Annotated in this window: 50 protein-coding genes (1 of these 50 only partly in view); 27 read left to right on the top strand and 23 right to left on the bottom strand. The window is 69.5% G+C overall.

What is annotated here, in order from left to right:
* The 5 genes from OU415_RS17410 to OU415_RS17390 form a co-directional block, all read right to left on the bottom strand.
* On the bottom strand, positions 1 to 208 hold the start of the coding sequence (locus tag OU415_RS17410; RefSeq protein WP_270949889.1) for a 3' terminal RNA ribose 2'-O-methyltransferase Hen1. 1196 nt of this gene lie to the left of the window's left edge; 208 of the gene's 1404 nt are visible here — the first part of the coding sequence; the start codon lies at positions 206 to 208; the stop codon falls past the left edge of the window.
* A 92-nt stretch (positions 209 to 300) separates the two neighbouring features.
* The gene (locus tag OU415_RS17405; protein ID WP_270949887.1) at positions 301 to 954 is read right to left on the bottom strand and encodes a response regulator; all 654 of its coding nucleotides are present in this window, start codon (positions 952 to 954) and stop codon (positions 301 to 303) included.
* A complete protein-coding gene (locus OU415_RS17400) occupies positions 951 to 2054 on the bottom strand; it encodes a sensor histidine kinase (RefSeq protein WP_270949885.1) in 1104 nt (367 codons plus the stop codon). The genes OU415_RS17405 and OU415_RS17400 overlap by 4 nt, the downstream gene beginning before the upstream one ends.
* Before the next feature lie 128 nt (positions 2055 to 2182).
* Positions 2183 to 2950 carry an enoyl-CoA hydratase/isomerase family protein gene (locus tag OU415_RS17395; RefSeq protein WP_270949884.1) on the bottom strand — a complete coding sequence of 256 codons (768 nt, stop codon included), beginning with the start codon at positions 2948 to 2950 and terminating at the stop codon, positions 2183 to 2185.
* 133 nt (positions 2951 to 3083) lie between these two features.
* On the bottom strand, positions 3084 to 3758 hold the full coding sequence (locus tag OU415_RS17390) for a hypothetical protein (protein ID WP_270949883.1): 675 nt from the start codon (positions 3756 to 3758) through the stop codon (positions 3084 to 3086).
* Positions 3759 to 4098: 340 nt separating this feature from the next.
* On the opposite strand from OU415_RS17390, the gene OU415_RS17385 reads away from it, so the two are divergent.
* Entirely contained in the window at positions 4099 to 4293 is a 195-nt protein-coding gene (locus OU415_RS17385; protein ID WP_270949881.1) for a hypothetical protein, read from the top strand.
* 11 nt (positions 4294 to 4304) lie between these two features.
* Here OU415_RS17385 and OU415_RS17380 read toward each other — a convergent pair whose 3' ends face one another.
* Positions 4305 to 5606, bottom strand: coding sequence for a flavin monoamine oxidase family protein (locus OU415_RS17380; protein ID WP_270949880.1), 1302 nt, complete (start codon positions 5604 to 5606; stop codon positions 4305 to 4307).
* 201 nt (positions 5607 to 5807) lie between these two features.
* Between OU415_RS17380 and OU415_RS17375 the strand changes: the two genes are divergently transcribed.
* Positions 5808 to 6209: a cold-shock protein gene (locus tag OU415_RS17375; RefSeq protein WP_270949879.1), complete on the top strand. Its 402-nt coding sequence runs from the start codon at positions 5808 to 5810 to the stop codon at positions 6207 to 6209.
* Positions 6210 to 6248: 39 nt separating this feature from the next.
* On the opposite strand, the gene OU415_RS17370 is transcribed toward OU415_RS17375, so the two are convergent.
* A complete protein-coding gene (locus OU415_RS17370; protein WP_270949878.1) occupies positions 6249 to 6404 on the bottom strand; it encodes a hypothetical protein in 156 nt (51 codons plus the stop codon).
* Between the two features lie 260 nt (positions 6405 to 6664).
* Between OU415_RS17370 and OU415_RS17365 the strand changes: the two genes are divergently transcribed.
* The 7 genes from OU415_RS17365 (at position 6665) to OU415_RS17335 (ending at position 16051) form a co-directional block, all read left to right on the top strand.
* On the top strand, positions 6665 to 6871 hold the full coding sequence (locus OU415_RS17365; protein ID WP_270949876.1) for a heavy-metal-associated domain-containing protein: 207 nt from the start codon (positions 6665 to 6667) through the stop codon (positions 6869 to 6871).
* Positions 6872 to 6909: 38 nt separating this feature from the next.
* Positions 6910 to 9174 carry a heavy metal translocating P-type ATPase gene (locus OU415_RS17360; protein WP_270949911.1) on the top strand — a complete coding sequence of 755 codons (2265 nt, stop codon included), beginning with the start codon at positions 6910 to 6912 and terminating at the stop codon, positions 9172 to 9174.
* A 94-nt stretch (positions 9175 to 9268) separates the two neighbouring features.
* Positions 9269 to 9505 carry a hypothetical protein gene (locus OU415_RS17355; RefSeq protein ID WP_270949875.1) on the top strand — a complete coding sequence of 79 codons (237 nt, stop codon included), beginning with the start codon at positions 9269 to 9271 and terminating at the stop codon, positions 9503 to 9505.
* 143 nt (positions 9506 to 9648) lie between these two features.
* The gene (gene solA / locus OU415_RS17350) at positions 9649 to 10803 is read left to right on the top strand and encodes an N-methyl-L-tryptophan oxidase (protein WP_270949874.1); all 1155 of its coding nucleotides are present in this window, start codon (positions 9649 to 9651) and stop codon (positions 10801 to 10803) included.
* An 80-nt stretch (positions 10804 to 10883) separates the two neighbouring features.
* Entirely contained in the window at positions 10884 to 11303 is a 420-nt protein-coding gene (locus OU415_RS17345; protein ID WP_270949872.1) for a CBS domain-containing protein, read from the top strand.
* Positions 11304 to 11433: 130 nt separating this feature from the next.
* The gene (locus OU415_RS17340) at positions 11434 to 12090 is read left to right on the top strand and encodes a response regulator (protein ID WP_270949870.1); all 657 of its coding nucleotides are present in this window, start codon (positions 11434 to 11436) and stop codon (positions 12088 to 12090) included.
* A 64-nt stretch (positions 12091 to 12154) separates the two neighbouring features.
* Complete coding sequence (locus OU415_RS17335; RefSeq protein ID WP_456300262.1) at positions 12155 to 16051, top strand: HAMP domain-containing protein; 3897 nt, start codon at positions 12155 to 12157, stop codon at positions 16049 to 16051.
* Between the two features lie 3 nt (positions 16052 to 16054).
* Here the strand turns inward: OU415_RS17335 and OU415_RS17330 are convergent, their stop codons facing one another.
* Both OU415_RS17330 and OU415_RS17325 read right to left on the bottom strand, forming a co-directional pair.
* Positions 16055 to 16186, bottom strand: a complete 132-nt coding sequence (locus OU415_RS17330; RefSeq protein ID WP_270949868.1) for a hypothetical protein — start codon at positions 16184 to 16186, stop codon at positions 16055 to 16057.
* 163 nt (positions 16187 to 16349) lie between these two features.
* Positions 16350 to 17924, bottom strand: a complete 1575-nt coding sequence (locus tag OU415_RS17325; RefSeq protein WP_270949867.1) for a BCCT family transporter — start codon at positions 17922 to 17924, stop codon at positions 16350 to 16352.
* Between the two features lie 393 nt (positions 17925 to 18317).
* Here OU415_RS17325 and OU415_RS17320 point away from each other — a divergent pair, with 393 nt between their 5' ends.
* Entirely contained in the window at positions 18318 to 19508 is a 1191-nt protein-coding gene (locus OU415_RS17320) for a four-carbon acid sugar kinase family protein (protein ID WP_270949866.1), read from the top strand.
* Positions 19509 to 20119: 611 nt separating this feature from the next.
* Positions 20120 to 21547: an HNH endonuclease signature motif containing protein gene (locus OU415_RS17315; RefSeq protein WP_270949865.1), complete on the top strand. Its 1428-nt coding sequence runs from the start codon at positions 20120 to 20122 to the stop codon at positions 21545 to 21547.
* A gap of 597 nt (positions 21548 to 22144) precedes the next feature.
* On the opposite strand, the gene OU415_RS17310 is transcribed toward OU415_RS17315, so the two are convergent.
* The 6 genes from OU415_RS17310 to OU415_RS17285 are packed head-to-tail and all read right to left on the bottom strand — an operon-like array spanning position 22145 to position 29125.
* Positions 22145 to 23119, bottom strand: a complete 975-nt coding sequence (locus tag OU415_RS17310; protein ID WP_270949864.1) for a CobW family GTP-binding protein — start codon at positions 23117 to 23119, stop codon at positions 22145 to 22147.
* Entirely contained in the window at positions 23116 to 24483 is a 1368-nt protein-coding gene (locus tag OU415_RS17305; RefSeq protein ID WP_270949863.1) for a UbiD family decarboxylase, read from the bottom strand. The genes OU415_RS17310 and OU415_RS17305 overlap by 4 nt, the downstream gene beginning before the upstream one ends.
* Positions 24480 to 25070 carry a UbiX family flavin prenyltransferase gene (locus tag OU415_RS17300; RefSeq protein WP_270949862.1) on the bottom strand — a complete coding sequence of 197 codons (591 nt, stop codon included), beginning with the start codon at positions 25068 to 25070 and terminating at the stop codon, positions 24480 to 24482. Before OU415_RS17300 ends, OU415_RS17305 begins: the two co-directional genes overlap by 4 nt.
* On the bottom strand, positions 25063 to 26382 hold the full coding sequence (locus OU415_RS17295) for a nucleobase:cation symporter-2 family protein (RefSeq protein WP_270949861.1): 1320 nt from the start codon (positions 26380 to 26382) through the stop codon (positions 25063 to 25065). The genes OU415_RS17300 and OU415_RS17295 overlap by 8 nt, the downstream gene beginning before the upstream one ends.
* 12 nt (positions 26383 to 26394) lie before the next feature.
* A complete protein-coding gene (locus OU415_RS17290; protein WP_270949860.1) occupies positions 26395 to 27714 on the bottom strand; it encodes a nucleobase:cation symporter-2 family protein in 1320 nt (439 codons plus the stop codon).
* 16 nt (positions 27715 to 27730) lie between these two features.
* The gene (locus tag OU415_RS17285) at positions 27731 to 29125 is read right to left on the bottom strand and encodes an amidohydrolase family protein (protein WP_270949859.1); all 1395 of its coding nucleotides are present in this window, start codon (positions 29123 to 29125) and stop codon (positions 27731 to 27733) included.
* A 333-nt stretch (positions 29126 to 29458) separates the two neighbouring features.
* On the opposite strand from OU415_RS17285, the gene OU415_RS17280 reads away from it, so the two are divergent.
* On the top strand, positions 29459 to 30448 hold the full coding sequence (locus tag OU415_RS17280) for an amidohydrolase family protein (protein WP_270949858.1): 990 nt from the start codon (positions 29459 to 29461) through the stop codon (positions 30446 to 30448).
* Here the strand turns inward: OU415_RS17280 and OU415_RS17275 are convergent, their stop codons facing one another.
* The gene (locus OU415_RS17275; RefSeq protein ID WP_270949857.1) at positions 30449 to 31159 is read right to left on the bottom strand and encodes a GntR family transcriptional regulator; all 711 of its coding nucleotides are present in this window, start codon (positions 31157 to 31159) and stop codon (positions 30449 to 30451) included.
* Between the two features lie 74 nt (positions 31160 to 31233).
* On the opposite strand from OU415_RS17275, the gene pucD reads away from it, so the two are divergent.
* Complete coding sequence (pucD, locus tag OU415_RS17270; protein ID WP_270949856.1) at positions 31234 to 33528, top strand: xanthine dehydrogenase subunit D; 2295 nt, start codon at positions 31234 to 31236, stop codon at positions 33526 to 33528.
* Here the strand turns inward: pucD and OU415_RS17265 are convergent.
* The 3 genes from OU415_RS17265 to OU415_RS17255 all read right to left on the bottom strand — a co-directional run bounded on the left by OU415_RS17265 (position 33525) and on the right by OU415_RS17255 (position 36161).
* Complete coding sequence (locus OU415_RS17265; RefSeq protein WP_270949855.1) at positions 33525 to 34622, bottom strand: LLM class flavin-dependent oxidoreductase; 1098 nt, start codon at positions 34620 to 34622, stop codon at positions 33525 to 33527. The two genes, pucD and OU415_RS17265, sit on opposite strands and share 4 nt — an antisense overlap.
* A gap of 17 nt (positions 34623 to 34639) precedes the next feature.
* Positions 34640 to 35638, bottom strand: coding sequence for an ABC transporter substrate-binding protein (locus tag OU415_RS17260; RefSeq protein WP_270949854.1), 999 nt, complete (start codon positions 35636 to 35638; stop codon positions 34640 to 34642).
* A 256-nt stretch (positions 35639 to 35894) separates the two neighbouring features.
* Positions 35895 to 36161 carry a DUF3040 domain-containing protein gene (locus OU415_RS17255; protein ID WP_270949853.1) on the bottom strand — a complete coding sequence of 89 codons (267 nt, stop codon included), beginning with the start codon at positions 36159 to 36161 and terminating at the stop codon, positions 35895 to 35897.
* Positions 36162 to 36325: 164 nt separating this feature from the next.
* Between OU415_RS17255 and OU415_RS17250 the strand changes: the two genes are divergently transcribed.
* Complete coding sequence (locus tag OU415_RS17250; RefSeq protein WP_270949852.1) at positions 36326 to 36682, top strand: arsenate reductase family protein; 357 nt, start codon at positions 36326 to 36328, stop codon at positions 36680 to 36682.
* 81 nt (positions 36683 to 36763) lie between these two features.
* Here the strand turns inward: OU415_RS17250 and OU415_RS17245 are convergent, their stop codons facing one another.
* Complete coding sequence (locus OU415_RS17245; RefSeq protein ID WP_270949851.1) at positions 36764 to 39247, bottom strand: ATP-dependent Clp protease ATP-binding subunit; 2484 nt, start codon at positions 39245 to 39247, stop codon at positions 36764 to 36766.
* A 212-nt stretch (positions 39248 to 39459) separates the two neighbouring features.
* Between OU415_RS17245 and OU415_RS17240 the strand changes: the two genes are divergently transcribed.
* The 4 genes from OU415_RS17240 (at position 39460) to OU415_RS17225 (ending at position 42751) form a co-directional block, all read left to right on the top strand.
* Positions 39460 to 40089 carry a class I SAM-dependent methyltransferase gene (locus OU415_RS17240; RefSeq protein ID WP_270949850.1) on the top strand — a complete coding sequence of 210 codons (630 nt, stop codon included), beginning with the start codon at positions 39460 to 39462 and terminating at the stop codon, positions 40087 to 40089.
* 58 nt (positions 40090 to 40147) lie between these two features.
* Entirely contained in the window at positions 40148 to 40651 is a 504-nt protein-coding gene (locus tag OU415_RS17235) for an XdhC family protein (protein WP_270949849.1), read from the top strand.
* A 106-nt stretch (positions 40652 to 40757) separates the two neighbouring features.
* Positions 40758 to 41522, top strand: a complete 765-nt coding sequence (locus tag OU415_RS17230) for an Abi-alpha family protein (protein ID WP_270949848.1) — start codon at positions 40758 to 40760, stop codon at positions 41520 to 41522.
* Entirely contained in the window at positions 41519 to 42751 is a 1233-nt protein-coding gene (locus OU415_RS17225; protein ID WP_270949847.1) for a DUF445 domain-containing protein, read from the top strand. The genes OU415_RS17230 and OU415_RS17225 overlap by 4 nt, the downstream gene beginning before the upstream one ends.
* On the opposite strand, the gene recQ is transcribed toward OU415_RS17225, so the two are convergent.
* A complete protein-coding gene (gene recQ / locus OU415_RS17220) occupies positions 42752 to 44602 on the bottom strand; it encodes a DNA helicase RecQ (protein WP_270949846.1) in 1851 nt (616 codons plus the stop codon).
* Between the two features lie 189 nt (positions 44603 to 44791).
* On the opposite strand from recQ, the gene OU415_RS17215 reads away from it, so the two are divergent.
* From OU415_RS17215 to OU415_RS17200, 4 genes are all read left to right on the top strand, one after another.
* On the top strand, positions 44792 to 45889 hold the full coding sequence (locus OU415_RS17215) for an LLM class flavin-dependent oxidoreductase (protein WP_270949845.1): 1098 nt from the start codon (positions 44792 to 44794) through the stop codon (positions 45887 to 45889).
* Positions 45886 to 46485, top strand: coding sequence for an FMN reductase (locus OU415_RS17210; protein ID WP_270949844.1), 600 nt, complete (start codon positions 45886 to 45888; stop codon positions 46483 to 46485). Before OU415_RS17215 ends, OU415_RS17210 begins: the two co-directional genes overlap by 4 nt.
* Positions 46486 to 46619: 134 nt before the next feature.
* Positions 46620 to 47258 (top strand): isochorismatase family protein, encoded by a 639-nt coding sequence (locus OU415_RS17205; RefSeq protein ID WP_270949843.1) that lies wholly within the window; start codon positions 46620 to 46622, stop codon positions 47256 to 47258.
* Positions 47259 to 47308: 50 nt separating this feature from the next.
* Positions 47309 to 48685 carry a type I glutamate--ammonia ligase gene (locus OU415_RS17200; RefSeq protein ID WP_270949842.1) on the top strand — a complete coding sequence of 459 codons (1377 nt, stop codon included), beginning with the start codon at positions 47309 to 47311 and terminating at the stop codon, positions 48683 to 48685.
* A 4-nt stretch (positions 48686 to 48689) separates the two neighbouring features.
* Here the strand turns inward: OU415_RS17200 and OU415_RS17195 are convergent, their stop codons facing one another.
* Complete coding sequence (locus tag OU415_RS17195; RefSeq protein ID WP_270949841.1) at positions 48690 to 50099, bottom strand: amidase; 1410 nt, start codon at positions 50097 to 50099, stop codon at positions 48690 to 48692.
* A 200-nt stretch (positions 50100 to 50299) separates the two neighbouring features.
* On the opposite strand from OU415_RS17195, the gene OU415_RS17190 reads away from it, so the two are divergent.
* The 4 genes from OU415_RS17190 to OU415_RS17175 all read left to right on the top strand — a co-directional run bounded on the left by OU415_RS17190 (position 50300) and on the right by OU415_RS17175 (position 55424).
* On the top strand, positions 50300 to 51478 hold the full coding sequence (locus OU415_RS17190; RefSeq protein WP_270949840.1) for a TetR/AcrR family transcriptional regulator: 1179 nt from the start codon (positions 50300 to 50302) through the stop codon (positions 51476 to 51478).
* 204 nt (positions 51479 to 51682) lie between these two features.
* Positions 51683 to 53320, top strand: coding sequence for an acyl-CoA carboxylase subunit beta (locus tag OU415_RS17185; protein WP_270949839.1), 1638 nt, complete (start codon positions 51683 to 51685; stop codon positions 53318 to 53320).
* 22 nt (positions 53321 to 53342) lie between these two features.
* The gene (locus tag OU415_RS17180) at positions 53343 to 53597 is read left to right on the top strand and encodes an acyl-CoA carboxylase epsilon subunit (RefSeq protein ID WP_270949838.1); all 255 of its coding nucleotides are present in this window, start codon (positions 53343 to 53345) and stop codon (positions 53595 to 53597) included.
* Between the two features lie 24 nt (positions 53598 to 53621).
* Positions 53622 to 55424, top strand: coding sequence for an acetyl/propionyl/methylcrotonyl-CoA carboxylase subunit alpha (locus OU415_RS17175; RefSeq protein ID WP_270949837.1), 1803 nt, complete (start codon positions 53622 to 53624; stop codon positions 55422 to 55424).
* Positions 55425 to 55633: 209 nt separating this feature from the next.
* On the opposite strand, the gene OU415_RS17170 is transcribed toward OU415_RS17175, so the two are convergent.
* Positions 55634 to 56284: a TetR/AcrR family transcriptional regulator C-terminal domain-containing protein gene (locus tag OU415_RS17170; protein ID WP_270949836.1), complete on the bottom strand. Its 651-nt coding sequence runs from the start codon at positions 56282 to 56284 to the stop codon at positions 55634 to 55636.
* A gap of 119 nt (positions 56285 to 56403) precedes the next feature.
* Here OU415_RS17170 and OU415_RS17165 point away from each other — a divergent pair, with 119 nt between their 5' ends.
* Positions 56404 to 57057, top strand: coding sequence for a DUF998 domain-containing protein (locus tag OU415_RS17165; protein ID WP_270949835.1), 654 nt, complete (start codon positions 56404 to 56406; stop codon positions 57055 to 57057).
* Positions 57058 to 57195: the final 138 nt, after the last annotated feature.

Here is a 57195-nt window from a genome sequence, read left to right as displayed (position 1 = left end):
ACGAATCGTTGTGCTTGCCGCGCACCAAGCCGACGGGGTCGACGTCCAGCAGCAGCGCCGCAGTGCACTCGTCCTGTTCCGCGACGGGGTAGAAGACGTGCGCGTTCCCGCCCGCGACCGGGAACGCCTGAGCTTTCCCGGGATGCTTGTGCAGCAGGAAGCCCAGGTCGGTCGCGGGGCTGTGCGTGGTGCTGATGGTGACGAACACACCTCGAGTCTGACGCAATCGACCGCTCCGGCGAAGCGATTTTCGGAGAATCGGCCACGCGAATCCACAGTGGACTGTCCGGAGGGGACGCCTCAGTCGGCGAGACCGGATTGGTAGGCGAACACGACGAGCTGGGCGCGGTCGCGCGCGCCGAGCTTGACCATCGCCCGGCTCACGTGGGTGCGCGCGGTGGCCGGGCTGACCACCAGGCGCTCGGCGATCTCCTCGTTGTTGAGCCCCTCGGCGACCAGGCCGAGCACCTCCCGCTCCCGCTCGGTCAGGGTGTGCAGCTGGGGGTGCGGGCGGCGGGCGCGCGGCTGCATCGAGACGAACTCGCGGACCAGCTGGCGGGTGGCGGACGGCGCGAGCAGCGCGTCACCACCGGCGACCAGCCGGATGGCGCGGAGCAGGTCGACCGGCCTGGTGTCCTTGAGCAGGAACCCGCTCGCGCCACCGCGCAGCGCGCTGAAGACGTACTCGTCGATCTCGAAGGTGGTCAGCACGATCACCCTGGTCCCGGCCAGGTCGGGATCGGCCGAGATCCGCCGGGTGGCCTCCAACCCGTCCACACCGGCCATCCGCACGTCCATCAGGACCACGTCCGGCCGGTGCTCGCGCGCGGCGGCCACCGCGGCCAGCCCGTCGGCGGCCTCCCCGACGCAGGTCAGGTCGTCCTCGCTGTCGATGAGGGTGCGCAGCCCGATGCGCACCAGGTCCTGGTCGTCGACGATCAGCACGGAGATCACGGGGCTCCTTCGAGGGGCAGGCGGGCGCTGACGGTGAACCGGTCGTCCGCGGTGGGACCGGCCTCGAACTCACCGCCCAGCGATGCGACCCGCTGCCGCATGCCGGGCAGGCCGAGCCCACCACCGCCCGCGGACGAGCCGGGCAGCGGGTTGGTGACGGTGAGCGCAACGGCGTCCTCGGAGTGCTCGATGGTCACCTCGGCGCGCTTGTCGTTGCTGTGGCGCAGCACGTTGGTCAGGGACTCCTGCAAGATCCGGTAGCAGGTCAGGTCGACCACCGGCGGCAAGCTCCGCGCCTCGCCGACGGTGCGGAGCTCCACCGACACGCCGGCCTCGCGCATGCGTTGCAGCAGGTCGTCCAGCCGCCCCAACCCCGGTGTCTGCCCGCTGGGGCGACGAACCACCGCCAGCGTCGCGCGCAGCTCGTCCAGCGCGTCGCTGCTGGTGCGGCTGATCGCATCCAGCGCGACCTCGGCCTGCTCGGGCTTCTTCGCCAGCACGTGCAGCGCGACGTCGGCCTGCATCTTGATGGCGGCCAGCCCGTGCCCGACGACGTCGTGCACCTCTTGCGCGATGCGCAACCGCTCGTCGTCGACGCGCTGGCGTAGCTGCTCGGCCCGGTCCCGCTCCGCCGACTCGCGCTGCAGCCGGACGACGCTGCCGATGGCGAACGGCACGGCCACCCACGCCGAGCCGGGGATCACCGCGAACAGGCTCGACGGCCCGGACAGGGTGGTGAAGATGTGCACCAGCTGCACCACGAGCACGCCCAGCGCGACCGGCACCGACGTCGACGGCGGCCGGTGCCGGGCCAGCGAGTAGACCGCCACGATCAGCGACAGCAGGATCGGGCCGTAGGTGTAGCCCAGCACCAGGTAGGTGGAGGTGAACAGCGCGACCGCACCGGCGGCGATGACGGGCTGCCTGCGCCGGAGCACCAGGCTCAACCCCGCGGCGGCCACCAGCCCGAGGCCTGCGGCGTCCAGCGGCCGGAGCGCGGTGCCCGACCACCGGTTCGCCATCGTGGTGCCCACCAGCCCGATCAGCGTGATCACGACGGCGAGTGCCACGTCCGCGCTCAACGATCGCAATGCCCGCATGCGGCGAATTCTCGCCGATCCGGCGGCGCGAGGAGTCGGCTCGGGAGCGAACATCCGCCTACTCCTCTCGACGTACCCGGTTCTCGACCAAGGTACCGCCGTGGAGAACCTAGTCCGATGTGGACGACTCAGCGGTTGCCGTACGGGAAGTCCGGTGCGCGGCGTTCCAGGAAGGCGGCGATGCCTTCGGCGCTCTCCCCGGTTTCGGCCGAGGTCCGCTGCCAGTGCTCAGCCCGCTCGTCGAGCGGTGAACCGCGGTGGGCCAGGTCGACCAGCTCCTTGGAAGCGCGGACGGTGAGTTGCGAGCGGGAGGAGATGGTCGTGGCCAGCTCGCTGACGCGGGCCTGCGGGTCGTCGACGACCTCGTCCACCAAGCGCATCCGCAGGGCGTGCTCGGCGTCGAAGAAGTCGGCTGAGAACAGCAGCAGCTTCGCAGCCGACGGCCCGACCAGCTCGGTGAGCCGGGCGATGCTCGACCGCGGGTAGACGATGCCGAGCTTGGCGGGCGTGATGCCGAACGTCGCCGAATCCGCCGCGATCCGGATGTCGCAGGCAGCGGCCAGCTGGCAGCCACCGCCGATGCACAACCCGTTGATCAGCGCGATGGTGGGCAGCGGGAAGTCGACCAGGGCGCGCTCGGCGGCCACCGTCGGGTTCTCCGCCGCGCCCTCGATCGCGTGCAGCTCCGAGATGTCCGCCCCTGCGCAGAACGTGCCGCCGGCACCGGTGAGCACCACGACGCGTGCCGCGGGATCGACGGCGGCCGCGCACAGCAGCTTCGGGAGCTGCCGCCACATGCTCTCGGTCATCGCGTTGCGCCGGTCCGGGTTGTCGATCGTGATCCACGCGGTGTGCCCGACGACGTCCAGGTCCAGCCTGCCCTTGGCGTTGCTCATCGACTAGTCAGCTTCCCTCGCTCGTGGGCACGTGCCGCGCCGGGTGAGATCGTGGATCTCATCCTCGCCGAACAGCCCGCCCGGGATCGAGGCTATGTGCTCGACCCAACCCGGTGCCTCCGGCGGGCGGCGACTATTTCGGGGTGAGCGCGACAGCTGCTTCGGAGATCGTTTCGAGCACCACGGGCGAGGGCTCGCCGCTGGTGGGTTCGGTCTCGGCGAGCACGACCACCTTCCCGCTGACCTTCGAGTCGTAGTGCTCCCCGGTGAACGGGACGTTCTCGACCAGCGGGCGGATGTCGCCGGTGCCGTGCTCGTCGATGAGCCGGCGGAGCTCGCGGGCGTCCGAAGTGCTGCGCATCCGGACTTTGGAGACCAGCACCGACACGGTGTTGCCGTTGTCGTCGGTGAGCGGGAACTGGACGCGGTGCAGATCGGCGCACGGGGTGCGGGCGAAGAACTCCTGCACCTGGCCGAAGGAGAACGCCCAGCACTCGACGGCGCTTTTGGCCTGCTCACGGCCTTGGCGCAGCTTCAACTGCCGCCACGCTTGCCGGGGTTTCCCCTGCCGGGCGGTCTTCTGCGCTTTGGTGAGGTTCGACTGGATGTTGCGCACGACGGCGGATTCGGCGGCGGAGAGCGCGGAGCTCCCGGTGGAACCGCCGAGCACGCCGGTCCCGATGCCCCCTGACGCGGAGAGCGCGACTGCCGTTCCGGCGGCAGCCACGGCGAGTCCGCCGCGTCCCTTGGCTTTGTGGATCGGATACGTCTTGCCGTTCTTATTCGTCCGGAACCCGATGGGCGGCATTCCGCTCCTCTCGCCTTCGGTCGTCTGCGGTCGGCAGTGTCCGAAATGCGCCTCCGGGCAGTCGCGCGTTCGTTCGCTCGTGACCGGTTCGGAGCAGCGGATTCACCTGGTCGAACCAGTGGTCGATAGCCGTTGCGACGTTCGGGGGTTACCGGGAGGGGGCGGCGTTGGTCGTGCCGGGTGGCTTCGAACGGCGCTCGGTGGTTACGGAGCGAGTTCTCGTGGTGGCGCTCAGTGGATCGTTCGGCCTGGACCGGGGGTATTCGGCCACCCGATCGTGCAAACCTGGCGCAGAGTGGCGAGGATCAGGGGTGAGCCGATCGGAAAGACAGGAGCGGACATGGACGAGGTGACCAACCGTCGCCTGACGGAGGTGCGTTCGTTGGCCGAGGAACTCAACCCCGAGGACATCGAAGCGGAGATCGGTCGCGCGCGGATCGAGGCGTACCAGGCGGGCATGCGGTTCGCCGCCGACTACGTCGAGCACGGCCCCACGCGCGAGGAACGTCCGAACATCCCGCTCCCGCGCGTGTGAGCCGTCCTCGCTCAGCCTCTCGGTCCGCGCAGGGCTTCGTGCGCGGACCGGGAGGCGCGCAGACCGCTCTCGACCGCGCCGTCGATGAAACCGGCCCATCCGGTGGCGAGGTCCGAGCCCGCGAAGCGGACCGCGCCGTGCGGCTCCTGCAGGGCGGCCAGGTACTTGGTCAGCTGGCCCGGTCGCTGCATCGGCCAGGTCTCCCGGGAGAACTCGTCGGCCATCCAGTTGTGGCCGGCGACGTCGACCACTTCCAGGTCGTCGCGCCACGCCCGCAACGCGCGGGTGACCCCCTCGACGTCGTCGGGGGCGAGATCGGCGGCGCGGGTGCCGAAGGCGACCAGCAGGGTGTCGCCCTCCACCGCGTATTCGGGGTGGACGAAGGTCAGGTCGTGGTCGTCCGGCGCGTAGCCGGTGAACGGCGCGACCTCGCCGCGCACCCGGATCCACGTCTTCAGCCCCTGCGACGCGGTGCGCTCGGCGCTGGCGGCCAGTTTGGCGGCAGGTAGTGCGGGCTCGAAGTCGATGCTGCTGAGCACGTTGAGCGGCAGCGTGCAGATCACCTGCCGTGCCGTGATGCGGCTGCCGTCAGCGGTGGTGACGGTGGCACGGCCGGAGTCCTGCGAGACGCTCGTGACCGCTGTGCCGAGGCGGAGTTCGGCGTTGCTGTCGGCGGCGATCGCTCCGATCAGCGCCCCGGTGCCCTCGACGAGCCGGTAGCCGGAGGTCGCCTGGTGGAGCAGGGGCCAGTTGCCGGACGCCGCCGAGCACCAGCGCATCGCCTGGGTGAGCCCGGAGACCGCGGCCGGGCCGTTGAAGTGCTCGGCCCACACACCGGTGGTCACCTCGCGCTCGGCGGGATCGAGGTCGATCTTGGCGAAGTAGTCGGCGACCGAGAGGTGGTCGATCTGGTCGAGGTCGGCGCGGTGCAGCGGCTCGTAGGGGAGCGGGAACCACTCGCGGCTCTCGCGCGCCAGCCGGTCCATGCCGCGCGAGATCAGCGCGTCGAACTCCTCCGGACTGCTCTCGTGCCTGGTGCCGCCGGCGATCCAGTGGACCGCCTGCGAGGCCGGACTCGGCTCGACGCGCTGGCCGTACCGGGTGACTTCGGTCCAGACGTGCGGCTGCAGCCAGTGCACCCAGGTGCCGCCCATCTCCAGGCGCCGGCCCAGGCGCTCATCGGTCCAGGTCCGCCCGCCGATGCGGTCCCGCGCTTCGAGCACGGCGACCGAGTGCCCCCGCAGGGACAGCTCGCGGGCTGCGACGAGACCGGCGAATCCGGCACCGATGACCACGACGTCGTAGGAATCCATGCGCACTCCCCGCATTCCGGGATTGGTCCGAAGCGCATTCTGTTCGGTCGTCGGCGGTGCCCCTATCCGCCGATCGAGCGGTGGGGTCCGCGGGGTGTTCGCGTCCTATGTGGACTGGTGGCACCGGTCCAGTGCGGAGCGGTACACTGCCGGTCCCGCGGATGGGGTGCGGGGTTCGTGGTGAAAGTTGGGAACTGGTTGATGGTTACCGGCAAGGTCGTTCGGTTCGACGAGGTTCGCGGGTACGGGTTCGTGGCCCCCGAGGTGGGCGGCGAGGACGTGTTCATCCACGTCAACGATCTGACCTTCGACAAGCGGCTGGTCGCTCCGGGGGTGGTCGTGGAGTTCGACCTGGAGGAGAGCGACCGCGGCCCGAAGGCGTCGAACGTGCGCATCGTGCGGCAGGTGCCGGCGCAGGCGGGGGAGGGCGGAGCTCCGGCGCCCGATGAGGAGCTCTTCGACGTGCTCTCGGCCAAGGAGTTCCACGAGCTGATCACCGAGTCGTTGCTCGGCGCCTCGCCGAGCATGACCGCTGAGCAGATCCTGCAGGTGCGGCAGAAGCTCACCCAGGTCGCCGTGCGGCACGGCTGGGTCGAGGCCTAGCCGGCACCCGCGCGCCCGGCACGCGGATGCCGGCCGCCGTCAGTCCTCGTCCGGCTTGGCGTGGTTGGGCACGCCCGGGTGCGGGTCGCGGGACAGGTCGATCAGCGGGTGCACGTCGGCGCCTTCCGGCGCGGCGTGGCGGTGCCTGCCCGACTCGGCGTCGCCGGACGTCGGGCGCTCGGATTCGGTGCTCAAGGTGCTTCCTCCGTGGACCGGTGTTGCGCGATGCCGGTCGGCGATCGCAGGTCGACATCAGCATGCCAACCGCGTTCCGCGCGCGCCGGGAGGGCGGGCTGGTCGAGACCCGTGTCACACCCGGTCTCGGCGGTACCCCTGGCCGGTACTACCGTCCAGCGTGGCGCCGACCGCGAGTGTTGACCACTATACCCCCCTAGGGTATAAATTCGGGTGTGGAGGCGCGCAGGTGGCGCGCGGAGCGTGGAGAGGTGGCGCAGATGAGCGAGACGACCTACACCGTGACCGGCATGACCTGCCAGCACTGCGTGCTCTCGGTGACCGAGGAGGTCGGCGAGATCGACGGCGTGACCGGTGTTCAGGTCGACCTGCCGACCGGGGTCGTCACCGTCACCAGCGACCAGGAGATCGGTGCGGACCAGGTGCGCGCCGCGGTGGAAGAGGCCGGATACCAGCTGGCCTCGTGACCCGCGGCCGCTGCTCGTGAGGATGTGACTTGGCGGAGATGACCGACGTGCACGACACCAGCCCTGTCGCCGGGCAGCAGGTCGAACTCGAGATCGGCGGGATGACCTGCGCTTCTTGCGCGGCGCGGATCGAGCGCAAGCTGAACAAGCTCGACGGTGTCGCGGCGACCGTCAACTACGCGACCGAGAAGGCCAAGGTCAACGCTCCGGAGGGTCTCGACCCGCAGCGGCTGGTCGAGGTCGTCGAGGCCGCCGGCTACAGCGCCACCCTGCCCGTGCCGGAGGAGCCGGAGGCCGAGGAGGAGGACGATCCGACGCGGTCGTTGCGGCAGCGGCTGGTGGTGTCGGCGGTGCTGTCGGTGCCGGTGATCGCGTTGGCGATGGTGCCGGCGTTGCAGTTCACCTACTGGCAGTGGATCTCGCTCGTGCTGGCGGCGCCGGTGGTGCTGTGGGGGGCTTTGCCGTTCCACCAGGCCGCGTGGGCGAACGTGCGGCATGGTGCGGCCACGATGGACACCTTGGTCTCGATGGGGACCTTGGCGGCGTTCTCGTGGTCGGTGTACGCGTTGTTGTTCGGTTCTGCTGGTGTGCCGGGGATGACGCATCCGTTCGAGTTGACGATCGAGCGGATGAGTGGTGATGGGTCGATCTATCTCGAGGTTGCTGCTGGGGTGACGACGTTCATCTTGGCGGGGCGGTATTTCGAGGCTCGGTCGAAGCGTCGTGCTGGTGCGGCGTTGCGGGCGTTGTTGGAGTTGGGTGCCAAGGACGTCGCGGTTCTGCGCGATGGCCGTGAGGAACGGATCCCGGTTGAGCGGCTGGCGGTCGGGGATCTCTTCGTGGCTCGGCCCGGGGAGAAGATCGCTACTGACGGTGTGGTCGAGGAGGGTAGTTCGGCGGTCGATGTGAGCATGTTGACCGGTGAGTCGGTGCCGGTCGAGGTCGGTCCTGGCGACAATGTCGTGGGTGCGACGGTCAATGCTGGTGGCCGGTTGGTCGTGCGGGCGACTCGGGTGGGTGCGGACACGCAGTTGGCGCAGATGGCCAAGCTGGTGGAGGACGCGCAGACCGGCAAGGCGGCGGTGCAGCGGTTGGCCGACCGGATTTCGGCGGTGTTCGTGCCGATCGTGATCGCGCTTGCGTTGGGCACGCTGGCGTTCTGGCTCGGCACCGGCGCGACGGCATCGGCGGCGTTCACCGCGGCGGTCGCGGTGCTGATCATCGCGTGCCCGTGCGCCCTTGGTCTGGCCACGCCGACTGCGCTGCTGGTGGGGACCGGTCGTGGTGCTCAGCTGGGCATTCTGATCAAGGGTCCGGAGGTGCTGGAGTCCACTCGTCGTATCGACACCGTGGTGTTGGACAAGACCGGCACCGTCACCACCGGGCAGATGTCGTTGGCCGGTGTGCACGTGGCGGACGGTGTCGACGGTGAGGAAGTGCTGCGCGTCGCTGGTGCGTTGGAGAACGCTTCCGAGCACCCGATCGCCCAGGCCATCGCCCGCGGGGCGCGGGAGCGCGTGGGCGAACTACCTGCCGTGGAGAGCTTCGCGAATGTCGAGGGGCTCGGTGTGCAGGGCGTGGTCGACGGGCGTGCGGTGCTTGTCGGGCGTTCGGCGCTGCTGGCCGAGTGGAGCGCGCAGCTGACCCCGGAGCTGATTGAGGCTAAGTCTGCTGCTGAGGAGCAGGGAAAGACCGCGGTTGTGGTCGCCTGGGACGGGCAGGCTCGTGCGGTGCTGGTCGTGTCTGACACGGTCAAGGCGACTTCGGCCGAGGCAGTGGCGCAGCTGCGGGGGCTTGGTTTGACTCCGGTGTTGTTGACCGGGGACAACGAGGCCGTGGCCCGGTCGGTGGCCGCCGAGGTCGGCATCGACGAGGTCATCGCCGAAGTCCTGCCCAAGGACAAGGTCGAGGTCGTCACGCGGTTGCAGGCCGAGGGCAAGGTGGTGGCGATGGTCGGTGACGGTGTCAACGACGCCGCCGCTCTGGCCCAGGCCGACCTCGGGTTGGCGATGGGCACCGGCACCGATGTGGCGATCGAGGCCAGCGATCTGACCCTGGTCCGCGGGGATCTGCGGGCCGCGGCGGATGCGATCCGGTTGTCCCGCCGGACGCTGCGCACGATCAAGGGCAACCTGTTCTGGGCCTTCGCCTACAACATCGCCGCCCTGCCGCTGGCCGCGGCCGGACTGCTCAACCCGATGATCGCCGGAGCCGCCATGGCCTTCAGCTCGGTGTTCGTGGTCTCCAACAGCCTCCGCCTGCGCACCTTCCGCAGCGCGGTCGCCAGTGCGCCGCTGAAGTAGCGCGTCACCCTCGGTGCCCGTCGACTCCTGTGTTCGGCGGGCACCGTTGTGCTCGGCAGGTGCTGTGGCGGGCGTATTGGGTTAGAACAGGGGTATGGCCGAGTTCAACGCGTCCGACTTGCAGCCGGGCCAGATCGAGTCCAAGGACAACGGCGAGCGGCTGGGCCGCTCCACCGGAGGGTGCTTGGTGCAGCTGCGCCGCCGGGTTTCCGCACCGGGGTTCGCGGTCACCGTCGACGCCGAAGCGCGCCCGGGCGTGCCGACCGAGCTGCTGACCCAGGAGTGGGCCGCGGCCAACGCCGCGTTCTCCCGGTTCATGCGCGAGTTCTGACCGCACGCTCCACAGAGGACTTCGCCAGGCGCAAGTCCTGCTTTGGCATGCGGGCGAAATGAATGGTGCTGGGGACCTTGTGCCGGGACGTTCGTCGATCGAGGATACGTTCCACGTTCGCCCCTAGGTCTCCCGGAGCGCGCATGTCGCACACGTTCACCAGCCGGTCAGGACGAGAACTGGACGCCCAGGTCGGCATCGTCGGCACCGGCACCATGGGAAGCATGCTCGCCTGGCAGCTCGCCCGCCGCGGCGTGCAGGTGCTGGCTTTCGAGCAGTTCTCGCCCGGGCACGACCGGGGTGCGGTCGGCGGTGAAACCCGGCTGTTCCGCCTCGCCTACGCCGAAGGCCACCAGTACGTGCCGCTGCTGCGGGACTCCCTGCGGTTGTGGCGGGAACTGGAGGAGGAAGCAGGCGCGAACATCCTGGCGCAGTGCGGAGGATTGACGATCGGCGACTCCGGAAGCGACTACATCGCCGGACTGCTCGCCAACGCACGCGACACCGATGTGCCGGTCGCGGTCCTGTCCACCGCCGAAGTCGCCGAGCGCTACCCGCAGCACGGCCTGCTCGACGGTGAGATCGCGGTGCTCGACGAGCAGGCCGGTTACCTGCGCTGCGAGCAAGCGGTGCTCAGCGCCACCCGCGTCGCCGAGCGATCCGGGGTGGAGGTGCTGCGCTACACCGAGGTCACCGAACTCGTCGAGGACGGCGACAGCGTCCTGGTGCGCACCGCGGACGGATCGTCGTACCGGGTCGGGCAGGTGGTGGTGGCCGCCGGTTCGTGGTCCGCCCGCTTCCTGCCGGACGAACTGGCCGGTGTGGTCCAGTCCCGGCGAGTGCTGCTGAGCTGGTTCGGCACCGACGACATCGACGCGTACCGGCCCGACCGGTTCCCGATCTTCATCCACCACGGCGGTGGCCGGCACGTCTACGGCATGCCGACCGTGGACGGCGTGATGGTCAAGATCGCCGGGGCCGTCGCGGCCCACCCCGTGCCCGCACCGGAAGCCGTGCAACCGCGGCACAGCGCGGCCGAGATTCGCGAAGTCGCCGACGCCGTGGGGAAATTCCTGCCAGGACTGGATCCGGAGCCTATTCGCACCGACGCCTTCACCGACCTCTACACGACCGATGAACGGCCACTCGTCGGACGAGTCGGCGAGCGGACCGTGGTGACCACCGGGCACTCCGGGCGGGGCTTCAAATATGCCCCCGGGGTGGCCGCGGTGGTGGCCGATGTGCTGTCCGGCAACGACGATCCGCGCTACGACTTCATGTCGCCGAAGCGGTTCTGACGCCCCGGCGTCGCGGTTTCGGCCCCGTGCGGTGCGGGGTATTGCGAGGGCAACCAGCACCGCCGTTGAAAGGACCAGCCATGACCACCGCGCGCGACATCATGCATGCAGGGGCCAAATGCGTGAACGAGGACGACAGCCTGTACACGGCCGCGCAGATGATGCGCGACCTCAAGGTCGGATCGCTGCCGATCTGCGGTCGCGACAACCGGTTGCACGGCATCATCACCGACCGCGACATCGTGCTGCGCTGCTGCGCGGAAGGCCGCGACCCGGCCGAGGTGAAGGCCGGTGAACTGGCCCAGGGCAAGCCGCACTGGGTCGATGCCGGATCCGACGTGGCCAAGGTGCTGACCATGATGGAGCAGTACCAGATCCGCCGGGTACCGGTGATCGCCGAGCACCAGCTCGTCGGCATGATCAGCGAAGCGGACCTGGCCCGCCACCTCACCGACGAGCAGTTGGCGCACTTCGTGGAGAGCGTTTACGCGGCCAGGTGATCCAGCCGTGCTCAGCACCCGGCTGCGGCGGCCGGGTGCTGAGCACTGCGCTCCGGGAAGCGGCCGCCCAGCGCGATATTTATGCTGGTCATTGCCCTACCCGGATTTAGGGTGAAGGGGGCGGAGCCAGATGGCGATACGGGTGTTCGTGGTCGACGACCACGATGTGATTCGCCGCGGCATCGCAGCGCTGGTCGGTGCCGAGAACGACCTGGAACTGGTCGGGGAAGCAGCCAGCGTCGCTGAAGCGCTGGCCTGGGTGCCCAAGGCCGAGCCGCACGTGGCGGTGCTGGACGTGCGGCTGCCCGACGGCAACGGCGTCGAGCTGTGCCGCGAGCTGCAGTCGCAGCTGCCGGCACTGCGCTGCCTGATGCTCACCTCCTTCGACGACCACGACGCGCTCATGGACGCGATCATGGCCGGTGCGGCCGGTTTCGTGCTCAAGGGTGTGGTCAGCCAGGAACTCGTCAGCGCCATCCGCACCGCGGGGTCCGGCCAATCGCTGCTGAGCCAGCAGAAGACCGAGGCGATGCTGACCTGGCTGCGCAAGGAGCAGGAGCAGGCGGATCCGCTGCGCGTGCTGACCGCGCGCGAGCGGGAAGTCCTGGAGCTGATCGGTGAGGGGCTCACCAACCGCGAGATCGCCAAGCGGATGTTCCTCGCCGAGAAGACCATCAAGAACTACGTGTCCCAGATGCTGGCCAAGCTGTCGATGCGGCACCGCAGCGAAGCCGCAGTGCTGGCCACCGAACTGCGACTCGACCGGGATTCGCGCAACAAGCGCTGAGCTGGGGTGCGGCGGGGAGGCCGTCATGTCGTCACGACCGCCCGATGTCGCGGCCGCGGAACTGGTGGCTGCGCCGCGGATGAGCGAAGACGCGTTGCTGACCAGACTGGTGATGGCGCTGCGGGAGCTGCGGGACGGCAACTTCCGACGCCGCCTGGTCCCCTCCGGCGGCGGCCTGGTCGCCGAGATCGCCGTCGTGTTCAACGAACTCGCCGAGCGGAACCAACTGCTGGTCGGGGAGCTGCAGCGGGTCAGCGACGCCGCGGACAGGGGCGAGTGGCCGATAGAACCCGTCGCGCTCGACGGGGCGAACCAGGGCGGATGGGCGGTCGCGGCGAACGCGGTCAACGACGTGGTCGGCAGCCTGCTGGCACCGGTGGCCGAGCTCAACCGCGTGCTGGACGCGCTCACCCGCGGCGACCTCACGCAGCGGATGTCGCGCCGCGGGACCGACGGGAAGCTGCCCGGCGAGGTGGCCGGGTTGAACACCGCGGTCAACGACCTGCTCGACCAGCTCTCCGCTTTCGCCCAGGAGATCACCAGGGTGGCGCGGGAGATCGGCACCGAGGGCAAGCTCGGCGGCCAGGTCCAGGTCCCCGGCCTGACCGGTACCTGGCTGGATCTGGCCGACGCGGTCAACGGCATGGCCGCCGACGTCACCGGACAGCTGCGCGACGTCTCCCACGTCGCCAAGGCCGTCGCCGCAGGTGACCTCAGCCGCAAGATCACCGTCGAGGTCTCCGGCGAGACCCTGGAGCTGAAGGAAACCATCAACACGATGGTCGACCAGCTCTCCGCCCTGGCCGACGAGGTCACCCGGGTGGCCCGCGAAGCGGCCAACGAGGGACGGCTGGGCGGTCAGGCCGAGGTGCCCGGCGCGGCCGGCACCTGGCGCGCTCTGACCGAATCGGTCAACTTCATGGCCCGCAACCTGACCAACCAGGTGCGCAGCATCGCCCAGGTGGCCACCGCGGTGGCGCGGGGTGACCTGTCGAAGAAGATCGACGTGGACGCCCGCGGGGAGATCCTGGAGCTGAAGAACACGATCAACACGATGGTCGACCAGCTCTCCGCGTTCGCCGACGAGGTCACCAGGGTGGCGCGCGAGGTCGGCACCGAGGGCAAGCTCGGCGGTCAGGCGCGCGTGCACGGCGTGGCCGGCACCTGGAAGGACTTGACCGACAACGTCAACATCATGGCCGACAACCTGACCAACCAGGTGCGCAACATCGCCCAGGTGGCCACCGCGGTGGCCGGGGGAGACCTGTCGAAGAAGATCACCGTGGAGGCCAAGGGAGAGGTCGCCGCACTGGCCGAGACGATCAACGGGATGGTCGAGACGCTGCGCGCCTTCGCCGAGCAGGTCACCCTGGTCGCCCGCGAGGTCGGCACCGAGGGCAGCCTCGGCGGTCAGGCGCGGGTGCCCAACGTCGCGGGCACCTGGAAGGACTTGACCGACAACGTCAACATCATGGCCCGCAACCTGACCAACCAGGTGCGCAACATCGCCCAGGTGACGACCGCAGTGGCCCGCGGCGACCTGTCGAAGAAGATCGACGTGGACGCCCGCGGGGAGATCCTCGAGCTGAAGACGACCATCAACACGATGGTCGACCAGCTGTCCGCCTTCGCCGCCGAAGTGACCCGGGTGGCGCGCGAGGTCGGCACCGAAGGCAAGCTCGGGGGTCAGGCCGAGGTCGCCGACGTCTCCGGCACCTGGCAGCGGCTCACCGAGAGCGTCAACCGGCTCGCCAGCAACCTCACCACCCAGGTGCGGGCGATCGCGCAGGTGGCCACCGCGGTCACCGAAGGAGACCTCACCAGGCAGATCACCGTGGACGCCTCCGGCGAGGTCGCCGAGCTCAAGGACAACATCAACGCGATGATCAGCAACCTCAAGGAGACCACCCGGGACAACCAGGAGCAGGACTGGCTCAAGACCAACCTGGCCCGGATGTCGGCGCTGATGCAGGGCCAGCACGACATGGACGCCCTCGCACAGCTGATCATGAGCGAGCTGGCGCCGCTGGTGTCGGCCCAGTACGGCGCGTTCTTCCTCAACCGGACCGACCAGGACGGGCACGCGTACCTGGAACGCACCGCCGGGTACGGCCGCCCGCCCGGCAACGGCCGTGCGCTGCGCTTCGAACCGGGGGAGTCGCTGGTCGGCCAGGTCGCGGTCGACCGCAAGTCGATCGTGGTGAACAGCGCGCCGCCCGGCCACATCCGGATCGGCACCGGGCTCGGCGAGATGACCCCGGCGAACGTGGCGATCGTGCCGGTGCTGTTCGAAGGCGAGGTCCTCGCGGTCATCGAGCTCGCCTCGGTCACCGAGTTCACCCCGGTGCACCTGGACCTGCTGGAACGCCTGAAGGAAACCATCGGCGTCGACGTCAACACCATCGTCGTCAACTCGCGCACCGAGTCGCTGCTGGCCGAATCCCAGCACCTGGCCAGGGAGCTGCAGGCCCGCTCCGAGCAGCTGCAGGAGCAGCAGACCGAACTCCAGCGCTCCAACACCGAGCTGGAGGAGAAGGCCGCGCTGCTGGCCGCCCGCAACCGCGACATCGAGCTCAAGAACATCGAGATCGAGCAGGCCCGGCAGGAACTCGAAGAACGCGCCCGGCAGCTGTCCCAGGCCTCGGCCTACAAGTCGGAGTTCCTGGCCAACATGTCGCACGAGCTGCGCACCCCGCTCAACAGCGTGCTGATCCTGGCGCGGCTGCTGTCGGACAACATGGACGGGAACCTGACCCCGCAGCAGGTGGACCTGGCCAAGACCGTGCACCAGGCCGGCACCGACCTGCTGCAGCTGATCAACGACGTGCTCGACCTGTCCAAGGTGGAAGCCGGCCAGATGCACCTGCTGCCGGAAGACGTGGAACTCGCCGACCTGGCCGCGCACGTCGAATCGCTGTACCGGCCGCTGGCGGCGGACAAGGGACTGGACTTCGACGTGATCGTGGCACCATCGGTGCCGCCCACGGTGCGCACCGACCGCAGCAGGCTGGAGCAGATCGTGCGCAACCTGCTGTCCAACGCGGTCAAGTTCACCGACAAGGGGCGGGTCGAACTGCGGATCCGCCTGGCCCAGCCCACCGAGGTCACCAGGCAGGGCCTGCGGCAGGCGAACCAGCGGCTGGCGTTCGCGGTCCGCGACACCGGCATCGGCATCCCCGCCGACAAGCTGAACCTGATCTTCGAAGCCTTCCAGCAGGTCGACGGCACCACGGTCCGCAAGTACGGCGGCACCGGACTGGGGCTGTCCATCAGCCGCGAGCTGACCGCGCTGCTCGGCGGCGAGCTGCAGGTGCGCAGCGACCCCGGGCACGGCAGCACCTTCACCCTCTACCTGCCGGTGGAGACCAGGTCCGCCGCGGTGCCGGAACAAGTGGAGGGGCCGGTCACCCGGACGCATCCGCCGAGCGAGGCGGAGAGCAGCATGGACGTCTCCGCGGAGGGCATCGACCCGCCGATGCGCTCGACCGAGCTGATCCGGCAGGAGGGCCACCAGCACATGCGGCGCTCCAGCGAGCCCGAGCAGCACACGTCACCGCGGTTCAACGGTGAGAAGGTGCTGGTGGTCGACGACGACTACCGCAGCGTGCAGGCGATCACGACGCTGCTGGCGCAGCACGGGCTGCAAGTGGTGCACGCGGACAACGCCCTGGCCGGGCTCAGCGCGCTGCAGCAGCACGCGGACATCGTGATCGTGCTGATGGACGTGATGATGCCGGAGATGGACGGCAACGCCACCATCCGGCTCATCCGGGAGATGCCGCGCTACCGGGACCTGACGATCATCGCGGTCACGGCGAAGGCGATGAAGGGCGACCGCGAGCAGAGCATCGCCGCCGGGGCCACCGAATGCATGAGCAAGCCGGTCGACGTGAACCGGCTGCTGGAACTGCTCTCCGAACACCTGCCCGCCGGACTGGCCGCCGACGAGGAACCGGGGTGAGCCTCAGTCGACCTGTTCGGAGTCCTCGCAGAGCGTGGTCGGCAGTTCCGCGAGCTGCTCGCGGAACTTCTGCGCCCACGCGAGGTCGCTCGCGAAGGTGGCGTCGAAGTGGTCGATGCCGTGCGGATCAGCCATGGCGCACTCCTGACGTCGATTGCTCGCAGGCTGTATCCGGACACCATAACCGCTGGTGGAAGGGGATAGACCGGCGGCTTCGCGAACTGCTGGGGCGGTTGTGGCCCGACGCGCCGGGTGGGGCGGTTGCGCACCCCGCCCGGCGCTCGGAAACCGGCGCAAATCACATTTCCGGGCCCTTCGCCCCTATTGCGACCGGCTCCGGATCGGGTTCGACCTCCGCGGCGAACAGCGGGTCGTGCTGGAGCTCCCGCCACAACGAGACCGCGAGCGCGAGCATCACCAGGACGAACGGCGCGGCTGTGACGATCACCGTGTTCTGCAGGGCGTCCAGCCCGCCGGAGACCAGCAGGACGATCGCGGTCACGCCGGTGAGCGCGCCCCACAAGGCCAGCACCGACGTGCGCGGCCGGGGCGCGCCGTCGGAGGACAGCATGCTCAGCACGAAGGTGTTGGCGTCAGCGCCGGAGACGAAGAACAGCAGGACGAGTGCCATCGCGATCACCGAGGTCACGGTCGGCCACGGCAGCGTTTCCAGCATGGCGAAGATCGCGTTGTTCGTGTCCGCCGCGGCGTCCTGCGCGATGTGTCCGCCGTTGAAGGAGTCGTGGAAGATCGCCGACCCGCCGAAGGCGGTGAACCAGAGGAAGAACACCGCGCTGGGAACACCGAGCACCGCCAGCACGAACTCGCGGATGGTGCGGCCCTTGGAGATGCGGGCCAGGAAGACGCCGACGAAGGCGCCCCACGAGATCCACCAGGCGAGCATGAAGTAGGTCCAGCTCTGCATCCACTCGAGCTCGCCGAAGGTCCCGGTGCGCAGGCTCATCGGGATGAAGTCACCGACGTAGAGGCCCAGCGATTCCACCAGCAGGTTGAACACGAACCCGGTCGGCCCGAGCACCAGCACGAAACCGAACAGCACCACCGTCAGACCCATGCTGGTCTCGCTGAGGAAGCGGATCCCCTTGTGCAGACCGGTGATCGCGGAGATCGTGAACAGCAGCGTGACGACCGCGATGATCGCGATCTGGGTGCCGGTGCCGCCGGAGGCGCCGAACACCCGGGCCAGGCCGCCGTTGATCTGCATCGCGCCCAGTCCGAGCGAGGTGGTCGTGCCGAACAGCGTCGCGAAGATCGCGAGCACGTCGATCGCCTTGCCGATCGGGCCTTCGACGCGGTCGCCGAGCAGCGGCCGCAGCATCGGGCTGATCAGGCCCTTGCGCCCCTTGCGGTGGGTCGAGTAGCCGAGCGCGATGCCGAACACCGCGAAGATCGCCCAGGCGTGCAGGCCCCAGTCGAAGAACGAGTACTGCATCGCGACCGCGGCGGCGTGCTTGGTGCCGGGCTCGGCCAGGCCGTGGGGTGGGGCGACGAAGTGGGTGATGGGTTCGGACACGCCGTAGGAGACGAGACCGATGCCCATCACCGCGGCCAGGATCATCGCCAGCCAGCTGACCGTGCTGAACTCCGGGCGGTCGCTGTCCGCGCCGAGCCGGATGCGTCCGAAGCGGCTGAACGCGAGGACGGCCAGGAAACCCAGCATGGCCAGGCTGGCCACCAGGTAGACCCAGCCGAAGGAACCGGTGATCCAGTTCAGCGCCGCTTTGGTGGCGGTGTCGAGGCTGTCGGTGAACACGGTGGCCCACACGACGAACAGCGCGCACAGCGCCACCGACGTGTAGAAGACCGTGCCCAGCCGATCAGGTGGGGACGAAGTTGGGTTGGCTCGCGCCATGAGTTGAACTCCAGTGGAAGCGTGATCGCCTGCTCTCGGCATCCGCGCAGGAAGAGCAGGGCGGGCGTGCGCCGCGGCCGGACAGGCGTTGCGCGTCGACGGCGGGCGCGGTGTGGGACTGGTGGAATCTCTTCCTGTCGATGATCGCGGCGCAGCGAGTGCTGGATCCAGGCGGAGCGAGCAGGTGCCGCGCGGAAAGGCCCGCCGCCGAACAGGAGACCCTACCGGACCGTCTCCGGGCGCTGGTCAGCCCCGATCACATTGCGTGTTCCGAACGCTGATATGCGCAGTATTGCGCGAATCGCGCAGACCTGTCTATGGTGATCCCGTCGTCGCGGTGGGGGAGTGGCGGGTGGCCGAATTGGGCTGTGGCGAAAAGAAAAGCAGGTGATCATGGGATCGCGAGTGCTGGTTGTGGCGGACGACCTCAGCGGTGCCGGTGACTCCGGTGTTCCCTTTGCATTGCGCGAAATGCGCACACTGCTCGCTCTGGACGACACCGGAGACGCAGAGGTCTTCGTCGCCGACACGGACAGCAGGCACGCGACCCCGGAGGTAGCGGCGAAACGAGTAGCGGAAGCACTGCGCGGCCACTCCGACGGCCGGGTCGTGTTCAAGAAGATCGACTCGACGCTGCGCGGCAACCTGGCCGCCGAGATCGGCGCGATCGTGGCGCACGCCGGCGGCGGCGGAGTCCTGCTGTGCCCAGCATCCCCGGCCACCGGACGAACCGTCCTCGGCGGAGTCGTCCACATCGACGGAATTCCCCTGCAGCACACGCAAGCCTGGGCGACTGAGGCAGCCGAACCGCCAGCGGACATCGTCTCGGCGCTTGAACCGCTCACGGTGAAGCGCATCGCGCTGGCCTCGATCCGAGGTGACGCCGCAGCGCTCCGAACCCACCTGGCCGAACTGCTCGCGGAGGTCGACGTCGTCGTGTGCGACGCCGTGGCGGAGAGCGACCTGCGCGCCGTCGTGACGGCAGGGATGGCTGCTCCGAAGCGGCCCCGCTGGGTGGGGTCGGCGGGACTGGCCGACGCCCTCGCCGAGCAGCTGCGGCCAGGACGCGAGGTGGAACCCCCGCCCCCGGTCAACGGTCACGCGCTCGCGGTGGTGGGCAGCGCTAACGGAATCTCCCGCCAGCAGGCCGATTTCCTCGCGGAGCACTTTCCGCACACCCGGCGCTTATCGGTGCGGAACTTGCTCGACGCCAACGCCGCTGCGCTCGCCCGCATGTCGGAACAGGTTCGGGATGCGTTGAAGACGGGTGACGTCGTGGTCACCCTGGACGGACCTGTGGACGTCAGTGTTGCGCGGCGGCTGAACACAGCGCTTGCCGAAGTTTGCGCTCCTGCGACTAGTGGGGCTGCGTTGTTGGTGCTCACTGGGGGTGAGACCGCTCGGGCTGTCTTGAGCCGGCGGGGTGTTACTGGGCTGCGGTTGCTGAACGAGCTTGAGCCAGGGGTTGTTCTGGCTCGGACCGAGCCTCAGCCTGGGTATGTGATCACCAAGGCAGGTGGGTTCGGTACGCCGGAGACCTTGCACCGGGCCGTTACCGCGGCTCGGTGTGGGCGGGATTTCTGACTCCTGCTGCGGGGTTTTGGTGGCGGTTGCAGGGTGCTTTCTACCTGTGTTTGTTGGGTTGTTGGTGGGGGTCATCCCCGTGGTTGGTGGATTGTGGGGGCTGTGCTCCGGATGTCAAGCCCGGCCTTTGGCCGCCCCTGCGGGGTTTCAGGCTTGACATCCGGACCCCAGCCCCGTTTCGGCTTTGTGTCACGGGGATGACCCGGTGTGGGATGGACTCCGGTTCGGTTGTATCGGGCCGGTCGCGGGGTGGTGGGGGCTGATGGGGGTCCGGTTGGGGGGTGTTGAGTGCTGCCGACCGGTTGGGTGCGGGGGTTCTCCGGGGGGCGGGGTTGCTGTTTGGCGGGGTGTGGTGCTGTGGGATTGGTGGTGGGTGAGTGTCGCCTGACGGCGTGTCGGCCCGGTGCTGTTCCGAAGTGTGTGGTGGTGGACCACCGGGTGACTGTCCACATAGGCTGGATGGGCTGCCGTGAAACGCGAAGAGAATGTCGCTAAGGGTTCGTGTTTCCTTGGTGTGGAAGGGTTTTCGCGTTGTTCTGCTGGCGTTGATCACCTTATTGGGCGACGGTTATGTGCTCGAAATTCTGTTCGATGGTTGAGAGAATAGAGGCATGACACCGCTGATGACCGCTGTTGATGCGCCGCCCGCTGCTGCGGGTGTGGTCGCGTCCTCGACCACGCCCGAGCTGGGCGGGGTCGGGTCTGGGCTGGTGTCGGTGGTGTCGTCGTTGACTGATGAGGAGTTGACTGCGCGGATTGGTGAGATGGAGGCCTGGATCCGTCGGGCGCGGATGGAGCAGTTGCGGCTGATCGCCGAGGCTGACCGTCGTCGCGTGTATGCGGCGCGGGGTGCGCGTTCGACGCAGGTGTGGTTGAAGAGCCTGCTCAACATCGATGGCCCTGACGCCACCGTCCGGGTCCGTCTGGCTACCGCCACCACCGCCGATGCCACCAACACTGTCGACTCCGACGAGTCTGGTTCTGCTGGCAGGGTGGAGCTGCCTGTCGTGTCGGAAGCGCTCGCCGAGGGTGTGATCGGTGTGGATCACGCCAATGTCATTTGCCGTTGCCTGTCCCGGTTGCCTGAGCGTGCTCGTGGCCGTGCGGGTGAGGTGGAGCGGCTGTTGGTGGAGCATGCGTGTCGGTTGTGTCCGCGTGATCTGGCCAAGCTCGCCGACCGCATCCGTTACGCCCTCGACCGCGAGGGTGTGGTGCGTGATGAGGAGGCCCAGTTCGAGGCGCGGGAGTTGCACTATGCGACCGCCCGGGACGGGATGCTGGTGATCAAGGCTCGTCTGGACCGCGAGGCGGGCGCGAAGTTCGTCGCGGCGTTGCAGCCGTTGGCCGCCCCGCGTCCGGAGGAGGACGGGGTGAAGGATCCGCGCACGGTGGGGCAGCGCAACGCCGACGGTTTCACGGCCCTGCTCGACCTTGCTCTGGAGTCCGATGGCATGCCCCGCACCGGCGGCCAGCGCCCCCACCTGACGGTCACCATCAACTATGAGGACCTCGCCGCCACCCTCCAGAACAACGAGATCACGGCGTTGGGCGGGGCGGGAACGCTGGAGGCCACCGGCCAGGTGCTGAGCCCGCAGACGATCCGCCGGATCGCCTGCGACAGCGACGTCCTGCCGATGGTGCTCGGCGGCGACAGTCTCCCCCTGGACGTGGGGATGTCTCAGCGCACGGCCCCGCCTCACCTGCGTGCGGCACTGCTGGCCCGCGACGGGACGTGCGCGTTCCCGGGGTGTGATCACCCGCCGGGCACGCCGCAGGCGCATCACGTCCGGCACTGGATCGATGGTGGCCCGACACGGGTGGACAACATGGTGATGCTGTGTGCCCACCATCACCGAACCATCCACACCCAACACTGGAACATCACCCTGGACCGGGGGCGCCCGGTGTTCACGCCACCGTCCAGTGTGGATCCGGATCAAACACCCCAACCAGGCGGGAAAGCCGCCCCCGTCCTACACAAGCATGCCCTCGAACAACTCATCCCCACACCACGAACACCACTCGAGGACACCCGATGACCACCGGCGCACGGCCGGTGGGGCACCCTGCCCTGCCCTCAGCCTGAAACCCAGCATCTCGGGCATTCGTCCCAGCCGAAACCGACACCCGCTAGACACGAACGACGAAAAATCCGCGACACGCCAAACGGAATCCGGCCGACACAAAGTCGGCAAGAACGTAACCGATGACCCGCTCGAACACGCCGCAGGCGACCTCGACCCGCCCCTGATCCCACGGCCAGAACCCACTACATCCCGCAAGCCCGCTGCATGGCCCGCTGTGAAAGGAGACCCGCCGGTGATACCCACCAACCCTCAACCCACCGTCCATCAGTTCCAGCCGCCTCGAGTCCGGCCCGATGGTGTCGAGATCCGGGGTCCGTTCCATACCGGGTCATCCCCGTGACATAAAGCCAAAACGGGGCTGGGGTCCGGATGTCAAGCCTGAAACCCCGCAGGGGCGGCCAAAGGCCGGGCTTGACATCCGGAGCACAGCCCCCACAATCCACCAACCACGGGGATGACCCCCACCAACAACTGAACAGACACAGGTAGAAAGCACCTTGAAAACTCAACAGCGAAAACAAGAACCAGCCGCAGAAGAGGGCAACAGACTCAAGAAGAACGAGCAGCACAGGTCCGCAACCCATCAACGAGCAAAGCCCGATCAAGACCCCGCCCGATGAAAACGACCTTGCTACGACGAGAGTCCCGCCCCCAAGGCTCAGCAGGACGAAGCTCGAACAACCGGTGAATCCCCTGCAGGACGAACCGCCGAGCATCCGCCCGAACAGCGAGAACGCCCTTGAGTCGGTAGAGGTCGTCACCGTGCGCAGCGGTGAGCCGACCAAGCCACTCCCGAAGAGCGTCCTCGTCGAGATCCCCGTCGACAGCGCTGTCCAGCTCGATCCCGACGGAACTCACAGCAGGATCGTGGAAGTGCTCCTGCTCGTCCAGCCAAGCAGGATGCACGATCCGGTTGAAGGCGCCGACGCCGAGGATGTCGGTGAGATCGACCTTCGAGTAGTTGGAGGTGAAGATCTCGGCAGTGGCGTTGATCCCGCGTAGGCGTACTCGTAGGGCGTCGAGTTCGGATTCGGTCACCAGGTCGATCTTGTTGAGCACCAGGCGGTCAGCGAAGGCGATCTGGTCCACGGCTTGGTGGCCCACTCCGGCCCCGTCCAGGTGCTGGCCGATGTGCTTGGAGTCGACCAGGGTCACGATCGCGTCCAGGGCGAAGTGCTCGCTGATCTCCTCGTCCGCGTAGAAGGTCTGCGCGACGGGGTTGGGGTCGGCGAGGCCGGTCGTTTCGATCAGCACCCGGTCGATCTTCTCCTTGCGCTCGATCAGCTTGCGCAGGATGTCGATCAGGTCCGTGCGGGCCGTGCAGCAGATGCAGCAGCCGTTGGACATCTCGAAGAACTCCTCGTCGGAGCGCAGGACCAGCGCGTCGTCGATCGGAATCTCGCCGAACTCGTTCTCGATGACCGCGATGCGGTGCCCGTGTTCGGCGGTGAGGATGTGGTTGACCAGCGTTGTCTTTCCAGCGCCGAGGAAACCGGTCAGCACGGTCACGGGAATCTTGCTCATCGTCGTCCTCCATCGCTGCCCAGCAGTCGGCGGGCGTCGGTGCGTGCGGTTGCCGAGACCACGATCCGGTCACCGGCGAAGTCGGGGCTGCGCGTCGCGTCGAGCCCCATCCGGGATGTGGTTCCGCCCGGATCCGACGAAGGGTCCAGCGGCGATCCCGGAAGTCCATCCACCACGAACAGATCGCGGTGCGGTTGGAAGTGCGTGGCCAGCGCCCACAGCACTTCGGCGTCGGACGTGATGTCCACGTCGGTGTCCACGGCCACGGCCGTCTTCACGTACGGGTCCCAGCCGAGCAGGCCGAGCAGCACCTGGCGGGCCTGGCCCGGTCGAGATTCGCGCATGGCTACGTAGCAGTGGAAATGGGTGCCCGACGTCGGGTAGTGCACTGCGGTCACATCGGGGAAGCGGTCCTTGAGCTTCTCCGCCAACTCCGATTCCCGCGGTACCCGTGCGAGGTTCAGGTGGTCCGCGGTGTTCCCGCCCGCAACATCCACCAGCAGCGCGTCATCGCGGCGCAGGACCGTTTCGACCCGCAGCACGTTGTTCGTGGAGCGGTGCGACGAGTACCCGGAGAACTCGCCGAACGGTCCCTCCTCGGCGTTCTGCTGCGGGTCGATGGTGCCCTCCAGCACGAACTCCGCCCACGCCGGCACGCCGATGCCGTGTCGGGGAGTGCGCACCAGGTCCAGCGGTTCACCGAACAGGCCGCCGGCCACGGCGCGCTCGTCCACATCCGCGGGGACGCGGGCGGAGGCCGCGAGCATGAACAGCGGGTGTCCGCCGATGACCATCGCGACCGGCATCGGCTCCCCGCGCTCGGCGTACTTCGCCAACAGCCGCCACAGGTCACCGCGCGAATGCAGGCTCGTCGCCAGCTCGGTGGGGGAGTGCACCATGGCGCGGTGGTAACTCAGGTTCCCCACCCCGGTGTCCGGATCCTCGGCGACCACGATGCCGCTCGTGATGTAGGGCGCCCGGTCGGACGCGAAGTGCTGGAACATCGGGACGGTCGCCAGGTCCACCACCTCGTCCGCCACCAACGGCGCGGAGTCGACGATGCGCGGTGCGAGCATCCGCGAAGCCCGGGACTGGTACGCCTCGTGCAGCCGTCCGGGCTCGGCGTCGAGGAACCGGGCTATTCGATGCCGGGCGGCGAAGACATTGGTCACCACCGGTGAGGAAACGCCCTCGACCGCGTTGCACACCAGCATCTCGTCCCGGCCGCGTGCGATCAGCTCGTAGATCAGCCCGGTCACGCCCTCGGCGGACACCGGCTCGTCCACCACCAGGACGTCGTCAGGATGCGCGCGCCGGTACTCGGTGAAGAAAGTGTGCGCGTCCTGGCGCGGGGAAAGGTTCACCGGGCTGCTCCTAGTTCTCGACGGGCGCCTTGCCAGCGCAGGAAGAGGTCGTGTTCGATGCCGAACTGGTCCAAGACCTTGCCGGTGAGGTGCGCCAGCAGGTCGTCGACCGACTCGGGCCGGTGGTAGAAGGCAGGCACCGGGGGCAGCACCACCGCCCCGGCCTCGGTGACCGCTGTCATGTTGCGCAGGTGCACCAGGCTCAGCGGTGTTTCGCGGGTGACCAGCACCAGCCGTCGACGTTCTTTCAGGCAGACGTCGGCGGCGCGGGTCAGCAGGTCGTCGCTGTAGCCGTGCGCGATCCCGGCGAGCGTCTTCATCGAGCACGGCACCACGACCATCCCCGCGGTGCGGAACGAGCCCGAGGCGATGCTTCCGGCGATGTCGCCGCGCCGGTGGCAGACATCGGCGAGCGCGGCCACGTCGGCCGGCCGGAGCCCGGTCTCCAGCTCGATGGTGCGGTGCGCGGCGCGGGACATCACGAGGTGCGTCTCGACCCCGTCGATCTGCTGCAGGCTGGTCAGGAGGTGGATGGCGAGGTGCGGTGCGCTGGCTCCGGTCACGCCCACCACGAGTCGATCAACCATCTCGTTCCCTCCGCAGGTGGAACAGGGCGTTGAGGACCACCGCCAGCACGGTGCCGGTGGCGACCCCGCTGTCCAGGAAGACCTGCGCGACGAACGGCAACTGGTGGTAGAGGTCCGGTGCACCGGTGGGCGCCAGGCCGACGCCGAGCGCGATCATCACGACCACGAGGTTCCCGGACCGGCTGAAGTCCACTTCGGACAGGAGCTCGATGCCGGAGACGGTCAGCGCGGCGAAGGTGACCACCGCGACCGCGCCGATCACCGGTTGCGGGATCGCTGCCACCAGTCGGCCGATCGGCTGCACCACGCCCAGCAGCACGAGGATCACACCGCCGACCGCGACCGGGTAGCGGCTGCGGACCTTGGTCAGCGCGATCAGCCCGATGTTCTGCCCGAACGTGGTGTAGGCGAAGCCGTTGAAGATCCCGCTGAGCGCGGTCAGCAACCCGTCCACCCGCAGCAGCCGGCTGATCTCGGCGGGCCCGACCTTCCGGCCCACCACCTGCCCGACGGCCAGCCCCTGGCCGGAGGCCTCCACGGTCAGCACCAGTACGACGATGAGGAACAGCAAGATCGACGGGAGGTCGAACTGCACCATCCCGTAGTGGAACGGTTCGGGCACGCCCAGCACCGGCCCCGAGCCGACGCGGGTCAGCGCGCCCATCCCGGCGATCCAGCCGACGATCGCGCCCACGACCAGCGCGAGCAGCAGCGAGAGCTGCCCCAGCAGTCCGCGCAGGAACCGGGAGAACACCACGACCAGCAGCACGGTGAACCCGGCGATCAGCAGGTTGCCCGGTGCGGCGTAGTCGGGGGCGCCCGGGTCCTTCCCGGTGATCAGCCGGAGGCCCACCGGGATCAGGGTGAGGCCGATCAGCGTGATCACGGTCCCGGTCACCACGGCGGGGAACAAGCGCATCAAGCTGCCGAAGAACGGTGCCAGCAGGACCCACAGCACGCCGCCGACCAGCAGCGAGCCGTACACGGTGGGCAGACCCTTGGACTGCCCGATGAGGATCATCGGCACGATCCCGTTCGACGCCGCGCCGACCACCAGCGGCATCCGGATGCCGAACTTCCACAGGCCCAGCGACTGGAGGATCGTGCCGATGCCGGCCAGCACGAGGTCGATGCAGACCAGGGTGGCGATCTCGTCCTGGCCGAGTCCGAGGGCGGAACCGACCACCATCGGCACCACCACGGCGCCCGCGTACATCACCAGCACGTGCTGCAGGCCCAGCAGGACCAGGTGGCCCCACGGCGGCCGGTCGTCCACTCCTGAGTCCGATGTGGACGGGATCTCGCGCACCATCTCGTCCACCTCTCAGGAAGTTCGCCGGTTGAGCACCAGGTTCAGCAGGAAGGCGGCGATGCCGCCGGCCGCGATACCGGAGGAGAGCACCGGTTGCAGGACACCGGGCAGGTTCGCGTAGAACTCGGGCGCGCCCACCGGAAGCAGGCCGAAACCGAAGGAGATGGCCACGATCAGGATGTTGCGCGGATTCCCGAGGTCCGCCTGGGCCATGATCTTCACGCCGACCGCGCCGACGGTGCCGAACATGACCACCCCGACTCCGCCCAGCACCGGTCCGGGCAGTGAGGCGACGACCGCGGCGAGCTTGGGCAGCAGGCCGATCACGACCAGCAGCGCCCCCGCGGTGGCGACCACGAACCGGCTGAGGACCCGGGTCATGCTCACCAGACCGACGTTCTCGCCGAAGGTGACGATGGTGAACGAGTTGAACACCCCGGCGACCGCGGTGCCGACCCCGTCGGCCCGCAGCGCGCGGGCGAGTTCCTCGCGGCCGACGTCGCGGCCCGCGATCTGCCCGATCGCCAGGGTGTCGCCGGTGGATTCCACCATGTTCACCAGCTGGATGATGATCATCGGCAGGATCGCGGCGATGGTGAACTCGGGGAGCCCGAACGCGAACGGGTGCACCGCGCCGAACCAGGATGCCTCGCCCACCGCGGAGAAGTCGGCCAGTCCGAGGGGCAGCGCCACGAGCGTGCCCAGGACGAGCGCGGTCAGGATCGCGAAGCGCGCGATGGCGGCCGGGGCGAAGGCTTCCAGCAGCACCACCAGCAGGATTGTGCCCAGCGCCATGAGCAGTCGGGTGGGGGAGGCGAAGTCGGCTGCGGCGGGGTCGGTTCCGGCGATGAGCTTCGAAGTCGAGGGCAGCAGCGAGAAGCCGATGATGGCGATGATGGTGCCGGTGACGATGGGCGGGAAGAACCGCATCAGCCGGCTGAACCACGGGGCGACGAGCCAGGTGAGCAGCCCGGCGACGATGGTGGCGCCGAACACCGCGGGCAGCCCGCCGTCCTTGCCGACCAGGATGGCGGGGGTGATGCCGGTGAACGTCGAGCCCATCACGATCGGCAGCCGGGCCCCGATGTTGAGCACGCCGAGCGCTTGGAGCAGCGTGGCGATGCCGCTGACGAGGACGTTCGCGGACACCAGCACGGCGATCTGCTCGGTGGGCAGTCCGATGCCGAGGCCGATCAGCAGCGGCACGGTGGCCATGCCGGAGTAGGCGACCAGCACGTGCTGCAGCCCGAGCGGCAGGAGTTGGCGCAGCGGTGGGGCGGTGTCGACTGCATCTGGTGGGGCGGTGCTGCGAGGTCTGGGGCGTAATCGCATGGCTCCTCCTCGGGCCTTAGCGCAGCAGGTGGGTCATACCGGCGCGGTGCACCAGGAGTTCGGCCCGTTCCCGGGCTTCCGCGGCGGCGGACGCTTCGTCGAGGCGCAGGCAGCGGCCATCGCGTTGGACGATCTCGCCGTCGACGACGGTGACGACGACGTCCGAGCCGCGTGCGGCGTAGACCAGCGTGCTCACGACGTCGTGCAGCGGTTGCAGGTGCGGGCGGTCGAGGTCGACGACGATCAGGTCTGCGAGTCGTCCGGGTTCCAGCACCCCGGCGTCGACTCCGGCGCAGCGCGCGCCGTCGCGGGTGGCCAGGTCGAGCGCGTCTTGTGCGCGCATCGCGGTGGGATCGAGGGTGGTCGACCGCTGGGCGAGGACGGACTGCTTCATGCACTCGAACAGGTCCTGCCGGTGCCCGCAGCTCGGTCCGTCGGTGCCCAGCCCGACTACGGCACCGCGGGTGCGCAGTTCAGCCAGCGGGAGCGTGCCCGATGCCAGGTAGGCGTTGGACGTCGGGTTGTGCACGACGCGCGCACCGGAGGCGGCGATCTGCTCCACCTCCGCGTCGTCGAGCCAGATCGCGTGCGCGAGGGTGGCCCGTTCGTCGAGCAGCCCGGCTTTCGAGAGCCATTGCACGGGCCGCGCCCGGTACGCGTCGAGGTAGCTCTTCGGGTCCGTGCGGCCCTCGCAGCAGTGCGCGTGCCAGCTGGTGCCGAGTTCCCGCGCGAGTTCGATGCTGCGGCGCACGAGTTCCTGGTCCACGTAGGTCAGGTTCAGCGGTGCGGGCCAGACCTCGACTCGCGAGCCCGGTGGGCGGTGCTGCACCGCTTCGCGGGTGATGGCGAGTTCATCCGCGGCGGAATACCGGAACAGCGCGTCGGGTTGACCGCGTTTCGCGGCGATTTCGGTGCGCGGGCCGACGATTCCGCGCGCGATGGCTCCGCGCAGACCCGTTCGTTCGATGACGTCGGCGACCGCGAGGGTGGTGTCCAGATCTGTTGGTGCGTAGTGGTTGTCCACCACGGTCGTCGTCCCGTGCCGCAGTGCTTCGGCCGCGGCGAACCGCGCCGCGGCCACCGCGTCGGAGCTTTCCACCGCGATGGAGTACGGCCACATGAAGTCGCACAGCCACGGGACGATGGACAGTCCTTCGCCCAAACCCCGCGCCAGCGCTTGGTAGAGGTGGTTGTGACCGTCGACGAGACCGGGCAGCACTGCTTTCCCGGTGCAGTCCAGGACTTCTTTCCCCTGCCAGTCGGCCATTTCTTCCTGCGGGCCGACAGCGGTGATCCGGTTGCCGGTGACGGCGACGGATCCTGGGCGGTGGATGGTGCGGTGTTCGTCGACGGTCAGCACCGTTGCGTCGGTGAGCAGCAGGTCGCAGAACTTCTCGTGCACGGCGGGCATGCACGCCTCACTTCCCAGGCCGATGGCAGCCCAATCGGTGCGGAGGGATTCGGATCGCCGAACGGAGGCCCACGGCGGGGAGGTCACCGGCGAGTGCGATGCGGATAACATGTAAAACTCGCCGAGCCTGTCGTGTCAACCGGCGAGCAGCCCTGAACCGGTTTCGCTGAACCCGTGCTCGGAGGCCGGCGGTGCAGCGGGGTCGAAAATTACATGCAACTTGTTGACAGCGGCCTCCGGCCGGTGTTGCACTCGATCGCGCCGCGGTTCGAGCGCGGCGACCCGTAGGTGCGGTGATTCGTGGCCGGGGTGCTACCGATAGGAGAGATCCCGTTGATCATCGACACGCATGTGCACCCGACGAACCTGGTAGACGAGGCGTGGCGGCACACCGGTGAGCCCTTCACCGGCGAGCGCACCCTCAAGATGATGGACGGTCCGATGTGGATCAACGGCAAGCCGCGCCGGGTCGACATCAGCTGCATCATGCCGCCGCCGGGCAACACCTCCTGGCGGGACGGCAACCGCGGCGGACGCGAGGGAATCCGGGACTACCAGGCCTACGTGACCTCCCTGGTGCAGCGCTACCCGGACCGGTTCGTCGGCAACTTCATCTACAACCCGCGGTTCGGCCCGGAGAACGGCGCCAAGGAGCTGGAGTTCCACGTCAAGGAACACGGCTACAAGATGCTCAAGCTGCACGCCAACATGCACGCCTACCGCCCGGACCGGGCGCTGGACTGGCTGCGGCCGGTGATGCGGGTGTGCGACGAGCTGGGCGTGATCGTGCTGATCCACACCGGTGACGGCCCGTACTCGATCCCCACCCAGTTCTACCCGATCATCCGCGAGTTCCCCGGCGTCACGTTCATCCTGGGGCACTTCGGGATCCAGACCGGTGGCGTGTACTGCTTCGAGGCGTTCTGGATGATCCAGGACTCGCACAACGTGATCGGCGAGTCCGGCTGGCTGCTGCAGTCGCGGATCGTGGAGTTCGCCAAGGAGATGAAGAAGACCAAGATGGTCTACGGCACCGACTCGCCGCCCAACGAACCGGGAATGTGGGCGCGCGAGCTGGAGGTGCTCTGCCACGAACCGCCGCAGGGCTTGAGCCTGTCCGAGGACGACCTGGAGGGCTACCTGGGCAACAACATGGCCCACCTGCTGGGCCTGCAGCCGACCCCGCCGCCGAAGGACCGGGCGGAGGCGGAGGCGTACCTGCGGGGTGAGCTCACGCAGGCCTCGGCGACGAACTCGCACGCCGACGCCTACGCCGGCTACACGCCGGACTCCTGGGCGGAGGAGCTGGATCCGGCGAGCTGATCATCGGTCGCGGCCGAGCCGGTGACGTTCCGGGGCGCGGGCGGTGGCCTGGCTCAGGCGGATGCGCAGCCGCGAGATGTGGCGGCGAGCGGCGACTTCGGCCAACTCGGGGTCGCCGCTGGCCATCGCGTCCACCACCGCCCGGTGCTCGTCGAGGGCCAGTCGCGGCGCCTCGTCGCTGCGCCACAGCGAGTGGAGTGCGAAGTGGGAACGTCCGGCGATCGGTTCCAGGGTGGCGAGCAGGTGCGGGTTGTCGGCGAGTTCCCGCACCGCTCGGTGGAACCGCATGTCCAGCTCGATGTGCGCGGCGTTGTCGGCGTCGTCGGCCAGGGCCCGCTCGTGCTCGGCGAGGATCTCGCGGAGCAGGGACAGCCCTTCGGCGCCGAGGTTCTCGGTGGCCAGCCGGGCGGCCAGGCCTTCGAGCTGTTCGCGCACCACGTAGAGCTGGCGCAGGTCGTCGATGTCCACCCGGCTGACCTCGGCGCCGCGGTGCGGCACGTGGGTGGCCAGTCCGTCGTGGATCAGCCGCTGGACGGCCTCGCGCACCGGGCTCCGGCTCACGTCCAGCTGGCGGGCGAGTTCGGGCACGCTCAGCCCGGTGCCGGGCGGCAGGGTGCCGTCCAGGACGGCGGCTTTGAGCGCGGCGTAGGTGCGGTCGGCCAGCAGGCCTTCGCCGGTCAGCGGGGTCAGGCGGCGGGGTGCCGAGGACATCGCGGGACCTCACTCGTCGGTGGGGGATTCGACAGCGATATTACATGTAATCCGGCCGCTAGTAGGGAGCAGGCATGCGTGAGCAGTCCGTCCACCGCACGATCAGCACCGAGCGAGCCGGGGCGGTGGGGCGCAGCACGCCCCGCCCGGACGGAACGCTGAAGGTCACGGGCCAGTTCGCCTACTCGTCGGACCTGTGGGTGTCCGGCATGGTGTGGGGGACCACGCTGCGCAGCCCGCACGCCGCCGCGCGCATCCGGTCCGTCGACGTGCGGAAGGCGTTGGCGCTGGACGGGGTGCACGCGGTCCTGACGCACGAGGACGTGCCCGGTGCGAAGACCTACGGGATGAAGGTGGCGGACCAGCCGGTGCTGGCCATCGACGAGGTCCGCTACCAGGGAGAACCCGTGGCGCTGATCGCGGCGGACGACCCGCGGACCGCGAAGCGCGCCGCCGCGCTCGTCCAGGTCGACTACGAGCTCCTGGAACCGGTGACGGACGCGCAGCGGGCTCTGGACGGGGCCACCAGGCGGGTGCACCCGGAGGGGAACCTGGTCCGCCACGTCAAGATCCGCCACGGCGACGTCGCCGCCGCGCGTGCCCGGGCCGATGTGGTGGTCAGCGGTGAGTACGAGGTCGGCATGCAGGACCAGGCGTTCCTGGGGCCGGAATCGGGGTTGGCGCTGCCCACCGAGGACGGTGGTGTCGAGCTGCACGTCTCCTCGCAGTGGCTGCACAAGGACTTGGAGCAGATCGCCCCCTGCCTCGCGCTGCCCGTCGACAAGGTGCGCCTGACGCTGGCCGGGGTAGGCGGCGCGTTCGGCGGACGCGAGGACCTCTCGGTGCACGTCCACGCGTGCATGCTGGCGCTGCGGCTGGGCAAACCGGTGAAGATGGTCTACGACCGGGAGGAGTCGTTCTTCGGGCACGTGCACCGCCACCCGGCCAAGATGCGCTTCGAGCACGGCGCGACGCGGGACGGGAAGTTGGTGCACGTCAAGGCGGAGCTGGTGATGGACGGTGGTGCGTACACCTCGACCTCGCCGGTGGTCATCGCCAACGCCTGCTACTTCGTCGCCGGTGCTTACGAGGTGCCCAACGCGGAGATCGATGGTTTCGCCGCGTTCAGCAACAACCCGCCGTGCGGGGCCATGCGCGGGTTCGGCGCGGTGCAGTCCACCTACGGCTGCGAGTCCAACATGGACAAACTCGCCCGCGAGCTCGGCCTGGATCCGCTGGAACTGCGGCTGCGCAACGCGATGACGACCGGAACGGTGCTGCCCACCGGCCAGGCGGTGGACGGCCCGGCGCCGGTCGCCGAGCTGCTGGCGGACCTGCGCGACCGCCCGATGCCACCGCCGGATCCGGAACTGCTGCCTGGCGGGCTGTCCAACACCTCGCACGGCGAGGGCATCCGCCGCGGCGTCGGCTACGCGATCGGGGTGAAGGCGATCGGGTACTCCGGCGGAGTCGACGACATCTCCACTGCACGAGTGGTGGTGTCGGCTGCCGGAGGTGAGCCGGTGGCGTCGGTGCACACGGCGGCGGCCGAATGCGGCCAGGGCGTCACCACGGTGCAGTGCCAGATCGCCAACACCGAGCTGGGCGTGTCCCGAGTGGTGGTGCTGCCGGCGGACACCGCGATCGGGGACGCGGGTTCGGCGTCCGCCTCCCGCCTGACCTGGATGTCCGGTGGCGCGGTGCAGGGGGCCTGCCGACTGGTAGCGCAGGAGCTGTTGCGGCGCGCGGCAGCGCGCACCGGCCAACCGGCCGAGGTGCTGGCGCTGCGTGACGACCACGTCGTCGACTCCAGCGGCACCGCGCTGATGTCGATCGCCGACCTCGTCAGTTCCGGTGAGGTGGAGCGCGTTTTCGAGTTCCACCACCGGCCGACGTCGACCATCGACCCGGAGACCGGCCAGGGGGACGCGCACATCGCCTACGCCTTCGCGGCGCACCGCGCGGTCGTCGACGTCGATGTGGATCTAGGTCTGGTGAAGGTGGTCGAGCTGGCCACCGCGCAGGACGTCGGCAAGGCGATGAACCCGCTGTCGGTGGCCGGGCAGATCGAGGGCGGTAGCGCGCAGGGCCTCGGCCTTGCCGTGATGGAAGAGGTCCTGCTCGACGAGAACGGCCGCATCCGCAACCCGTCGTTCACCGACTACCTGATCCCGACGATCCTGGACGTGCCGAGCATGCCGATCTCGTTGTACGAGTTCCCGCACCCCGATTCGCCGTACGGTCTGAACGGCGTGGGCGAACCGCCGACGCTGTCGTCGACCCCGGCGATCGTCAACGCCCTGCGCGCCGCCACCGGTCTGGAGCTGGCCAGGGTCCCGGTGCGGCCGCAGGACATCGCCCTGGCCTAGCGCAGGCCGCGGCGGGCGAGCTCGGGGTGGACGCCCTCGCCGAACCAGTACGCCTCCTCGAGGTGCGGGTAGCCGGAGAGCACGAACTCCTCGATGCCCACCGAGTGGTACTCCTCGATGAGGTCGGCGACCTCGCGGTGGCTGCCGACGAACGCCGTGCCCGCCCCACCTCGCAGGAGTCCCACGCCGGCCCACAGACCGGGGTGGATCTCGAGCTCGCGAGCGTTGCTGCGCAGCACCCCGCCGTGCAGGGCGACCATGTTGCGCTGGCCGGTGGACTCGGTGGCGCTGAGCTTCGCCTGCGAGGCGGCGACGTCGGCGGGATCCATCTGGTCGACGAACCGCTGCGCGGTGGCCCAGGCGTCCGCGCTGGTGTCCCGCGTGATGACGTGCGCGCGGATGCCGAACCGCAGGGTGCGCCCCGCCTCGGCGGCCAGCTCGCGCAGCAGCTTCACCTTCCGCGCCACGGCATCCGGCGGTTCGCCCCAGGTCAGGTGCACGTCCGCGCGTCGGGCGGCCACCGGTAGCGCGGCGTCGGAGGAGCCGCCGAAGTACAGCGGCGGCTGCGGGTCGGGCGCTTCGAAGGCGGTCGCGCCCCGGACCTGGTAGTGCTCGCCGTCGAAGTCGACCGGCTCGCCGTCGAAGATCCCGCGCAGCACGGCCAGGAACTCGTCCGTGCGCTCGTAGCGCTGGTCGTGGTCCAGCCAGTCGCCGTAGCGCTGCTGTTCGGTGGATTCGCCACCGGTGACGATGTTGAGCAGCAGGCGGCCGCCGGACACCCGCTGGTAGGTGGCGGCGAGCTGGGCGGCCAGCGTCGGGGTCAGCGAACCGGGGCGGAAGGCCACCAGGAACTTGATCCGCCGGGTGCGGGCCAGCAGCGCAGCGGTGGTGATCCAGGCGTCCTGGCACCAGCTGCCGGTGGGTGTGAGCATGCCGGTGAACCCGAGGTGCTCGGCGGCCTGCGCGACTTGCGCCAGGTAGTCGATGTCCGGCTGGCGGGGCGTGTCCGCGCCGGAGGCTGTCACGTGTGGGCGGTCCACGATGGACCGGCCGTCGCCGTGGGTGGGCAGGAACCAGTGGGTGGTGACGGTCATCTTCGGCTCCGGTCTGCTCAGACTGCGGCGAGTTGTTCGGCGAACCTGGTGTCGACGAACTCGGCGAACTCGAATCGTCGCGGGATTTCCTTGGCGGCCACGAACGCGTCGGCGAGCTCCTGCTCGGAGCGGATCACCTCGGCGTCCAGCGGTGTCGGCAGGTCCGGTCCGGTTTCGGTGGCCCGCCGGGTGACCTCGATGGGCAGACCGGTGTCCTCGGCCCACGCTTGCGCGCGCTGCTCGCGGTTGGCGTCGGCGAATCGCTGTGCCTTGGCCAGTCGCACCAGGTAGTCGGCGATCGCCGTGTTCCGGCCGGCGTCGGCGAGCGCGGCGGGTCCTGCGACCTGGAAGCTCAGGCCGTTGGCGGTGCCGCGACCGTCGGCGAGCACCCGGACGTTGGACTCGAGCTGGATCTGGGAGAAGTAGGGGTCCCAGATGGCCCACGCGTCCACCGAGCCGTTCTTGAACGCGCCCATGGCGTCGGAGGGCTGCAGGTACACCAGTTCGACGTCGTCCGGGGTGAGTCCGGCTTTGCGCAGCGTCAGGAGGATCTGGCCGTGCGCGGAACTTCCCTTGGCCACTGCGATCTTGCGGCCGCGCAGCTGTTCGACCTGCTGCAGCGGGGAGCCCGGCAGCACCACGAGGGCGTCGCTCTCGACGTTGCCCTTGGACGCCGCGACGACCCGGATCTTGGCCTTGGCGGCAGCGGCGAACAGAGGTGGCGTGTTGCCGACGCCGCCGATGTCCACGGCGTCCGCCGAAACCGCCTCCAGCAACGGCGGCCCGGATGGGAAGGTGGCCCATTGCACCGCGTAGGGGAAGTCGTCGAGGCCTGCGGAACGCAGCAGCGACCGGGAGTTGCCCTTCTGGTCACCGACGCGCAGCGTCACCGCGGCGAGTTGCTGAGGGCTGACGGGTGCGGGAACCGGTGCTTGCTGAGGATCGGATCGTCCGCAGGCGGCGAGGAGTCCGGTCGAGGAGAGGGCGAGCACGGTCAGGAAATCACGACGGCGCACGATCGATTGCTCCGATTTCACGGGAAGCGGGCAGGAGGAAGTGGCCCCGAGCAGTGCGGCGACGGGCGCGCCGGGCAGCGGGGCGGATCAGTGCGGGGAGATCAGCGGGGACGACACGCGGAGCTGGCCTGCCGTCGAAGATCGACGTGCAAGCGCCAGGTCAACGCAATGCGTCCGGTCACACCGCAGATGCTCGCAATGCCCGCGCGCCAGCGTCAACGCTGCGCGGGATCCTCCCAAAGATCGGGAACGCGCTTCATTCCAGCCGGATCTGCCAGTTCCGGGAGACGAATGCGATCAAGGCCAGCGCTGCGGACAAGAACATGCCGCCGCCCTCGCCGAGGAAGAGGCACACGACAACCAGCGCCGCCGCCACCAGGACCAGCAGCATTCGCGGCGACAGCTGCAGCCACAACCGGCGCAGCGTGCTGGTTTCGGTCAGCCTCCGAGCCAGCTTCGGGTCGTCGCCCATGAGCTGGTTCTCGATCTCCTTCAGGCGGCGACGCTCGTCCCTGGGTAGCATGGCGCCTCCACGGATATCCGCCTCCTTGAACAAGTATTGCAACGATCGTGGCGCCTGTGAAGGGTCCATCGGCCCGCCCAGTTTTGTGCCTCGTGCGGTAGTCGAGGTTGGTCGTGGGCCTGGCAAGATCGGCGCATCGGGTTCCGCGTGTGGGGAGAGTGGGAATGGAGATCTGGGTCAACCCGGCGTGTTCGAAATGCCGGTCGGCCGTGTCCTTGCTGGACGAGGCGGGAGCGGAGTACACCGTGCGCCGCTACCTGGACGAACCGCCCACCGCGGCGGAGCTGGGCGAAGTGCTCGACCGGCTCGGGCTGGAGCCCTGGGACATCGTCCGGACGAACGAGGCGGTGGCCAAGGAGCTCGAGATGAAGACCTGGCCGAAGGACCCGGAGAACCGGGACCGGTGGATCGAAGCGATGGTCGAGCACCCGAAGCTCATCCAGCGTCCGATCATCACCGCCGACGACGGGACCACCGTGGTGGCCCGCACGCCCGAGGCCGTGCGGTCGGTCCTGCCCTGACGGGCCTGGCCGGGTGAGCGCGCCCGGACGAGCGAGAACGGGGCGGGCACGTCGCACGTGCCCGCCCCGTTCGGCTGGGCGTCAGGCCACGACCGGCTGGTCGACCTGCAGCGTCAGCTCGCCGTCGGCGGCCGAGACCCGCAGCCTGGCTCCCTCGGCGAGCTCGCCGTCCAGGATCAGGTCGCTGATCCGGTCGTCGACCTCGCGCTCGATCGCCCGCCGCAGCGGTCGGGCACCGAACTCCGGCTGGTAGCCGCGCTCGGAGATCCAGGCCACCGCCGCCTGGTCGAACTCGACGTCGATGCCCAGCTCGCCCAGCCGCCGCACGGTGTGCCCCAGCAGCATCCGGGTGATCGTGTGCAGCTGCTCGCCGTCGAGCCGCTTGAACACCACGATCTCGTTGATGCGGTTGAGGAATTCCGGCCGGAACGCCTCGCGCAGCCGCGGCATGATCCGCTCGTCCAGCGCCGGTGCGGCGTCGGTGGCGGTGAAGCCGATCTTGCCGCCGGGGCTGGAGATGACCTCCGAACCCAGGTTGCTGGTCATGATCAGCACCGTGTTGCTGAAGTCCACGGTGCGTCCCTGACCATCGGTCAGCCGACCGTCGTCGAGCACCTGCAACAGCGTGTTGAACACGTCCGGGTGCGCCTTCTCCACCTCGTCGAGCAGCACCACCGAGTACGGGTGCCGCCGCACAGCCTCGGTCAGCTCACCGGCCTCGCCGTGGCCGACGTACCCGGGCGGGGCGCCGACCAGCCGGCTGGCGGTGTGCCGTTCCTGAAACTCGCTCATGTCCAGCCGGATCATCCGCTGCTCGTCGCCGAACAGCGATTCGGCCAGCGCCTTGGCCAGCTCGGTCTTGCCGACCCCGGTCGGCCCGAGGAACAGGAAGCTGCCCACCGGGCGGTTCGGGTCGCCGAGCCCGCTGCGCGAGCGCCGCACCGCGCGGGCCAGCGCCCGCACCGCGTCGTCCTGCCCGACCACGCGTTCGTGCAGCTCCTGCTCGAGGCCCTGCAGCCGCTCCTTCTCCGCGGCGGTCAACCGGCTGACCGGAACCCCGGTCGCCCGCGCCACGATCTCGGCGATGTCCTCGGCGGTGACCTCCAGCTCCCCGGTGGTCCCGGCGTCGCCGAGCCCGGACCGGGCCTGGTTGATCTCGTCGCGCAGCGCCGACGCCCGCTCGTAGTCCTCCGCGGCGACCGCGTCGTCCTTCTGCTGCTCGAGCCGCTCGATGCGGCTGCGCAGCTCGGCGTCGTCCGGTGCCAGCGCGGCCAACCGCTTGCGGGCCCCGGCCTGGTCGATCAGGTCGATCGCCTTGTCCGGCAGGAACCGGTCGTTGATGTACTGGTCGGACAGCCGGGCCGCGGCCTGCACCGCTTCCTCGGTGTAGCGGACCTGGTGGTGCGCCTCGTAGTTCTCGCGCAGGCCCTGCAGGATCAGCACGGTGTCGGACACGCTCGGCTCGGGCACCTGCACCGGCTGGAACCGGCGCTCCAGGGCCGGGTCCTTCTCGATGTGCTTGCGGTACTCGTCCAGCGTGGTCGCCCCGATGACGTGCAGCTCGCCGCGGGCCAGGCGGGGCTTGAGCATGTTGCCCGCGTCCATCGCGCCCTCGGCGCCACCGGCACCGACCACGGTGTGCAGCTCGTCGACGAAGACGATCACCTCGTCGCGGTGCTCGGCGATCTCGTCGATGACCTTGGTCATCCGCTCCTCGAAGTCACCGCGGTAGCGGGTGCCGGCCAGCATGCCGGACAGGTCCAGCTGGACCACCCGCTTGCCGCTGAGCACCTGCGGGACCTGGTCGGCGACGATGCGCTGGGCCAGGCCTTCGGCGATCGCGGTCTTGCCGACGCCGGCCTCGCCGACCAGCACCGGGTTGTTCTTGGTGCGCCGGGACAGGATCTCCACGGTCTGCTCGATCTCGTCGGTGCGGCCGATCACCGGGTCCAGCTCGCCGTCGCGGGCCCGCGCGGTCAGGTCGCGGCCGTACTGGTCGAGGGTGGGGGTGTTGCTGTCCGCGTTCGGCTGTTCCTGCTCGACCTGCGGGCGCTGGGCCGCGGCGCGCAGCGCCTCGGGGCCGGCACCTGCCGAGCCGAGCAGCCGTCCGGTCTCGGAGTCGGGGCTCGCCGACATCGCCAGCAGCACGTGCAGCGGGCCGATGTAGGTGGAGCCGAGCGCGCGGGCGACCCGGTGGGCGTCGGCGAGCACCGTGCGCGCCGCCAGGGTCAGCGTCACCGGGCGATCGCCGGCGGCGTCACCGGCTGCGGGCAGGTGCGCCTCGACCTCCGCCGCGAACGCGTCGGGGTCGACGCCGACCTGCTTCAGCTGGGCGCGGGTGGGTTCCTCCTGCGTGGCGGACCACAGCAGGTGCAGCGCGTCCAGGTCGGTCTGGCCGCGGTCCCGCGCGAAGCGGGCACCGCCGCTGACCAGCTGCTGGGCCTGCTCGGTCATCAGCTGGGTGATGTCGATCCGCCGGGAGCCGGACGAGGCGTCGTCGGCTCCGAAGAATCGCGCGAAGTACTCGTCGAACGGGCCACCAGCCGGTCCGAAGAACGTCGCCATGCCTAACCTCCTCGCGACGGTGTTGCTGGCTTCCGCCGCCATCTACTTGAGTCGTCTCGTATCAACCAACGTAAGCCCCCTCCAGGTAATTCCCATCAGCCACAGGAGTGGCCTGAGTCACTCGGATCGCCGGTGGGCGAGGGGCGTTGACTTCGAGTGGAGTGGAAGTTGCACGTTGTGAGCGGCAGATGGTTCGTGGAGAGGTTGTGGGCATGGGGACTTCGCTGGACCGGACGGTGTTCGACACCGCTTACGAGGAGAACGCGGCGCCCTGGGTGATCGGCGAGCCGCAACCGGCGATCGTCGAGCTGGAGCGCCGTGGCGGCATCGGCGGGAAGGTGCTGGATCCGGGCTGCGGCGCCGGTGAGCACACGATCCTGCTGGCCGAACTGGGCTACGACGTGCTGGGCGTGGACTTCTCCCGCCCGGCGATCGAGCGTGCGCGCGCCAACGCGGCCGAGCACCAGGTCGAGGCCAGGTTCGAGATCGCTGACGCGCTGGCGCTGGACGGTGGCCCGTACGACACCGTCGTGGACAGCGCGCTGTTCCACGTGTTCGGGCCGGAGGACCGGGAGAAGTACGTGCGCAGCCTGCACGCGGTGTGCCGACCGGGTGCGGCCGTCCACGTCTTGGCCCTGGCCGATACCGGGCCCGGCTTCGGCCCGGAGATCTCGGAGGCGGTGGTGCGCGAGGCGTTCGGTGTGCCGGGCTGGCGGCTGGAGGGGATCGAGGAGCGCCGCTACCGGGGTGTCGCGGTGGGGGAGCACGCCGCTGCGTTGGGCGTCGAGGAGAACGCGGTGGTGGATCTGCCCGCCTGGTTGGCCCGCGCCACCCGGCTCTGATGTCCACAGTGGAGTCCGGGGGTGGTTCCGGCCGGTCGCTGCTGGCACACTCGGCGCCATGACCGAGGATGCTGCGTGCGCGGTGGCGCACGGTGAAGTGCAGGTGGATGCGGGTGATCGCGCGCTGGTGGCGGTGTTCGCGTCGCCGGTGGCGGAGCACCTGCTGCGATACGGCCGGGATCTCGGCTTCCGGGTCTCGCTGGTCGAACCGGACCCCGAGCGGGCAGCGGCGGCCGGTGGTGACGCGGTGACCGAGGTGCCGGAGCTGGGGCCGGGCGTCGACGTCGTGGTGACCGACCACCACCGCGAGGAACTCGGGCCGGTGCTGCAGGACGTGCTCAAGCGCGACGTCCGGTGGATCGGCGTCATGGGCAACCCGCGCCACGAGGGCCCGCACGTCGCGGCGCTGCGGGAGCTCGGTGTGCCGGATGCCGAGATCGCGCGCGTGCACCGCCCGATCGGCCTGAACATCGGCTCCCGGACTCCGCCGGAGATCGCCATCGCGACGCTCGCCGGGCTGCTGGCCGACCGCAACGGGAAGCCGGGCGGCTTCGAGTTCTGACCCCGCCCGCCGGTGCTCGCTTTTGCCGGGGTGCGCTGGTTATGCTCCGATCACTCAGCGCTGGGTCGACCCGGTGTTCGGTGTTTCCGGAGCGGAGGAATGCGGGTTGGACGGTCATCGGGCGGACGGGTCGCAGTCCGATGCGCTCGGCGAGTTGATCGGGTGGACGGCCAGGACGAGCTGGGGGCTCGCGCGCATCGGGTTCGGGTTGGTGCGGCAGCTGCCCGGTGGGGCCGAGGTGGAGCGCGGATTCCGGACCGTGGAGCGGGCGATCGCCACCGGTGCGCGGCAGTGGCTCGAGGAAGTCGAGTCGCACTCCGAGGAAGAGACCGACCCGGCGCCCGATGATCCGGACGATCAGACCGAGGACGCCCCGAAGGGGCAGGACCTGCGCGAGCGGATGGGCGAGCTGCTGTACCGCTCGGCCATGACCGGCCGCGAAGAGGCCACCGAAGACCTCTACTCGGGCATCCTGCGCCTCATCACACCGGACGAGGCCCGCATCCTCGCAGGTCTGGGCGATGGTTCGTCGTACCCGGTGCTGCACGTCGCCGAACGCGGCGTGGTGGGCGGAAACGCCCGAATAGTGCTGCGCAACGGTTCGACCGTGGGCCGTTCCGTGGGTGTGTCGTTGGCGGAGGAAACCCCGCACTACCTGACCCGCTTGCAGTCTCTCGGCCTGGTCGAGATCGGCCCGGCCCTGCCGGACGTGGACGACCAGTACGAGCTGCTGCAGACCGATACCCGGGTGCGCGAGGCGCTGAGCTCGCCCAAACCGACCAAGGTGGTGCGGCGCAGCGTGCGGATGTCGGCGCTCGGCACCCGGTTCTGGCAGCGGTGCGACCCCAGCTCCGAGTTAGGGGCCGGATGAACGCGATCATCCAGGACTTCGCCGCGCACTGGCCCGTCTACCTCTCCATCCCGGTGGTGGCGGCGCTCATCGGCTACGTCACCAAGGTGCTCGCCATCCGGATGATGTTCGGCCCGGTGGAGTTCAAGGGGATCAAACCGTTCCTCGGCTGGCAGGGCATCGTGCCCAAGCACGCGGCGAAGATGGCCGGCGTCGCCTGCGACACGCTCACCCAGCAGCTGATCCAGCCGCAGGAGGTCCTGGACCGGCTGGATCCCGAGCGGATCGTCGCCGAGGTCGAAGAGCCGCTGCGCCAGACCATCGAGGAGATCGTCCGCGAGGTCGCCTCGGCCTACCAGCCGGGGCTGTGGGAGTCGATGCCGCGCGGTGTGCAGCGCGCGGTGATCAGCAGGGTGCAGGCCGACGCGCCCCGGCTGCTGTCCGAGGTGCTCGGCGAGATCAAGTCCGATGTGGACAACGTCTTCGACCTCAAGGACATGGTGGTCACCAGCCTGGTCCGGGACAAGGAGCTGCTGAACCGGATCTTCCTGCAGGCCGGGGGCAAGGAGTTCCAGTTCATCCGCCGGTCCGGCGCGGTGTTCGGCGCGCTGATCGGCGTGGTGCAGATGTCGGCCTGGGTGGTGTTCAAGGTGCCGCTCATCATGCCGCTGTTCGGCCTGTTCACCGGTTGGTTCACCGACTGGCTCGCGCTCAAGATGATCTTCCGGCCGCAGCGGCCGAAGCGCTATTTCGGGTTCGAGTGGCAGGGGCTGTTCCACAAGCGCCGCGACGAGGTGGCCGAGGCCTACTGCGAGCTGATCGCCGCCGAGATCATCACCCCGCGCAACGTCATCGAGGCGGTGCTGCGGGGCCCGATGTCGGACAAGGTGATGGCCCTGGTGCAGCGCCAGGTCGACGACGAGCTCAGCCGCCGCGCGAGCATCGCCAAGCCGCTGCTCGTGCTCGCCATCGGCGGGCGCCGCTACCAGGACCTCAAGCACCGGGTCTCGGAGCTGCTGATGGCCAAGCTGCCGGAGACGATGGGCTACGTCGAGGACTACGCGGCCGACGCGATGGACATCCGCAACACGCTGGTCGGCAAGATGAAGGAGCTCGACGCCTCGGAGTTCGAGGAGCTGCTGCGCCCCGCGTTCCGCGAGGAGGAGCGAACCCTCATCGCCACCGGCGCCGCACTCGGCTTCGTCGTCGGCGAGGCGCAGGTGCTGGTCCTGGAGCACCTCGCCCCGTGATCACTCCTCCGCGGCGAGGGCGTCGAGCACGGCTTGGCCGTACTTGTTGAGCTTCTGCTCGCCGATCCCGCTGATGCCGCCGAGCTCGTCGAGGGTGGACGGCTGAGCTGCGGCGATCTGGCGCAGCGTCGAGTCGTGGAAGATGATGAACGGCGCTTTGCCCTCTTCGCGCGCGGTGGCCAGGCGCCAGGCGCGCAGCTTCTGGAAGACCGGTTCGGCCTCGGCGGGCATCTCCTGCGGGGGTTGCTTCGCGGCCTTCGCCTTGGGCGTCGACGCGACGCGCTTGGGTTCGGTGCGCAGCAGGACCTGGCGCGGGTCTTCCCGGCGCAGCACTTCACCGCTGGTCCCGGTGAGCACGATCGTGCCGTAGTCGCCCTCGACGGAGATCAGGCGCTGCGCCAGCAGCTGGCGGATCACCCCGCGCCACTCGTTGTCGCTCAGGTCGGAGCCGACGCCGAACACGCTGAGCGAGTCGTGCCGGAACTGCTCGACCTTCGGCGTCTTCTTGCCGCGCAGGATGTCGATGATCTGCCCGGCGCCGAACCGCTGGTTGCGCTCGCGGTCGAGCCGCACCACGGTCGACAGCAGCTTCTGCGCGGCGACCGTGCCGTCCCAGGACTCCGGCGGGTTCAGGCAGGTGTCGCAGTTCTGGCAGGCGTCCGGGTGGTCCTGCCCGAAGTAGGCGAGCAGTTGCGTGCGGCGGCAGCTCACGGTCTCGCACAGCGCCAGCATCGAGTCGAGGTGCCGGGACTGCATGCGGCGGTGCGCCTCGTCGCCGTCGGAGAGGTCGATCAGCTTGCGCTGCTGGACCACGTCCTGCAGGCCGTAGGCCATCCAGGCGGTGGAGGGCAGTCCGTCGCGGCCGGCGCGGCCGGTCTCCTGGTAGTAGCCCTCGACGGATTTGGGCAGGTCGAGGTGCGCGACGAAGCGCACGTCGGGTTTGTCGATGCCCATGCCGAAGGCGATGGTGGCGACCATGACCAGGCCTTCTTCGCGCAGGAACCGCGCCTGGTGCTTGGCGCGGACCTGCTTGTCCAGCCCGGCGTGGTAGGGCAGCGCGTCGATGCCGTTGGCGACCAGGAACTCCGCGGTCCGCTCCACCTCGGCGCGGGAGAGCCGGTAGATGATCCCGGCGTCCCCGGCGTGCTCGGTGCGCAGGAATTGCAGCAGCTGCTTGCGCGGATCGTTCTTGGGCACGATCCGGTACTGGATGTTGGGCCGGTCGAAGTCGGCGACGAAGTGCCGGGCCTCGGTCAGCTCGAGCCGGGTGGCGATCTCGCTGCGGGTCGCCGGGGTGGCGGTGGCGGTCAGGGCGATGCGCGGCACCGAGGGCCAGCGCTGGTGCAGCACCGACAGGTTGAGGTAGTCGGGGCGGAAGTCGTGGCCCCACTGCGCCACGCAGTGCGCCTCGTCGATGGCGAACAGCGAGACCTCGCCGCGGTCGAGCAGTTCCAGCGTCGAGTCCAGGCTCAGCCGTTCCGGCGCCAGGTAGAGGAGGTCGAGCTCGCCGGCGACGAACGCCTGCTCGGTGTCGCGGCGCTGCTCGTAGCTCTGGGTGGAGTTGAGGAAGCCGGCTCGGACGCCGAGCTCGTTGAGCGCGTCCACCTGGTCCTGCATCAGCGCGATCAGCGGTGAGACGACGATCCCGACACCGGGTCGCACCAGCGCGGGGATCTGGTAGCACAGCGACTTGCCCCCGCCGGTGGGCATCAGGACGAGCGCGTCGCCGCCTCCGACCACGTGCTCGACGATCTCCTGCTGCTCGCCGCGGAAGGAGTCGTAGCCGAACACCCGCTGCAGGACTTGCTGCGCATCGCTGATCGCCAGGTCCGGGGAAGCCACGGCGCGCATCTTACGCAGCCCCCACGACGGCGAGCTGTTGTGCCGGTGCCGACATGCCCGGGCGCGTCGGGGTGCCCGCTGTGACGTGCGTCCCGCCGGTACCGACTGGCGCCGGGAATAGCTCGTAGGGAAGAATCGTTCACGGAAGTAGTTGCATCTCGTACTAAATGGGCGGGATCTGGTAGCGAGGGAGCTGACATGCAGTTCGGGATCTTCACGGTCGGCGACGTCACCGCGGACCCGACCACCGGCCGCACCCCCACCGAGGCGGAGCGGATCAAGGCGATGGTGCGGATCGCGCTGAAGGCCGAGGAGGTCGGCCTGGACGTCTTCGCCACCGGTGAGCACCACAACCCGCCGTTCGTGCCGTCCTCGCCGACCACCATGCTCGGCTACGTGGCGGCCAGCACCGAGCGGCTGATCCTGTCCACCTCGACCACCCTGATCACCACGAACGACCCGGTGAAGATCGCCGAGGACTTCGCGATGCTGCAGCACCTGGCCGGGGGCCGGGTGGACCTGATGATGGGCCGCGGCAACACCGGCCCGGTGTACCCGTGGTTCGGCCAGGACATCCGCCAGGGCATCCCGCTGGCCATCGAGAACTACCACCTGCTGCACCGGTTGTGGCGCGAGGACGTGGTCGACTGGGAGGGCAAGTTCCGCACCCCGCTGCAGGGCTTCACCTCCACGCCGCGCCCGCTGGACGACGTCCCGCCGTTCGTCTGGCACGGCTCCATCCGCAGCCCGGAGATCGCCGAGCAGGCCGCCTACTACGGCGACGGCTTCTTCCACAACCACATCTTCTGGCCCAAGGAGCACACCGCGCGGATGGTGGACCTGTACCGCCGCCGGTTCGAGCACTACGGCCACGGTTCGGCGGACCAGGCGATCGTCGGTCTGGGCGGCCAGGTGTTCATGCGCAAGAACTCCCAGGACGCGGTGCGCGAGTTCCGGCCGTACTTCGACCACGCGCCGGTCTACGGCGGCGGGCCGACGTTGGAGGAGTTCACCGAGCAGACGCCGCTGACCGTGGGCAGCCCGCAGGAAGTCATCGACCGGACCCTGGGCTTCCGCGACTACGTCGGCGACTATCAGCGCCAGCTGTTCCTGATGGACCACGCCGGGTTGCCGCTCAAGACCGTGCTGGAGCAGCTCGACCTGCTCGGCGAGGAGGTCGTCCCGGTGCTGCGCAAGGAATTCGAGTCGCGGCGGCCCAGCCACGTCCCGGAGGCGCCGACGCACGCCTCCCTGCTGGCGGCGAAGGACGCGAAGAAGATGGAGGCTGCGAAGTGACTGAGCGGAAGCTGGTCGTCGTCTCGGCGGGCTTGAGCCAGCCGTCCTCGACCCGGCTGCTGGCCGATCGGCTGACCACCGCCACCGAGCGGGAGCTGCCGGTGCGCACCCGGGTGGTGGAGCTGCGCGACCACGCCAAGGACATCGCCAACAACCTGGTCACCGGGTTCCCCGGCACCGAGCTGCGGGAGGTGCTCGACGACGTGGCCGCGGCCGACGGGCTGATCGCGGTGACGCCGATCTTCCAGGCCTCCTACAGCGGGTTGTTCAAGTCGTTCTTCGACGTGGTGGACAACGAATCGCTGGTGGGCAAGCCGGTGCTGATGGGTGCCACCGGCGGCTCGCCACGCCATTCGCTGGCGCTCGAGCACGCGATGCGCCCGATGTTCAGCTACCTGCGCGCGACCGTGGTGCCGACGGCGGTCTACGCGGCGTCGGAGGACTGGGGCAACGGTGGCGACGGCACGGCCCTGGCCGACCGCATCGACCGCGCGGCGGGGGAGTTCGCGGCCCTGATCGCGGCTCGCCCGGTCGCGGCCGGCGCGGACCCGTTCGAGGACGTCGTCTCCTTCGAGCAGCTGCTGGCCCAGAACTGATCCCGGGTGGAGGGCGCTGCCCGCAGCGGGTGGCGCCCTCCCGGCGTCGGCGAGATCGTAGACGCACGTTCCCAAGCGTGGGCTGTCCACAACCGCGGTGCCGGACACAGCCCGTGCTCGGAGAGGAGACCGCCATGGCCAAGACCCAGCCCGAACCCCGACGTGATCCCCGGACCGACCACCTGCTCACGCCCGAGAACTGCGTCGTGGCGCTGATCGACTTCCAACCCGAGCAGTACTCCACGGTCACCTCCAGCACCCGCGAGGAGATCGACCTGAACGTGCTCGCCCTGTGCAAGCTGGCCACGGCCTACGACGTCCCGGTCGTCGTCTCCACGGTCGGCGTCGACATGGGGGTCAACAAGGGCACGTCGCAGCGGATCCTGGACGAGCTGCCGGGGGTCGAGGAGATCGACCGCACCGGCGTCAACGCCTGGGAGGACGCGGACTTCCGCGGTGCGATCGAGGGCTCGGGCCGCCGCAAGGTGGTCATCGCAGGCCTCTGGACCGAGGTGTGCCTGACCTTCCCGGTGCTGGACATGCTCGCCGAGGGCTACGACGTCCACCCGGTCGCCGACGCGGTCGGCGGGATCAGTCCGGTGGCGCACGACCGCGCGTTCGACCGGATGATCTCGGCCGGGGCGCAGCCGGTCACCGCGATCTCCTTCGGCGCCGAGCTGATGCGCAACTGGGCGCGCCCCGACTCCGACAACCTGCGCAAGGTCATGCGCTGGTACTTCCCGGAGCGGCAGCGCTTGGGGCTGGGATCCTGACCGGTCGGTTCCGGGTGTCCTGAGCCGCCCGAGGTGGCTACGGTGGCGGTGTGGCTGATCGGATTCCGGCGTCCGAGCCGGTGGGGTTGACCGCCGTCATCGCGCGATTGCGCGACGACGGCGTGAGCCTCATCGAGTTGTCTTTTGTGGACAATGCGGGGAACGTGCGGGTCAAGGCCGTGCCGCTGGAGCGGTTGGCCGCTGCGACGCGGTTCGGGGTCGGCGCCTCGCCGTGCTTCGAGACCTTCACCTTCGACGACGTGATGGTGCCCGGCCGCTACTTGGGTGGCCCGGACGGCGACCTGCGGTTGGTGCCGGACGTGCACCGGCTGGTCCGGTTGGCCGCGCTGCCGGGCTGGGCCTGGGCGCCCGCAGACAAGTTCACCCAGGACGGAGAGCGGTTCGTCGGGTGCCAGCGCGCGTTCGCCGCCCGGCAGGTCCGGGCCGCCGCTGACCTCGGGCTGACGGCCTCCGCGGCTTTCGAGCACGAGTGGGTGTTGGGCCGGGACGACACCGAGGACTTCGTCCCGGCCTTCGACGGACCTGCCTACGGTCAGATCCGGGTGGAAGCCACCGCCGGCTACGCCCGCGAGCTCGCCGCCGCCCTGCACGAGCAGGGGCTGGACGTCCAGCAGTTCCACCCGGAGTACGCGCTCGGCCAGGTCGAGCTCTCGGTGGCGGCGTCCGACCCGGTCGCTGCCGCCGACGACGCGGTGCTGGTCCGGCACACCGTGCGCTCGGTGGCGAGGCGGCACGGTTGGCGGGCGAGCTTCGCGCCTTGCCTGGTGCCCGGTGGCGGCGGTTCTGGTGGACACCTGCACCTGTCGGTGCACGACGAGGACGGCAACCTGTTCGCCGGCGGTTCGGGCCCGCACGGGCTGCGCCCGGCGGGGGAGGCGTTCCTGGCCGGTGTGCTGCGGGAACTGCCCGCATTGCTGGCCATCGGTGCCGGCAACCCGGCGAGCTTCCTGCGGCTGAAGCCGTCCAGCTGGGCCGGGGTGTGGCAGGTGTGGGGTCGTGAGGCGCGCGAGGCGGCGCTGCGGCTGATCACCGGTACGACCGGCACCGAGCAGTGGGCCGCGAACGCCGAGGTGAAGTGCTTCGACGCCACCGCGAACCCCTACCTCGCGGTCGGTGCGGTGCTCGCTGCCGGTCTCGCCGGTGTGCGCGAGGAACTGCGGCTTCCCGGCGAAGTCACCGGCGACCCGGCGGCGCTCGACGAGCGCGCCCGGGAGTCGGCCGGAATCCGGCGCCTGCCCACGAACCCGGCCGAGGCCGCTGACGCGCTGGCGGCCTCAGCAGTGCTGGCCGATGCGATGGGCCCCGAAATGCACGACGCGATGCTCACCGTCCGCCGAGCCGAGGCCGAGCGCTTCGCCGACGCGGACCCCGAGGAACTCGTTGCCGCCACCCGCTGGCGCTGGTGACCGGTCAGTCCGAGGTGTGCTCGAAGGCCCGGGCCAGGCGCAGCAGCGTTGATTCGGCGTGGTGGGCGCCGACGAGCTGCACGCCCACCGGGAGGCCGTCGCTCGTGGTCCCCGCCGGGACGGAGATGGCCGGCAGGCCGATCACGCTGAGCCCGAAGGTGTAGCGGACGAACGTCGGGAACGGATCGACCGACCGCCCGTTGTGCTGCATCAGACCGGTCTCCGCCAACGGGATCGCCGGAGCAGGCGCGGTGGGCGTGAGCAGAACGTCCACATCGGACAGCGCGGTCAGGTATCCGCGGCGGATGGCGGGCACGGTCTCGTTGATCGCGTCCAGGTACTCGTGCGCGGGAACGGGCGAGGCGTCCGCGCCGACCTGGCTGCGGAGCAGGGCTGCGACGTCGGCGCCGAAATCGTCCAGGCGCTGCTCGATCGAGCCGAGCCCGCGCTCGCGGAACAACTCCGCCACCAGCACGACCGCTTCCGGAGTGGCGATCAGGAAACCGGTCTCGCTGCCGATCTCGGCGTGCTCGACGGTCACCTCGCGCAGTTCGGCGCCCGCGTCGACGAACCGCTGCGCGGCCTCGCGGTACACCCGCTCGACCTCCGGGTGGTTGTCCGCCCAGTAGTCGCCCACCGGAATGCCGATGCGAACACCGCGCAGCGCCGCGGGATCGGTCGGCAACGCCGATGGCGCCACCGTCTCGCCACCGGTGAGCACGTGCATCAGCAGCGCGGAGTCCGTGACGTCCCGGGTGATCGGCCCGGGCACGTCGAAGCCGTAGGACACCTGCAGCACGCCGTCCAGCGGCAACCGGTCGCGTGTCGGCTTCAGCCCGACCGCGCCGCACACCGCGGCCGGGATGCGCACGGATCCGCCGGTGTCGGTGCCCATGGCGGCAGGCACGATCCGCGCAGCGACCGCCGCGCCGGATCCGCCGCTGGAACCGCCCGCGCTTCGCGTCGGGTCGACCGGGTTGCGCACCGGGCCGAAGTGCGGGTTGTCCGAGGTGATGCCGAAGCTGTACTCGTGCATGTTGGTCTTGCCGACGATGACCGCACCAGCGTCGGTCAGGCGCTGCACCACCGCGGCATCGGTGTCCGGCGTCCAGTCCCGCAGCACGCCCATGCCGCCGGTCGTCCTGATGCCCGCGGTCCGGTAGTTGTCCTTGACGCTGAAGGGAATCCCGTGCAGCGGGCCGACCGGTCCGCGTTCGGCGAGCTGCTGGTCTAGCGCGTCGGCGCGTTTGACGGCGTCCTCGGCGAGGGTGATGTGGGCGTTGAGCTCGTCCAGCGCCGCGGCCCGCTCCAGGCTGGCCGACACCAGATCGCGGCTGGACAGCGCTCCGCCGCGCAGCCGTGCGGCGAGACCGGTGACCCCGGTTGCGATCAGGTCGGCGTTCTCTGGCGGCATGCGGCGGCTCCTGGTCGTGCGGTGGTGATGCCGAAGTATCACGTGCCACGGGCGCGATCGAAAGGCCTGCCGGATAAGGGTTCTGCGTATTGAGCGCCAGCTCAGCGGCTGCTAACGGGTGCGGTCTGCCATGCTTCTCTGGCACCGGGCGCGAGCAGTGCGCAAGTATGCTCGGGACCGCCCGGGAGAGGAAGGACGCGATGCCCGAGGTGACCAATCCGCCCGCCCGCAACACGCGTCCGCGCAACCGGCGCGCGCTGATCACCGCTGCCGCCGCGGACCTGTTCTACCGGCAGGGCTACGCGCGGGTGGGCATGAGCGACATCGCCGAAGCCGTCGGGGTCGGGTCCTCGGCGCTGTACCGGCACTTCGCGGGCAAGCAGCAGCTGCTGACCCGGGTCGTGCTCGACGAGCTGCGGCCGTTCAGCGAGATCACCGCCGAGGTCACCGACCTGGACCAGGTGGTGGACCGGCTCGCCGCGGCCGCGCTGGAGCACCGCCAGCTGGGCGTGCTCTGGCAGCGCGAGGCCCGGCAGCTCCCCGATGAGCAGCGCGACGCGCTGCGCGACGAGCTGCGCGAGGTCGCCAGCGGTCTGTCCGAGGTGGCCCGCGCCTTCCGGCCCGAGCTGACCGGCCAGGACGCCCGGTTCCGCGCCTGGTGCACGTTCAGCGTGCTGACCAGCCCCTCCTACCACCAGGTCGACCTGCCGAGGCGGGAGTTCGAGCAGCTGCTGCGGGCGATGGTGGTGGTCATCGGCAACCAGGCCCCGCACCGGTTCGCCGAGCGCCGCGCCGGCTCCGACCAGCGGTCGGCGCTGTTCGCCAGCCGCGCCTCCCGGCGCCGCCTGCTGCTGGCGGCGGCGACGCGGCTGTTCTCCGACGCCGGCTACACCAAGGTGACCACCGAGGACGTCGGCGCGGCGGCCGGGATCGCCGGGCCCAGCCTCTACAACTACTTCGCCAGCAAGCAGGAGCTGCTCGGCACGGTGATCACCCGCGGCAACGCGTGGCTGGAGGTGGAGCTGGAACGCACCCTGGCCAGCACCCCGGCCGCCGACGACGCGCTGCGCGAGCTGCTGCGCTCCTACATCACCTTCGCCTTCGACCACGGCCGCTTCATCGACATCCTGGTCAGCGAGGTCAACCACCTGCCCGACGACGAGCGGCACCGGGCGCGGCAGACCCAGCACGCCTACGTCGCCGAGTGGGTCGGGCTGCTGTGCGAGGCGCGGCCGGAGCTGGACCAGGTGCGTTCCCGGATCCTGGTGCAGGCGGCGCTGACGGTGGCCAACGACATGGCGCGCACCGGCGCGGTCCGCGACGTCGAGGCGTTGTTGCGGGTCGGCGCGGCGCTGATGCTGGACACGCCCGTCGACTGATCTAGGGCGCGGCTATCCGCCGTTCACTTAACCGTCGAATTGGCAGCTAGATGGCGGTGGGCGCGGACTAGGCGCTGGTCACTTCCGGATTGACTTCGGCGTACCCGTCCCACTAATCTCCGCGATGGCCAGTGCTGCGTGCGCCGAGATCGCCGTCGTGCGCGGATACTGGGGTCGAGCAGGTAACGAGGACGGGTTGGTTGCATGAGCAGCGCGACGGAGCCGGTCGGTCAGCCACCGGTGGACGTGCCGGACATCCACACGACCGCGGGCAAGCTGGCGGATCTGTACCGGCGGAACGACGAGGCGGTGCACGCCGGCTCGGAACGCGCGGTGGCCAAGCAGCACGAGAAGGGCAAGTACACCGCCCGCGAGCGCATCGACCTGCTGCTGGACCCGGGCTCGTTCGTGGAGCTCGACGAGCACGCGCGGCACCGCTCCACCAACTTCGGGCTGGACGCCAACCGCCCCTACGGCGACGGCGTGGTGACCGGTTACGGCACCGTCGACGGCCGCAAGGTGTGCGTGTTCTCCCAGGACTTCACCGTCTTCGGCGGTTCGCTGGGCGAGGTCTTCGGCGAGAAGATCGTCAAGGTCATGGACCTGGCGCTCAAGACCGGCTGCCCGCTGATCGGCATCAACGACTCCGGCGGTGCGCGGATCCAGGAAGGCGTCGCGGCGCTGGGCCTCTACGCCGAGATCTTCAAGCGCAACACCCACGCCTCCGGCGTGATCCCGCAGATCTCGCTGATCATGGGCCCGTGCGCGGGCGGTGCGGTGTACTCGCCGGCGATCACCGACTTCACCGTGATGGTCGACCAGACCTCGCACATGTTCATCACCGGTCCGGACGTGATCAAGACGGTCACCGGTGAGGACGTCACCTTCGAGGAGCTCGGCGGCGCCCGCACGCACAACTCCCGCTCGGGCAACGCGCACTACCTGGCCGCCGACGAGGACGACGCGATCGGCTACGTCAAGGAGCTGCTGTCGTTCCTGCCCAGCAACAACCTCGCCGAGGCGCCGGTGTTCGACGCCGAGGTCGCCGGTGGCGCGATCGCGGATTCGATCAACGACACCGATCGCGAGCTGGACGCCCTGGTCCCGGACTCGCCGAACCAGCCCTACGACATGCTCGAGGTCATCTCGCGCGTCGTGGACGACGAGGACTTCCTGGAGGTCGGGGCGCTGTTCGCGCCGAACATCGTCACCGGCTTCGGCCGCGTCGAGGGCCACCCGGTGGGCGTGGTGGCCAACCAGCCCACCCAGTTCGCCGGCACCCTGGACATCGACGCCAGCGAGAAGGCCGCGCGGTTCGTGCGGACCTGCGACGCGTTCAACATCCCGGTGCTGACCTTCGTGGACGTGCCGGGCTTCCTGCCGGGCACCGACCAGGAGTGGAACGGCATCATCCGCCGCGGCGCGAAGCTGCTCTACGCCTACGCCGAGGCCACCGTCCCGCTGGTCACCGTGATCACCCGCAAGGCCTACGGCGGCGCCTACGACGTGATGGGCTCCAAGCACCTGGGCGCGGACGTCAACCTGGCCTGGCCGACGGCGCAGATCGCGGTGATGGGCGCGCAGGGCGCGGTCAACATCCTCTACCGGCGCCGGCTGGCCGAGGCCGTGGACAACGGCGAGGACGTCGAAGCGGTGCGCGCGCAGTTGCAGCAGGAGTACGAGGACACCCTGTGCAACCCCTACGTCGCGGCGGAGCGCGGTTACGTCGACTCGGTGATCCCGCCGTCGTTCACCCGCGGGTACGTGGCGCGGTCGCTGCGGATGCTGCGGGACAAGCGCGAGAGCCTGCCCGCCAAGAAGCACGGCAACATCCCGCTGTGACGCCTGCCCGAGGAGGTGCGCAATGAGCCACGACGCGGACGCGGCACCGGAGCGGCCGGTGCTGCGCATCGTGCGCGGTGATCCCGACGAGGTCGAGCTCGCCGCGCTGACCGCAGCGCTGACCGGGCTGGCCGCGGCCAAGGCCGCACCGGCGGAACCGGAGAGCGAGCCGATGTCGCTGTGGGGCGACCCGGCCGCGGCGGTCCGCCACCCGGCGGGGCGGCGACCGCTGCGCCCCGGCCCGCACGCTTGGCGCGCTTCGGCGCTGCCGGGCTGAGGTGTTCAGACAAGTTTTCGCCAGATGTCCGGCGTCGCGCCGGGAAATGAGGGGTTGACCACTGTGGACGTGACGCCGATCAGCAAGGTTCTGATCGCCAACCGCGGTGAGATCGCGGTGCGGGTGATCCGCGCCTGCAAGGACGAGGACATCGCCTCCGTCGCCGTGTACGCCGAGCCGGACGCCGACGCGCAGTTCGTGCGGATGGCCGACGAGGCCTTCGCGCTGGGCGGTTCCACGCCCGGCGAGTCGTACCTGAACATCGACAAGATCATCGACGCGGCCAAGCGGGCGGAAGCCGACGCGGTGCACCCGGGTTACGGGTTCCTGTCGGAGAACGCCGAGTTCGCCCAGGCGGTGCTGGACGCGGGCCTGATCTGGATCGGCCCGTCGCCGCAGGCGATCCGCGACCTCGGCGACAAGGTCACCGCCCGCCACATCGCCACCCGCGCCGGTGCGCCGCTGGTGCCCGGCACCAAGAACCCGGTGTCCGGTGCCGACGAGGTGGTCGCCTTCGCCGAGGAGCACGGGCTGCCGGTGGCCATCAAGGCCGCTTTCGGCGGTGGTGGCCGCGGTCTGAAGGTGGCCCGGACGATCGAGGAGATTCCCGAGCTCTACGCCTCGGCGGTGCGCGAGGCCGAGACCGCGTTCGGGCGCGGCGAGTGCTTCGTGGAGCGCTACCTGGACCGGCCGCGCCACGTCGAGGCGCAGGTGCTGGCCGACCAGCACGGCAACGTGGTCGTCGTCGGCACCCGCGACTGCTCGCTGCAGCGCCGTCACCAGAAGCTGGTCGAGGAGGCCCCGGCGCCGTTCCTCAGCGACGAGCAGCGCCGCACCATCCACGAGGCGGCCCGCGCGATCTGCTCGGAGGCCGGCTACTACGGCGCGGGCACCGTGGAGTTCCTGGTCGGGCTGGACGGGACGATCTCGTTCCTGGAGGTCAACACCCGGCTGCAGGTGGAGCACCCGGTGTCGGAGGAGACCACCGGCATCGACCTGGTCCGCGGGCAGTTCCGCATCGCGGCGGGGGAGAAGCTGGCGTTCGACGAGGACCCGGCGCCGCGCGGCCACTCCTTCGAGTTCCGCATCAACGGTGAGGACGCGGGCCGCGGCTTCCTGCCCGCCCCCGGCACCGTGACCCGCTTCGTCGCGCCGCAGGGCCCGGGCGTGCGGGTGGACGCTGGTGTGGAGTCGGGCAGCGTCATCGGTGGGCAGTTCGACTCGCTGCTGGCCAAGGTGATCGTGACCGGCGCGGACCGCCAGCAGGCGCTGGAGCGCTCGCGCCGCGTCCTGGACGAGATGGTCGTCGAGGGCATGGCCACGGTCCTGCCGTTCCACCGCGTGATCGTGCGCGACCCGGCGTTCACCGGCACCGACGGCTTCTCCGTGCACACCCGCTGGATCGAGACCGAGTTCGACAACACCATCGAGCCGTTCACCGGCGGCGCCGAGGTCGAGGAGCCGGAAGCCCGGCAGAGCATCACCGTCGAGGTCGGCGGCCGCCGACTCGAGGTCACGCTGCCCGCCGAACTGGCGGTGTCCGGCGCGGCACCGGCCGGGAAGGCCAAGCCGCGCAAGCGTTCCGCGGGCAAGGCCGGCGCGGCCGTGTCGGGTGACGCGGTGACGGCGCCGATGCAGGGCACCATCGTCAAGGTCGCGGTCACCGACGGCCAGCAGGTCGAGGCAGGCGAGCAGATTGCGGTCCTGGAAGCGATGAAGATGGAGAACCCGGTGACGGCCCACAAGGCGGGCACGGTCACGGGCCTGTCGGCCCAACCGGGCGACTCGGTCTCCCAGGGCACCACCCTCTGCGAGATCAAGGACTGACGCTCCAACGCGGTTCGGCCCTGCTCGGAGTTCAACTCCGCGCAGGGCCGAACCGCGTTTCACCAATGAGTTCGGCGTCAGTCCGCGGTCATGCTCCGAGACAGCAGCGGTCCCAGCGACGAACAGGGTCCTCGCTGCCTCGGTGGCCGAATACGACGTCGCGGATGTGCGCTCGATGACTTGATCGGCTGGCGGAATGGCCAGGGGCGTCAGGGTTCTCTCGCCAGCGCTCGCATTCCGTCGATGAGCATGCCCAAGCCCTGTTCGAAGGCCTCGGGACCTTCTGGCGGTCCGCCTTCCCGGATGGCCGCCTCCAGGAAGGGCAACCGTTCTGGCGGAGCGGTTTGTTCCTGGGAGCGGTGCTTCTGGCGCTTTTCGGTGCGCGGGCGTGCTTGTGCGGCTTGTTCTTCCAGGACGAAGCCCGTGATGTAGTGCCCGATGGCGATGACCGCGCGCATCGCCTGGACCGGGCTGAACCCGTACTCCGAGAGCGCGCGCAGGTCGTCGTCGAACCTCCGCGCCACCTCGGGGCCGGGGCTGCTGCCGGACACCAGCCGGGCGCCGTCGCGGCGGGAGAGCAGGAGCGCGCGGCGTTCGTGGGCCAGCCGGGCGATCCACTCCGGCCAGGGCTCGCCCTCGCGCGGCTGCGTCCCGCCCCCGACGGTCTGGAGCTGCTGGGACATCAGGTCCAGCAGCTCCTGCTTGTCGCGGAAGTGCCAGTACAGCGCGGGTGACTTGACGCCGAGTTCGGTCGCCAGCCGTCGCACCGTCAGGCCGTCCAGGCCGACTTCGTCGAGCAGATCCAGGGCCGTTGCGACCACCGAGTCGCGGTCGAGCCCGTTGCGCTTGGCGTCCTCCACGGTTTGACACCTTAACAGTGCTAAAGCTAGCTTAGCGTCGTTAAGGATTTAACAGTGCTAAGGAGATGTGCATGGCCGCGCGTACGGACCGGGTCACCCGCGCTCTGCTCGCCTGCGGGATGGCTCCGCTGCTGTTCATCGTCGTCATCCTGATCCAGGGCGAGCTGCGCTCCGGCTACGATCCGCTGCACCACTGGGGGAGCGAGCTCAGCCTGGGCGACCAGGGCTGGATCCAGATCGCCAACTTCATCGCGACCGGAGCGCTGACCATCACCTTCGCCGTGGGCTTGCGACGGGTGCTCGCCGGCGGTCCGGGCGCGGCGGCGATCCCGTTGCTCGCCGGTGCTTTCGGCCTGGAACTCATCATTCAGGGGATCTTCACCGCCGACCCTTACGTGGGCTATCCGGTCGGCAGCAAGGGGACTACCGACTACTCCCTGTCGGGCTGGGTGCACAACCTGAACATGTTCCCGACCTTCGCCGCGCTGACGGCCGCAGTCCTCGCGGTTGCGTACCGGTCAGCGCGGAACCGCGAACTGGCATGGGCGGTCCTCAGTGTCATCGTCGCGATCCTGATCCCCGCCGCCATCGTGGTCGCCGCCAACAGCTTCGACATGGACACCCAGGTGGGGCGCTATCACGGCCTGTGGCAACGAATCGGCTTGGGAATCACCGGAATCTGGTACGCGCTCTACGCCGTCCGCCTGCTTCGTCGAACCCTGAACATCTCGCCCCGTGCTGGTCAGGAGGTCAGAGGGGTGGCGGCAAGGTGATGGTGCTGGTTGGGGGGGTGTTCCTATGGTTTTGTCAAGCGGCTGCTGGGGGCGCCGTGGGTCGGGTTGGCTGGTAGTGGGTCTTGTTTTTGAGCATGGCGAACAGGACGTCGCAGCGTCGTCGGGCCAGGCAGATCA

The organism is Saccharopolyspora oryzae (assembly GCF_027853915.1).
Taxonomy (GTDB): domain Bacteria; phylum Actinomycetota; class Actinomycetes; order Mycobacteriales; family Pseudonocardiaceae; genus Saccharopolyspora; species Saccharopolyspora oryzae.
Note: the sequence above shows the minus strand (reverse complement) of the source record. Positions and strands in the feature narration are given on the sequence as shown.

Coding starts and splice junctions, on each gene's coding strand:
- OU415_RS17400 (WP_270949885.1), bottom strand. CDS start 2,054: ATGCGGGCATTGCGATCGTTGAGCGCGGACGTGGCACTCGCCGTCGTG.
- OU415_RS17395 (WP_270949884.1), bottom strand. CDS start 2,950: ATGAGCAACGCCAAGGGCAGGCTGGACCTGGACGTCGTCGGGCACACC.
- OU415_RS17390 (WP_270949883.1), bottom strand. CDS start 3,758: ATGCCGCCCATCGGGTTCCGGACGAATAAGAACGGCAAGACGTATCCG.
- OU415_RS17385 (WP_270949881.1), top strand. CDS start 4,099: ATGGACGAGGTGACCAACCGTCGCCTGACGGAGGTGCGTTCGTTGGCC.
- OU415_RS17380 (WP_270949880.1), bottom strand. CDS start 5,606: ATGGATTCCTACGACGTCGTGGTCATCGGTGCCGGATTCGCCGGTCTC.
- OU415_RS17375 (WP_270949879.1), top strand. CDS start 5,808: ATGGTTACCGGCAAGGTCGTTCGGTTCGACGAGGTTCGCGGGTACGGG.
- OU415_RS17365 (WP_270949876.1), top strand. CDS start 6,665: ATGAGCGAGACGACCTACACCGTGACCGGCATGACCTGCCAGCACTGC.
- OU415_RS17360 (WP_270949911.1), top strand. CDS start 6,910: ATGACCGACGTGCACGACACCAGCCCTGTCGCCGGGCAGCAGGTCGAA.
- OU415_RS17355 (WP_270949875.1), top strand. CDS start 9,269: ATGGCCGAGTTCAACGCGTCCGACTTGCAGCCGGGCCAGATCGAGTCC.
- solA (WP_270949874.1), top strand. CDS start 9,649: ATGTCGCACACGTTCACCAGCCGGTCAGGACGAGAACTGGACGCCCAG.
- OU415_RS17345 (WP_270949872.1), top strand. CDS start 10,884: ATGACCACCGCGCGCGACATCATGCATGCAGGGGCCAAATGCGTGAAC.
- OU415_RS17340 (WP_270949870.1), top strand. CDS start 11,434: ATGGCGATACGGGTGTTCGTGGTCGACGACCACGATGTGATTCGCCGC.
- OU415_RS17330 (WP_270949868.1), bottom strand. CDS start 16,186: ATGGCTGATCCGCACGGCATCGACCACTTCGACGCCACCTTCGCGAGC.
- OU415_RS17325 (WP_270949867.1), bottom strand. CDS start 17,924: ATGGCGCGAGCCAACCCAACTTCGTCCCCACCTGATCGGCTGGGCACG.
- OU415_RS17320 (WP_270949866.1), top strand. CDS start 18,318: ATGGGATCGCGAGTGCTGGTTGTGGCGGACGACCTCAGCGGTGCCGGT.
- OU415_RS17315 (WP_270949865.1), top strand. CDS start 20,120: ATGACACCGCTGATGACCGCTGTTGATGCGCCGCCCGCTGCTGCGGGT.
- OU415_RS17310 (WP_270949864.1), bottom strand. CDS start 23,119: ATGAGCAAGATTCCCGTGACCGTGCTGACCGGTTTCCTCGGCGCTGGA.
- OU415_RS17300 (WP_270949862.1), bottom strand. CDS start 25,070: ATGGTTGATCGACTCGTGGTGGGCGTGACCGGAGCCAGCGCACCGCAC.
- OU415_RS17295 (WP_270949861.1), bottom strand. CDS start 26,382: ATGGTGCGCGAGATCCCGTCCACATCGGACTCAGGAGTGGACGACCGG.
- OU415_RS17290 (WP_270949860.1), bottom strand. CDS start 27,714: ATGCGATTACGCCCCAGACCTCGCAGCACCGCCCCACCAGATGCAGTC.
- OU415_RS17285 (WP_270949859.1), bottom strand. CDS start 29,125: ATGCCCGCCGTGCACGAGAAGTTCTGCGACCTGCTGCTCACCGACGCA.
- OU415_RS17275 (WP_270949857.1), bottom strand. CDS start 31,159: ATGTCCTCGGCACCCCGCCGCCTGACCCCGCTGACCGGCGAAGGCCTG.
- pucD (WP_270949856.1), top strand. CDS start 31,234: ATGCGTGAGCAGTCCGTCCACCGCACGATCAGCACCGAGCGAGCCGGG.
- OU415_RS17265 (WP_270949855.1), bottom strand. CDS start 34,622: ATGACCGTCACCACCCACTGGTTCCTGCCCACCCACGGCGACGGCCGG.
- OU415_RS17255 (WP_270949853.1), bottom strand. CDS start 36,161: ATGCTACCCAGGGACGAGCGTCGCCGCCTGAAGGAGATCGAGAACCAG.
- OU415_RS17250 (WP_270949852.1), top strand. CDS start 36,326: ATGGAGATCTGGGTCAACCCGGCGTGTTCGAAATGCCGGTCGGCCGTG.
- OU415_RS17245 (WP_270949851.1), bottom strand. CDS start 39,247: ATGGCGACGTTCTTCGGACCGGCTGGTGGCCCGTTCGACGAGTACTTC.
- OU415_RS17240 (WP_270949850.1), top strand. CDS start 39,460: ATGGGGACTTCGCTGGACCGGACGGTGTTCGACACCGCTTACGAGGAG.
- OU415_RS17235 (WP_270949849.1), top strand. CDS start 40,148: ATGACCGAGGATGCTGCGTGCGCGGTGGCGCACGGTGAAGTGCAGGTG.
- OU415_RS17225 (WP_270949847.1), top strand. CDS start 41,519: ATGAACGCGATCATCCAGGACTTCGCCGCGCACTGGCCCGTCTACCTC.
- recQ (WP_270949846.1), bottom strand. CDS start 44,602: ATGCGCGCCGTGGCTTCCCCGGACCTGGCGATCAGCGATGCGCAGCAA.
- OU415_RS17215 (WP_270949845.1), top strand. CDS start 44,792: ATGCAGTTCGGGATCTTCACGGTCGGCGACGTCACCGCGGACCCGACC.
- OU415_RS17205 (WP_270949843.1), top strand. CDS start 46,620: ATGGCCAAGACCCAGCCCGAACCCCGACGTGATCCCCGGACCGACCAC.
- OU415_RS17195 (WP_270949841.1), bottom strand. CDS start 50,099: ATGCCGCCAGAGAACGCCGACCTGATCGCAACCGGGGTCACCGGTCTC.
- OU415_RS17190 (WP_270949840.1), top strand. CDS start 50,300: ATGCCCGAGGTGACCAATCCGCCCGCCCGCAACACGCGTCCGCGCAAC.
- OU415_RS17185 (WP_270949839.1), top strand. CDS start 51,683: ATGAGCAGCGCGACGGAGCCGGTCGGTCAGCCACCGGTGGACGTGCCG.
- OU415_RS17180 (WP_270949838.1), top strand. CDS start 53,343: ATGAGCCACGACGCGGACGCGGCACCGGAGCGGCCGGTGCTGCGCATC.
- OU415_RS17175 (WP_270949837.1), top strand. CDS start 53,622: ATGTCCGGCGTCGCGCCGGGAAATGAGGGGTTGACCACTGTGGACGTG.
- OU415_RS17165 (WP_270949835.1), top strand. CDS start 56,404: ATGGCTCCGCTGCTGTTCATCGTCGTCATCCTGATCCAGGGCGAGCTG.